The organism is Plantibacter sp. MDV22-iso1 (assembly GCF_058408345.1).
The window spans coordinates 1,966,937-2,022,130 of sequence record NZ_JBZVDY010000001.1; the positions used below are offsets into that span (position 1 = coordinate 1,966,937).

The window sequence follows — 55,194 nt, forward strand, 5'->3', positions numbered from 1 at the left end:
AAGCTGTCCCCCGCCGACGCCGACGGGCTCACCTACGAGCACTCACTCATGGCGACCGAGGCGCTCGCGCTGCGCATCCTCGGGCGTGCGGAGGTGCCGCAGCCGGAGATCGTCTTCGAGGCGACGCTCGACGGACGCGACGCGCTCGTCATGACCGAGCTCACCGGCCGGCCGGCGAACAGCACCGAGACCGTCCCCCTCGCCCGCGACGTCCTCGGCCGCACGCTCGCCCGTCTGCACGAGGCGGGTCGCACGCCGTTCCACGTGGAACCAGGCGACGTCGACATCCCGGCGGAGGCTGCGTCCACCGATCCATCGACCGGGCTCGCCGAGGGGAAGCGGTTCGGCTACCCCGTACGCCCGGAGCTCCAGGCGGCGAGCGCCGCCGACGCCTACCGACTCGTCGTGGAGGCCGTCCTCGCCGACGCCCTGCGGTTCGACGTCGACCTCCCGGTCGCGGCGGACGAGATCCGACGCCTGATCGACACTGCACTTCCGGCCTTCGACAGCGTGAGGGAGCCGACACTGGTCCACTTCGACCTCTGGGAGGGCAACCTCCTCGTCATGCCCGAGCATGGGGCGGAGGCCGCCCAACTGACCGGCGTCATCGACCACGAACGCGCGCACTGGGCCGACCCGACCGCCGACCTCGTCTCCCTGGCGCTCTTCACCGACGTGCCGGAGACGGTCGCCGCCGACTCGGAACTCATCCGCGCCTACCGTGAGGTAGCCGGCCGCGAACTCCTCCCCGACGAGGACGCCCGGACCCGCGCACGCCTGTGGTCGCTGTACCTCGCCCTCGTCATGGTGGTGGAGGGCGTTCCGCGCGGCTACGAGGGTGATTGGTTCGACGAGCACGACGCGTCGGTGCGCACGTGGATCCGCGACATCGCCGCATCGCTCGCCTGACCCGTGCGACTCCCCCGGACCCGTGAGCCGACCTCCACCGGCCCCTGAGCCGACCTCCATCGGTCCCTGAGCTTGTCGAAGGGCGGTCATGGCACTTCGACAAGCTCAGTGACCGGGAGTCGTGCGCAGCGGCGGTTGCGCGCGTCCGGATCGACGCCGCTAGACTGGTTGGCTCGCCAGGCGGTGGGCGGCCCGGCGCGAACCAGCGTGGGCCCGTTCGGGAGCGACCGGCTCCCTGGAGAGTGCGCACCATGGGCTACATCGACGTCAGTGACCTCAGCTACACGCTGAGCGACGGACGGACCCTGCTGGACGAGGTCTCGTTCCGCGTCGGCGAAGGGGCGATCGCCGCGCTCATCGGAGCGAACGGTGCGGGCAAGACGACGCTCCTGCGGATCATCCGCGGCGAACTCCAGCCCGACTCCGGGGTCGTCTCCATCGACGGCGGCCTCGGCGTGATGGACCAGTTCGTCGGTCGCGGCGACGACGATCGGACGGTCCGTGACCTCCTCGTTCAGGTCGCACCTCCGCGGGTCCGTGCGGCCGCCGAGGCGGTCGACCGCACCGAACTCGCCCTCATGGAGGACGACGTCGAGGCGACCCAGATGGCCTACGCGACGACGCTCGCCGAGTACGCCGACGCCGGCGGGTATGACCAGGAGGTGCTCTGGGACAGCTGCTGCGAGGCGGCGCTCGGGGTGTCCTACGACCGCGCGCAGTGGCGGACGCTCGGCACGCTGTCCGGCGGCGAGCAGAAGCGGCTCGTCCTGGAGGCCCTGTTCCGCGGCCCCGAGCAGGTCCTCCTCCTCGACGAGCCCGACAACTCCCTCGACGTCCCGACGAAGCGCTGGCTCGAGGGGATGCTCGCCGAGACCCGGAAGACCGTCCTCCTCGTCTCGCACGACCGCGAGCTCCTGGCACAGGCGGCGACCCGCATCATCACCCTCGAGGTCGGTGCGGCCGGCAGCACGACGTGGACCCATGGCTCCAGCTTCCGCAGCTACCACGAGGCCCGCGACGCCCGCCTCGACCGACTCGACGAACTCCGCCGGCGCTGGGACGAGGACCGCGTGAAGCTGCGCGCACTCGTGCTTCGTCTGCGCGAGCAGGCCAAGTTCAACGACTCCATGGCCTCCCGCTACCGCGCCGCGCAGACCCGACTCGCCAAATTCGAGGAGGCCGGTCCGCCTGAGGAGCGGCCGAAGGACCAGCAGGTCACGATGCGCCTCCGCGGCGCACGCACGGGCCGTCGCGCGATCGTCTGCACGGGGCTGGAACTGACCGGCCTCATGCAGCCGTTCGACGCGGAGATCTGGTTCGGCGAGCGCATCGGCGTCCTCGGTTCGAATGGGTCGGGCAAGTCGCACTTCCTCCGGCTGCTCGCCGGTGGTGGGACGGATCCCGATCCGGGCGCTGGGCATCTCGCCGCAGCGGGCGACGCGCTCGTCCCCGTCGAGCACGACGGCGACGCCAAGCTCGGCGCGCGCGTGCAGCCGGGGTGGTTCGCACAGTCGCACCGGCACCCGGAACTCGTCGGCCGGACCCTGCTCGACATCCTGCACCGCGGCGACGAGCACCGCTCGGGTCTCCCCCGCGAGGCCGCGAGCCGCGTGCTCGACCGCTACGGGCTGGCGGGTGCGGCCGAGCAGTCGTTCGAGTCGCTCTCGGGCGGACAGCAGGCGCGCCTGCAGATCCTCCTGCTCGAACTCTCCGGTGCCACGCTGCTGCTCCTCGACGAGCCCACCGACAACCTCGACCTCGTCTCGGCGGAGGCGCTCGAGCAGGGTCTTGCGGGTTTCGAGGGCACCGTGATCGCGGTCACCCACGACCGCTGGTTCGCGCGTGGCTTCGACCGCTTCCTCGTCTTCGGGTCCGACGGCCGGGTGCAGGCTTCTGACGAGCCCGTCTGGGAGGAGACCCGCGTCGACCGTGCACGGTAGCAGGTACCTGTTCAGGTACCAACGAGCTATCATCGATCCATGCCGGCACTCAACGTGACCTTCACCGACGCGGAACTCGAGCAGCTCCGCGCATCCGCCTCAGGCACGGAGACCTCCCTGAAAGCGTTCGTCCACGATGCTGCATTGGCTGCGGCGAACGACCGGAAGCGGATGATCGCCCAACTCGCGCAGGAGGTCGCAGCGACCTCCGCCGAGCTCAATGCTCGCCTCGCGTGACCGCGTACTTCCTTGACCGCGAGGATGTCCTCACGGCCAGCGCCGCCGCGCTCGGCCACCAGCCTGCCGTCCGCGATTTCGGACTTCTCGACGCTGCAGTCGCCCGGCCGCAGAGCACCGTTTTCGGACTCGACGCCTACCCGGACATCTTCCTGAAAGCGGCAGCCCTACTGCACTCCATCGCTCGCAATCATGCGTTCGTCGACGGAAACAAGCGCACGGCTTGGGCGTCTGCGTGGGTGTTCCTCGGCGTGAACGGCATCCGGCTCAGCCACGGTTTCGACGTGGATGCAGCGGAGGCGTTCATGAACAGCGTCGCCACGGGTGACGCGGAGCTCGCATTCGTCGCATCCGTGCTGCGCAGTTTCACCACCCAGGAGGAAGACTGAGGCGACACCCCCTGCATGAGTCGCCGCCTTGGTCAACCCACCGTCATCCTCAGGACCGTTCCCTACGCTGGCATCAACAACCCGAGCTCGGAGGTGATGGTCATGCAGTACAGCATCGCCATCGGGCGTGCCACGTACGACATCGAACCCGGTGTCGACATTCCTGCGCTCATGTCCGAGATCGAGTCCGCCGTCCAGGTCGGCGGTCGCTTCGTCCGCGTCCCGCTCGCCTCCGACCGGAACCTCGACGTCCTCGTCAGCCCCGGCCTGCACGTCAGCGTGGAGTCCTTCGCGAACCGGGCGTTGGAGATCGTCCCGACGCTCGAGACGGAGAGTCTCTCCGGTCTCGACGAATACGACGAGTTCGGCGAGTTCTGACCCGACCGGTCTCGACGGCTATGAGCCGAGCGTCGTGCTCGGGTACTCACCGAAGCGGTTGGTGTACGAGGCGGAGAAGCGCCCGAGATGGGCGAAGCCCCATCGGTTGGCGATCTCGGCGACCGTGGCCCGCCCCGGGTCGGCCTGACGAAGTTCCTCCTGCACCCGATCGAGCCGGACACGCCTGAGGTAGTCGATCGCGGTGATGTCGTGCTCCTTACGGAAGGCACTCTGGAGACTGCGCTGGCTCATGCCGACCGCTTCGGCCACGTCCTCCGTTCGAATCGGGAGATGCGCGTTGGCGATCATGAACTCGACGGCCGCGCGGGTCTTCCCGCCGCTCGGTACCCCGATCTCGACCGGCGCATGGAGCGCCGTGTGCGGGAAGGTCTCCAAGAGCGCGACCGCTGCCGCGCGGTTCGCCTCGGACCGCAGGAGCGCTGGACTCGCGTCGTCGTAGATGACCCGGGCGACGGACGTCACCGAGGCGGCCCAACGACGGAGCTGTTCTCCGGACGGGCGGGCCGTCGTGTCGAAGAGGATCGGGCCGCTCGTGCCCTCCACCTCGCCGGCCACCCGCTCGAGGAACGTCCCGTCGAAGTGCATCAGGTTCTGCCGGTAGTCCGTGAAGTCGAACTCGGCGAGCCGGTTGTTCGCGAACATCGCCGGCTGCCCGTGCACGAGTCGAACCGGATCACCGGCGAGATCGGTGGCGCCACTGCCGACGGTCAACCACGAGACGATGTACTCGCCCTGCGTCAGGACCGTGCCCGTGACGTGGCCGTCGAACTGGGTGCCGCGCAGGGTCAGCTCGTCGTCGCCGATGGCGGTGTATCGAAAGGTGAAGTCGGATGCCGTGGGCTCGATGACCATCGAGCCGGCGTTGTAGGCACCGGCGAACAGGTCGCGGGCCTCATCGACGTCGCGACCTGCGACCTCGGACCGCTCGACGGGTCCCGTGTGTTCGCTCATCGTTCATAGAATCTCACGACGATCCTGAACTGTCACCCTGGACGGGGCGTCCGAACGCGGAGCAGTCCACTCGATGTCAGGCGGTCCCTTGCAGGAAGCCGTGCTCCGCGCCAAGGACGTCGGACATCGCCGACGACGTTATGTGGGCGAAGCGGGGTAGCACCGTCGTCTCGTGGACGGCGGTCGGACGTTCGGACCACACGGTCACGACGATGAGTCCGCCCTCGGCGCGAAGCGACCACGCGACGACGTGCCGGGTGAGGACACGGACGGTGTCGCCGTCGACGTCCAGGGCGATCGCCGAGCGACTGAGCGAGAGACCGCCGCCCGCCTCGGCGCTGACGTGCGAGGTCTCGAAGACGATGTCGGTCCGGTCGAGCAGCCGGCCCGTGGTGCGCGCGTCATCGAGGGCGAGGAAGTCGGGCGCACTGGAAGACCAGGTCGTCACGGTCCCACCCCCAACTGGTGTTTCGCAGATGCCCGACTGCCTGAGCTCGTCGTGGCGTTGATCGATCCGCCGGAGCGGATCCTTGGACCTAGGCCGCCGACTCGACGCGCTTCACGCCGCTGGCAGCGGGCTCAGGAACGACCCGCATGCCCTTGGCACTGTTGGCCTGCTCGAGAAGCGCGGCCAGCCATTCCCGGTTGAGCTCAGGGGCACGGCTGCCGTAGAAGGAGAACTGGAGGGGGATCATCGGGTTCAGCCAGAGCGACTGGCGTCCGGTACCGCGGCCGGGCACGGCATCGAGGTGGAACGCGAAGCTCTCGTTGCGGCGGAACTTCGTGAAGATGACCGTCTGCAGGTGAGCGAGCAGTCGGTCTTCGATCTCGTGCGGGGTCGGAGGGGTTCCGTAGAGGAGGTTGCCCATGGTCGCGCCATCCGTTCAGTCGTGGTCCGAGGAGATTCCCGGCGCCAGGAATAACGCTAGACGGTCTAGCATTCCGGTGCTCAGAACTATCCGAAATGCGCCGACACCCGTCGTCGAGGTCCTCAACGACGGTGTGGATCAGCTCCCGAAGGCCCAGGCTTCGCGGTCGCCGCGCAGTCTGGCCGCGAGCGCCGTCGCCTGTTCATCCGTCAGCGAGGCGACGTAGTCGAGGATGCCGCGCGCCCGACCGAGGCGCCCCAGTGCGCGCGGGTCGCTGTGCGGACGACCGTCGTCGGACTCGGGGTCGGCCGGGAGCCAGTCGGGGTTGTCCGCCCGCAGGCGGAAGTAGCCGTCCGTGGCGAGTTCGACGAAGTCGAGCAGTTTCTGCGGCGCGCGCGGGCCGTCGCGCGGGTCGTCGAGCCAGCTGTCCAGTTCGGTGACGAGCACATCGAGCACCCGCGACTGGCCGCGCTGATAGGTGGCGAAGTCCGGCCGGTCGATGACGAACCGGGTGTGGACGAACTTCAACACGGTGACGTCGTGCCACGCCTCGGGCAGGAGTGACACATGACCGGATCGCACGTTCGGCTCCTCCACGACGAGGACGGAGCGCTGGAGGCGGCCGATCCAGGACGACACGAAGGATTCGATGGCGCGCTCGGTGCGGCTGGAACCGTCGAAGGGGACCGCGAGGAGTCCTTCGACGAGCTCGGTCGCGACCCGCTGGACCGACGCCCGGAAGTGCTCGTCGCTGGCGATCCACGGGTCGCGCGAGACGATCCGCCGGCGCAACAGTTCGAGCGAGTGGCCGGGTGCGCGATTCCAGAGCTCCTCGGCGTCGAGCGCGGCGAGGGTGTGCTGGTCGCGGAGGAAGGTGCGGAACTCGACCGCCACCGCCGCCTGCTGCAGGACGCCGGCCCGGTAGAAGTCGTCGAGGTCGTGCAGGGAGTAGGCGATGTCGTCGGCGACGTCCATCACGGAGCACTCGACGGTCTGCTGCCAGGGGGCGATCGCGGTGAACGCACTGCGGGCGTCGAGCATGTCGTCGAGATCGAGGGTGTACGCGGAGAACTTCGGCGGCGCGGTCTCCCAGCGGCTTGCGGTGGACCCGCGTGGCATCCTCGTCGGGTCGGTGGGGTCGAGGTCGGGACGGTGGATGGTGCGGCCCCAGGGGTACTTGAGCACGGCGGCGCGGGAGGCCGCCGTGAGGTTGAGGCCCTCCTTCACCGTCTCGCACACGTCGAGCGCGGAGAGGATGCGGAACGACTGCGCGTTGCCCTCAAAGCCTTCCGCGAGGCCGAGTCGCTCTCGGGCCAGGCGGTCGAGGACCTGCTCGCCGAGGTGGCCGAACGGCGGGTGGCCGAGGTCGTGAGCTGAGGCCGCTGCCTGCACGACGACCGGGTCGCAACCGCCGAGCCGCTCGACGATGGCGTTCTGCTCGGGATCGGTCGTGGTGAGCTGCATGGCGATGGCGCGGGCGACCGCGGTCACTTTGATCGAGTGCGTGAGCCGGTTGTGGACGACCTGGCCGACACCGGAGGGCGAGACGACCTGCGTCACGGCGGACAACCGCGCGAAGTACGGGGAGAACCGGATGCGCTCGAGGTCGACCCGGTACTCGGGGTACTCCTCGCCGGTCGCGAACCGGTCCACCGGCTCGGGGATGAGTCGCCGTCGCCGCTGGTCGTCGTCCATCCCCTCACTGTATTGGGCGGCGGGTGGGAGACTGCAGGGATGCATCCGATCGATCGACTCCGAGCCGAGGTCGCCGCGCACGAGTCGAACGCCTGGGCCAGCGAGCTCGGCTGGGAACCGCTCTTCGTCGCCTCCCCCGAGGCCCGCGTGCTCATCATCAGTCAGGCGCCTGGTCGCCTGGCGCAGGAGTCGGGCATCCCGTGGAACGACCCGAGCGGCGTCCTCCTCCGCTCATGGATGGGTGTGACGCCCGAGGAGTTCTACGACCCGGCGAACGTCGCGATCGTCCCGATGGACTTCTACTTCCCGGGCAAGGGGACGAGCGGCGACCTACCGCCGCGCCGGGACTTCGCGCCGCGCTGGCATCCGCGCCTGCTCGAGCAGCTGACGGAGGTGCGCTTGACGATCCTCATCGGCGCCTACGCCCAGCGCGCCTACCTCGGACCGCGGGCCGGTCGCACCCTGACGGAGAACGTCCGGTCCGCGGAGACCCACCTCCCGCTCTTCCCGATCGTGCACCCGTCGCCGCTCGCGCGCGGCTGGCGCACCAAGAACCCCTGGTTCCAGGAGGAGACGGTCCCGCTGCTGGCCGCGCAGGTGCGGGCGGCGCTCACGGCGTGACGAATAGGCTGATGAGGACGACGGGACCCTGGCGTCTGATCGACCGATGAAAGGCACGCGTTGAGCGACGAACCGAGCACCGGCGACGGACTGCGGCCGCCGGCCGAACCGCCATCGGGGCCGAGCCCAGCCACCGGGCCTGCCGTGGCGGACGGATCGGTGGCTGGCGTCGAAGCCGGAGCAGCCGACCAGGAGGGTCCGGTCAGCGGGCGAGCGGCCGGGATCGGCATCACGCTGCTCCTGTTCGCGCTGCTGATCGTGAGCTGGTTCGTCCAACTCTCGTTCGCCCTGCAGGGCGAGTTCGGGCCGCCTGAGGACCGGCTCAGCGGCGGCGGAATGCTCGGCGGGTTCGTGCTCGGCGCCGCGATCGCGATCGGTCCGCCCATCGTCGTGCTCATCCTGCAGGCGCGGGTCCACAAGCGGACACCTCGACACTCGATCATCGCCGCCGTCGGCGCCGCCGTCGTGCTCATCATCGCCGTACCGATCAACGCCATCGTCATCGGCCTCCAAGCGGTGAGCGTCATCAGCGGAAACTAGGAGCCCTCCTCCGCCGACGCTCCGAGCTCGTGCGCGAGGCCGCATCCGGCGGTGGCTCCATGGCGTGTATCCCGGCGGCGAAGGACCGCACTGAGAGGATTGACGCTGTGCGATGCGTCTTGATTGCTGATCATGAGATTCCCGAGCGCCCGCCGTTGACGGTGAGGCCCGGAGACGTCGTTCAGGTCGGGGACCGGGACACAGAGTGGCCCGCGTTCGTGTTCGTGACGGCGTCACACGGAACGGGTTGGGTGCCCGCCCGCCATCTCGACGTCGACGGGTCGGTGGGTGTCGTCCGCGCCGGATACGACACCACCGAGCTGCCCGCGGTCACCGGCGACACCGTCGACGTCGTCGAGGATGATCCGGAAAGCGGCTGGTCCTGGTGTCGGAACGCCGACGGTCGCGAGGGGTGGATTCCCCACCGCGTGCTCACGGTGGAGTGATCGAGATGCTTGACTCTGACACCGTGTGAGGAGGGAGAACTGAGACATGTTGTCCATCGGAGCGTTCGCGCAGATCGGCCAGGTGACCCACCGGATGCTCCGGCATTGGGATACCGCAGGTCTGCTCGTGCCTGCCCATGTGGACGAGTCCAGCGGCTACCGCTCGTATGATCCTTCGCAGTTGGAACGACTGCATCGGATCGTGGCGCTTCGCCATCTCGGCTTCGGTCTCGAGGACGTCGCCCTGATCCTCGACCAAGGGGTGGATGCCACGCGCATCGCCCGGTTGTTGCAGGCGCGTCGAGCCGAGGTCGAACGCGAGCATCGCGTCGCGGCCGCACGACTCGTCGATGTGGAACGGCGGCTCCACCTCATCGAAAGAGAGCATCACATGTCAGAGATCGAGATCATCGAGAAACCCCTGCCCGCCGTTCGCCTGGCCGCCCGCCGTGGCGTCGTCCCCTCCCAGCCGGACATCGCGGACTTCGTCGGACCCTCGTTCGACGCGGTCGCGTCCATCATCGGAGACGAGAGCGGTTCGCTGACCACGCCGATCGCGCAGTACAGCGCGAGCGAGGACGGCACGGAAGTCGTCGTCGGCTACGCCTACAACGGCGCGCCCCGCGAAGGCTTCGAGGTCGTCGAGCTGCCGGCAGAGCACCTGGCGATCTGCGGCATCCATCTCGGATCGATGGACCGGATCGCTGAGAGCTGGCAGTCGATCCACGCCGAGATCATCGCCCGGGGCTTCGTGCCGGCGGGGCCGTGCCGCGAGCTCTACGTTCGGGCGGTGTCGGAGGATCAGTCCGACTGGGTCACGGAACTGCAGCAGCCGATCGCTGCCGCCTCGGTGCTGCGCGACAGCACGACATAGGGCGCTCGTCCAGCGTGGTCGGTGACCGTCTGACGCGGCTCGAACCCGACGGCTCGCCAGAACCGGACGCCGCACTCGTTCCCGACCTCCGGGTCGACGGTGAGTCGAGCGATGTTCCGTTCCCTTGCGCGGGCCACCATGGCATCGACCACCCGTCGACCGGTCCCCTGACCTCGCGCGGAGGGCGACAAGATGAGGTCGATCCCAGCGCAGTCAGCCCCGTCCACGTGCAGCTGGACGAGCCCGACCGCCTGCTCCTCGACGAGGACGAGGTAGCACTCGACGTCGGGCAGTCGCGCCCCTAGGTACTTGGCGCGGATGAGTTCGTCGGAGAGCCGTCCCGGCCCGCCCCATCCGTGGAAGGAAGGGTCATCGAACAGGCGACGAAGCGTGATGAAGTCATCCGTGGACGCGAGTTTCAGCCTCATCGAAGCCATCATGCCCGGGGGCCAGTGAGCGTCCATCCCCGCGGGCCGCCCTTACAGACCGGCGATTTCAGCCGATCGCACGACGAAGTACACGAGGATGGCGACGAATGCCACGACGAGGACGACGGCGGTCCAGAACATCACGATGCGAAGCCGTCGTATCTGTGGAGATTCGCCGGGTCGATTCCAGGGTGCGCGAGCCATGGAGCAACCATAACGGGGCACCGGCGAACATCATCGCGCTCGTTCCCGCCGACTCCCACGCTGAGGAGGCCGCCGCTCAGGCGTCGAGCTCTCAAGTCGCGTCGGGAACGGCCGAGGCTGACGCGACGGCCCGAACCACCGCGGCGAGGGTTGCGCAGGCCTGAGCCGTCGGGAGCGAGTCGGACAGGACGCTCCGGGCGAGGGCGTCCCCGGCGCCGACGATGGCACTCAACGGTGCCGGGTCGATTGCGCCGGTCCAGGGCTCCAGCGCCTCGCGACAGATCTCGAGATACGCCTGCTCCGCGTCCGACCGCAGGGTACTCAAGGTCGTCGAACCCTGGAGAGCGGCCACGACGGCCGCAAGCTCCAACCCCTCAGCGACCCAGCACGCGATGTAGGCCTCGGCGACCAGGTCGGCTACAGCATCGAGGTCCCGCGGGGCGCTCTCGAGGGCCCGGAGCAGGAGGTCTCGCTGGTGGGACTCGAAGGCTCGGTAGGCCTCGGAGAACAGCCCCGACAGATCGCCGAAGTGGTCGTAGGCCACGGGCTTCGTCACGCCGGCGTGCGCGGCCACACGCGCCAGGGTGACATCCGCGAGGTCCTGCGTGCGGATGAGGTCGCGGAACGCATCGAGCAACTGCGCGTGGCGCGCATCCCACGAGAGGCGACGTCTCGGCCCAGAGCTGAAGCTGTCGTCCGCGGTAGTTTTCATCCCCCGATTGTACCTACTCTTGGTAAGTTACCATTGGTAAGTAAGAGATCGAGAGGATCACCCATGACGTCACGAGACACCACCGCCGCGGCCGAGAACGCATCCCACGACGATTCAGCCGCACCCACCACGCGCGTCTTCATCTTCGGGATCACGGGCAGGGTCGGTCGCCTCCTGGCCGCCCGACTCCGCGCGGGCGGCATCATCGTCTCAGGCCTTACGAGGTCGTCACTGCCTGACCCCACCCTGGGCCCCGACGGAGTGACGACCGTCACGGGCGAGCTCGGGTTCGCCACCACGCGGGAGATCACGGCGATGATCTCGGACTGGGACGTCATCGTCTTCGCCGCGGGGTCGAATGCCGGAGCTCAAAGCGTGACAAACGACATCGACGACGCGGCGCTCCAGCGCGTGTCGGATGCAGTGATGGCATCACCGGGAAAACGCCTCATCTTGCTGTCCGTCCTGCCGGAGGCCTGGCGCGAGCGGCAGCTGAGCGACGACGAGGAACACTACTTCGCCGTCAAGAAACGGGCGGAGGTCGCCCTCACCCGTCAGCCGATCGACTGGGTCATCCTCCGCCCGTCCCTGCTGACCGACGACCCGGCCCGGGGCACGGTCGCCCTGGGGCCCGCCGAGCTCCACGACGAGATCACACGCGAGGACGTGGCCGCGGTCCTCGAGGCACTCGTCCTCGAGCCGACCATCAGCCGGCGGATCCTCGAAGTGAACACCGGGCCGACCGCCATCAGCGAGGCGGTCGGCCGCGTCGCACGTTCCTACCAGGCGTAGGCTTCCGGGGCCTGGCCACCGGGACCGGGGAAGAGCTCGTCGAGAGAGGCGAGGTCATCGGCGCTCAGCTCGATGTCGACCGCTGCGACGGCGGACTCCAGCTGCTCGATCGTGCGCGGTCCGATGATCGGGCCGGTCACGCCGGGCTGGTGCAGAAGCCACGCGAGACCGAGCGACGCCGAGGTCCAACCACGCTCGGACGCGAAGTGGTCGTAGGCGTCGAGCTGCTCCTGCTGCTTGGCTCGGGCCTCGGTGATACGGGACTCGCCCGACCGCGCGCGCTTGTCGGAGGAACCACCGCTCAGCAGACCACCGGACAGCGGCGACCACGGCAGGATGCCGAGCCCGTAGTGCTGTGCGGCGGGGATGACCTCGAGTTCGATCGAGCGCTGCGCGAGGTTGTAGAGCGACTGCTCGCTGACGAGACCGAGGAAGTGTCGCTGAGATGCGACCTCGTTCGCCTGCGCGATGTTCCACGCCGCGAAGTTCGAGCTGCCCGTGTAGACGACCTCGCCGCGCGCGACGAGCACCTCCATGGCCTGCCACAGCTCCTGCCAGGAGATGTGACGGTCGATGTGGTGGAACTGGTAGAGGTCGATCCGGTCCGTCTGCAGTCGCTCGAGCGACGCGATCGCCTCGCGACGCACCTGCCAGGCCGACGCACCACGCGCGTTCACCACATCCGAGCCGTCATCGTTCGGGGCGACCATGGGCGAGTGGACCTTCGTCGCCAGGACGATGTCGTCACGGACGCCGGGGCGGGCTGCGAACCACCGGCCGATGATCTCCTCCGTCGCGCCACGACCGGCGCTGCCGCCATACGCGTTCGCCGTGTCGAAGAAGTTGACGCCGAGCTCAAGTGCCCGGTCCATGATCGCGAACGAGTCCTCCTCGCTCGTCCGGTCGCCGAAGTTCATGGTGCCGAGCACGATCCTGGAGACCGTCGTCCCCGTGCGGCCGAGGTGCGTGTACTTCATCGTGGAGCCCTTCTCATCGTCGAACCGGGCCGCGATCCCGCGGCGCGTCGAGTGTGTCACGGAAGCCGCCCTCCACACCCCCGGCTCGACAGCGCGGTCTCGACCGGCTACAGCCCGAGGCGATACCGTGGCACGATGCTCAGCCTCACCGACGTCTGGCCGCTGTTCGGCCTGGAGATCCGCACGCCGAGACTCGTCCTGCGCCTCGTGCGCGACGAGGACCTCCCCGGACTGATCGAGGCCGCCCTCGCCGGCGTCCACGACCCCGCCGTCATGCCGTTCTCCACACCGTGGACCGACCAGCCGCGCGAACAACTCATCCGCGAGACCGCACGGCACCTCTGGACCCAGCGTGCGGGCGCGACACCGTCGTCCTGGACGCTCAATCTCGCGATCCTCCTGGACGGGACGCCGATCGGTCTGCAGGACGTCGGCGCCCGCGACTTCGCCGTCACGCGGACGGTCGGGAGCGGTTCCTGGTTGACGCAGGCACAGCAGGGCAAGAGGCTCGGCATCGAGATGCGGGCCGGCATGCTCCAGTTCGCCTTCGACCACCTCGACGCGGAGGTCGCCGTGTCGGACGCCGCCGTCTGGAACGGCGCATCGCTCGGCGTCTCGCGTCGACTCGGCTATCGGGACAACGGTCTGCAACGCTTCATCGGTCGACCGGGCGAACTCGTCGAGTCGCAAGGCCTCCGGCTGCACCGCGACGAGTTCATTCGGCCCGACTGGACGGCTGAGGTCACCGGCCTCGATGCGGCGCGGTCGTCACTCCTCGGAGAGGCGTCAGCGGACTGACAGCGCGGGCGTCATCGTGACGGTGTGGGGACAGGCTCCGGTGGCAGGACGAGGGTCGCGACGGTCCCACCGGGGACGTGTGCGACCGCGGGCGTGCTCCGCAGGGTCACGGAGCCGCCATGCGCCTCGGCGATCGCCTGTGCCGCCGGCAGGCCGAGCCCCACGCCCTGCACCGCCTGGTCCCGCGCGTACTCGGCCCGGTAGAACTTGTCGAAGGCCTGACGGAGTTCCTCGGCGCTCATCCCGACGCCCGTGTCGCTGACGGTCACCTCTGCGTGCCCGTCGCCCGGCTCGACGACCACGTCGACCGTCCCATCGGCCGGCGTGAACTTCACGGCGTTGGCGACGAGCTCGGTGATCGCACGGAGGACCTGCTCGGGGTCCGCGGAGACGACCGCCGCCGCGTCGGCGTGCAGTCGGACGACCGGACCCGAGATTCCCGCGGTCGCCGTCTCGATCGCACGCGTGGCCACGTCCGTGAGGTCGATACGACTCGGCGCGATCTGGACCGTCGAGTCGGATGCGGTCAACAGCTCCTGCACCCGCCGCTCCAGCTCGACCGCGTTGCGCTGGACCACCCGCAGCGCCGGGAGCAGGCCGGGGGCATCGACTTCGGCGTCGTCCATGATCAGTTCGAGGTAGCCGTGGATGGAGGTGAGCGGCGTCCGCAACTCGTGCGAGACCGTCGTGAGGAACGCCTCACGGACGTTGATCGCATTCGCGAGCTCGGTGACGTCGTGTGCGACGATGACCGTCCCCAGATGCGTGTCGCCGTTGCGCATGACCCGCGTGGAGCTGGCGAGGATCGCACGCTGTCGCCCGGCCTCCCCCACCCATTCGAGATGGTTCGACAGCAGCTCGCCCCGCAGCGCCCTGGGGATGATCTGCTCGTCGAACGGGATGGGTGTCCGGCGGTCGGCTTGGAGCACGTGTTCCCCGGCATACGGCGGGGTGTCCAGCCGGAACCCGACGGCGGCGACCATGTCCGCGGCATGCGCGTTCGCCACGCCCAGGGTGCCGTCCGCCGTGTAGAAGGCCACGCCCGCGTCCACCGTCTCGAGGATCGATTCGGCGAGCGCCTCCGCGTCGAGCGCCCTGGCGAGCGAGCGTTCGAGCTGCGAGGCCTGCTCCTGGATGGCTTGTCGGCTCCGTCGCAGTTGGCGGGCCCCGATGTTCACGGCGACCGCGATACCGATCGTGAGCATGGGCAGCAGGGCGACATTGAGCCAGTCCACGGCGGTCTCCGGCGTGCGAGCCCGGAGGACGTAGGGAGCACTGCTGATGAACAGGGTCCCCGCCACGGCCAGGATGATCATCCGCGGGGTGAACCCGAACGCCAACCAGAGGACGGGGAAGATGCAGAGCAGGCTCGCGCCCGGAGTCACGCTGATGAGCTCGAGCCGGATGCTCGCGACGGCGAGGAGGTCGAGGACCGCGATGACGGCCATCGCGTGCGTCGGCCAGCGTTCCCAGGGCAGGAATCCCGCCAGGAGGGTGCTGATCGCCGCGAGAGCGGTGCCCGAGAGGACGGCGACCGTGAAGAACCGCTCGGGCAGGACGATCGCGACGAGGATCGCGACGATGCCGAAGGCGATCGAGAACGGGAGCTGTGCGCGGGCGAACACCCGGAGTCGGCCGCGTCGAGAGGCTTCATGTTCCAACAGCGGCATGATCGCCCACTCTCTGCAGCTCGGTCAGAGAGGACGTCGGCCGGATTCCACGTCGATCAGCTGATCGATCGTCAATCTAGCCCATGCGCACGCGATCAGCCATCGGCGGAGGCCTGTCGGGCCCAGGCACCGCGTCTGACGGACGGATTTGCGTCAATCGGATCACCGATCGGTGGAATCAGGACCGGGCGAGCTGGGCGGTCGGTGCCACATCGGACGCCGTCGCCGCAGGCCGCCGGTCCAGGTGGATCCCGGCGATCATGCATCGGACGGAACCCCCGGCGAGTTCGATCGTCGGGACGTCCAGCGGCAGGATCCGGCAGCTGCGCTCGATGATCGCGAGTTGTTCCGACCGCAGACTCTGGACGGCACGACTCGAGATCGCGAGGAGGCGTTCCCCCGTCGCCGAACGCAGCTCGATCGCGTTGCCGACGAAGTCGCAGACCTGTCCGTAGTCGAGGTCGACGATCGTCCGCCCATGGCCCGTGAGCCGCTCGATCACCTGATCGCGTCGCGCCGGCGAGGCGATCAGGTCGAGACCGACGAGCGCGAACTCGGTCGCCACGCCCATCATGACGTTGGTGTGGTAGATCGGGACCCCGTGGGGGTCGACCGCGTCGAAGACGAGCGGCTCGTAGCCGAAGTTGGTGCAGAACCGCTCGAGGGCGATCGGGTCGGCACGGTGGGATCGCGCGACGAACGCCACTCGCGCTGCGTGGTCGAGCACCATCGCACCGGTGCCCTCGAGGAACACGTCGTCGAGCTCCAGCCCCGAGTAGTCGATGACGTCCTGCACGCGGTACTCGCGCTTCAGCATCTCGACGATGTCCCACCGCCGCTCGCGTCGGCGGTTCACCGCGTACATCGGGTAGACCGCCAGGTGCCCGCCCGCATGGGTGGACAGCCAGTTGTTGGGGAAGACGCTGTCGGGGCGGTCCGGGTCCTCATCGTCGAACAGGTGGACGCGGACGCCCGCGGCATCGAGGGCCTGCGCCACGGCGGTGACCTCGTCGAACGCCGCGTGAGCCACCCCGGCCACGGACGCCGACGGGACGCCCTCCGCCACCTGGAAGACGTTGTCGGCTGCGGTCAGCGGGTTCGGCGTGAACCGGTGCGGCCGGATGAGCACCACGGCCGACGGCGCCTGGACGGACATGTGGGACTCAGCCGACGGGAGAGAGCGCGCCGACGAGCCCGAAGAGATCCTTCGGGTCGTCGGGGGCGGCGACGAGGTCGATCTCCTCGAAGTACTCGCTGCCGTCGACGGAGTCGCGGAGGAAGCGCAGCGCGGTGAAGTCCTCGATCGCGAAGCCGACGGAGTCGAAGAGCGTGATCTGCTCCCGCGAGGTGCGGCCGGGGACGGCACCCGTGAGGACCTGCCAGAACTCGATCACCGGGAAATCGGGAGCCATCTGCTGGATCTCGCCCTCGATGCGGGTCTGCGGCGGGAATTCGACGAACACCTCGGCGCGATCGAGGATCGACGCCTCGAGCTCCGTCTTGCCGGGGCAGTCGCCACCGATGGCGTTCAGGTGCATGCCGGGCTCGACCAGGTCGTTCGTGAGCACGGTCGCGAGCGCCTTGTCGGCCGTGCAGGTCGTGACGACGTCCGCGCCCGCCACGGCGTCGGCGGCACTCGTCCCGATGACGACCTCGAATCCGAGCGGCTCCAGGTTGCGCGCGAACTTGTCCATCGCGAGCGGGTCGACGTCCCAGATCCGCACCGTGTTGATCCCGAGGGCGGCACGCATGCCGAGGGCCTGGAACTCGGCCTGGCTACCGGCGCCGATGAGCGCGTGGACGCTCGAATCGGGACGGGCGAGGTGCTTCGCGACCATGCCCGACGTCGCGGCGGTGCGGAGGGCCGTGAGGAGCGTCATCTCGGCGAGGAAGGTGGGGTAGCCGTTGTGCACGTCGGCGAGGACGCCGAACGCCGTGACCGTCTGGTAGCCCCGGGCGGGGTTGGAGGGGTGGCCGTTCACGTACTTGAAGGCGTACGTCTCGTGGTCGCTCGTCGGCATGAGCTCGATGACGCCGAACGGCGTGTGACTCGCGACCCGCGGGCTCTTGTCGAACGACGGCCAGCGGCGGAAGTCGGCCTCGAGGTAACCGATCATGCCGGCGATGATGCGCTCGGGACCTCGGTCTGCCGTCCAGCGGACCATGTTGCGGACATCGACGAAACGCGTCATGACGTTCCCTTCCAGACGAGTTCGGGCTCGGAGCCGACCGGAGCAGACCGCTCGCGGTTGCTTCGAGCCTAGGTTTCGACGATCTGCACTTTCCATTCCAGAGATGCGCGATTTGTGCACAGGTTATGCACAATGTGAGTAACTCGGTTGTACATTATGTGCATGGCTGCGCTGGACGATCTGGACCGGAGGCTGTTGGCTGCGCTCCGAGCCGACGGCCGTGCGTCGGTCGCGAGCCTGGCCCGGTCGCTCGACGTCGCCCGGGCGACCGTGAACAGCCGTCTGGAGCGACTCATCTCCTCCGGCACGGTGGTCGGGTTCTCCGTCCGGGTGCGCGACGAACTCGACCCCGGCACCATCCGCGCGATCGCGTTCATCGAGGTCGAGGGTCGCACCACCGATCACGTCATCCGCCAGCTCCGCGGCTTCCCGGAGATCAGCGCGCTCCACACCACCAACGGCGGGTGGGACCTCGTCGCGGAACTCCGCACCGAGACGCTGACCGACTTCGACCGCGTGCTCGGCGGGATCCGACGCATCGAGGGCGTCGTCAACAGCGAGACGAGCCTGCTGCTGAGTTCCGTCCTCCGCTGACGACCCGCCGGGGTCGACGCTAGAGGCGCGGGTCGATTGGCTCGGACTCCATGGCGAGCACGCCGAAGACGGCCTGATGCACCCGCCAGGTCGGTTCACCGGCGACGAACCGCTCGACCGCCTCGACACCGAGCGCGTACTCACGCAGCGCCATCGACCGCTTGTGGCCGATGTCCCGATCACGCAGGCGCTCGAGGTTGTGCGGCTCCGTGTAGTCGGGGCCGTAGATGATGCGCAGGTACTCACGGCCCCGCACCTTGATGCCGGGCTGCGCGAGCGCCTTCTCACCGCGGACGAGGCCGGCCACGGGCTTCACCACCATGCCCTCACCACCCGCACCGGTCAGCTCCTCCCACCACGCGGTCGCGGCGTCCTCGGAGGCCGACGAGGTGAGGTCGACCTCGATCGAGCGGGTCCGACGGATGAGCTCCGGGTCGGCGTCCGCAAGGCGGTCCGCCACTGAGAGGTGCCAGGCGTGGTCGCGGCCCAGGTGGCTCGTGCCGGTCGAGGCGAGGAGCTGGAACGGCGCGAGCTGCACGCCCTCCAGACCGTTCGAGGGCGCGGTGTACGGACGGTAGGCCGCGACGTAGGCGTCAGCGGCCTCGGCCCGACGGCGCGTCCGCTCGAGCAGGTCCGAGACGTCGACACCGGTCGCCGCCGCCTGCTCCAGCACGCGGACGGCCGCCGGGAGCGCAGCGGTCGCGGCAGCTCCGACCGAGGCGTACTGCTCCCGGATCATGCTCTCGGCCTTCACCGACCACGGCAGCAGCTCGCTGTCGAAGAGCACCCAGGAGGCGTCGAGCTCCTCCCAGAGACCGGCTCGCTCCACGGCGGCGTCGAGCCGCGTCAGGAGCGTCTGCGTCGTCTCCTCGTCGAAGAACGGCCGACCGGTGCGGGTGTGGACGGTGCCACGCCATCCCGCGGGAGCACCGAAGGGTGCCGGATCCCGCGTGAGCAGCACGACGGCACGCGAGCCCATGTGCTTCTCCTCGCAGACCACCCGGTCGAGCCCCTCCCGGCGATACGCCTCGAACGCCTCAGCGGGGTGCTCCAGGAGCTCCTTCCGCTTCGAGGTGCTCGGCGGACTCATCGTCGGCGGCAGGTAGACCAGGCGCCGCGGGTCGATCGCGAACCGGCTCATGACCTCGAGTGCGCCGGCCGCCGCGTCCTCGCGGATGCCGACCCGGCCCGAGACGCGGGTCTCGACGACCTGCTTGCCGAGGACGTCGTCGATGCGCAGCAGCCCGGGATCCCGCTGCTCGCCGGCGGGACCGGTCGGGCGGCCGAGCGGCACGACGGGTTCGTACCAGACCTGCTCGGCCGGGACGTCGACGACCTCGCGCTCCGGCCACCGCAGGGCACTCAACTTGCCCCCGAAGACGCAGCCGGTGTCGAGACACATCGTGTTGTTGACCCACTCGGCGTCGAGGGTCGGCACATGGCCGTAGAGGACGGTCGCCTTGCCGCGGTAGTCCTCCGCCCAGGGCAGCCGCACGGGCAGACCGAACTCGTCGGTCTCCCCCGTGGTGTCGCCGTACAGCGCGAACGACCGCACCCGCCCGGAGGCGCGTCCGTGATACTGCTCGATCAGGCCGGCGTGCGCGACGACGAGCTTCCCGTCGTCGAGGACGAGGTGCGCGACGAGCTCGCGGCAGAACCGCTCGACCTCGGCCCGGAACTCCTCCGGCTCCTCGGCCAATTGGGCGAGCGACTCGGCGAGCCCATGGCTGGTCTGCACCCGCTTGCCCTGCAGCGCACGGACGAGCTTCGACTCGTGGTTGCCGGGCACCGCCAAGGCATGCCCCGCGCCGACCATCCCCATCGCCAGCCTTAGCACGCCAGGGGTGTCCGGCCCGCGGTCGACGAGGTCGCCGAGGAAGATCGCGCGGCGGCCCTCGGGGTGGGCGGCGTCGATCGGTCGGCCCGCTAGGTCGCGCTCGATCACGTACCCGAGCTTTGTGAGCAGCGTCTCGAGCTCGCTCCGGCACCCGTGCACGTCGCCGATCGCGTCGAAGGGACCGCGCTCCTGACGGCGGTCGTTGAGCAGCGGCTCACGCACGAACGACGCCTGCGCGATCGCCTCGACGCCGGAGAGCACGTGGACCTTCCGGAAGCCCTCTTTGCTGAGGTGCCGCATCGACCGACGCAGTTGGTCCTGCTGCCGGGTGATGACGGCGGCACCGAACGAGCGGTCCTCGCGGGCCTCGTTTCGCTCGATGCAGACGCGCTCCGGGACGTCGAGCACCACGGCGACGGGGAGGACGTCGTGGTTGCGTGCCAGATCGATGAGCGACTTGCGCGAGGCCGGCTGGACGTTGGTCGCGTCGATGACCGTCAGGAGCCCGGCGTCCAGGCGGCGAGCGGCGACATCGCGGAGTGCGGCGAAGGCGTCGGCGCTGGCGGCCTGGTTGTTCTCGTCGTTGGAGACGAGCCCGCGGAAGAAGTCGCTCGACAGGGTCTCGAACCGGCCGAAGTGCGTGGCGGCGAAGGTCGACTTGCCGGACCCGCTCACGCCGATGAGGACCACGAGCGACAGTTCGGGGATCGGCAGGGCGGCGGGGGTGTGCTCGAGGTCACTCATGCGATGGCCTTCCGGAAGACGGCGAGCTGCGTCGGCGAGCCGAGCTGCGGGTCGACGTCGCCGACCGTGCGGTGCTCGACGCCGTAGCCGTACCGCTCGGCCGCAGTGGTGCACCAGGTCGCGAACTCCTGACGGTCCCACTCGAAGCGGTGGTCCGGGTGCCGGAACGAGCCCGCCGGCAACGACGGATACAGCGCGTTGTATTCGCGGTTCGGCGTCGTGACGATCACGGCTTCTGGAGCCGCAGCACCGAAGATCGAAGCCTCGAGTGCATCGAGGCGCTCGGCGTCGATGTGCTCCACGACCTCCATCAGCACGATCGCATCGAGTCCGCGCAGCCGGGTGTCGGCGTAGGTCGCCGAGGACTGCAGCAGCTGGACACGCTCACGGACGCGGTCGCTCGCGTCGCGGAGCCCGAGCCGCTGCGACGCGGATGCGAGCGCGCGTGCGGAGACGTCGGTGCCGATCACCGTGGTGACGAGGGGATCCGCCAGCAGTCGCGTGAGGAGCGCACCCTCGCCGCACCCGACGTCGGCGACCGACCGAGCCCGCACGTCGGTGAGCGCCTGCAGGACCGCCTCGGCGCGCAGGCCGGCGAGCGCCGGGGCACGCTTCGTCTGTGACGCGGTGGCCGTGTCGTCCCCGTCGGCGCCGTCGGTCCGCGCCTCCGGGTCCAGCTGCGACTGCGCATCGGTGACCATCCGCGACTGGTGCGCGAGATACCGCTTGGTGATCAGGTCCCGGTCGGGGTGATCGGCCAGCCACCCCTCGCCGGCACGGAGGAGCTTGCCGACCTCGTCGTCGGAGACCCAGTAGTGCTTGGCGTCGTCGAGCACGGGCAGCAGCACGTAGAGCTGGCGGAGCGCGTCGGCGAGGCGGAGGTGACCGGTCAGCTCCAGGTCGACGTATCGCGAGTCGCCCCACGCGGGGACCGTCGGGTCGAGCGGGATCACCCGTTCGACGACGGTCCAGCCGAGCGGGGTGAAGAGTCGGGTCGCCAGCTGCTCCAGACCTCGCGACGGCACCGCGGCGACGGTGATCGTCAGCGGGAGCGCTGCCGCGGCGAGCTCGGGGTGGGAGTCGCTGCGGCCGGTCATGGCGCTGCGGAACACCTGCCCGATCGCGACGGCGCCCATCGACGACGACGCGTACGGTCGGTCGTTCACGTACTGGGAGAGCGACGCGGCGTCACCGCCACCGAAGCGCTTCTGGCGGACGAGCGCGATCGCGTCGACCTCGAGCAGCAGGGCGATGGTGCACCGCTCGTCGCTCGCTTCCGGGTAGAACACGTGGGCGCGCCCGACGCTGAGGTCGAAGCTCTGCGCCCGCGCGGGATGCTTACGGACGAGGTGCCCCAGGTCGGCGGCCGAGGGCGCGGTCGAGGTGATGGTGACGAGCACTGGTCCATCCGTCCGTTCGGCGGCGAGGTTCCTGAAAGCCTAGCGGCGGTCGTCGTGCGTGCGTGAGTCGCCCGGATCTGCATGGAATTCAGCGATCTCCGTGCAGTTCCGGGCGACTCAGGGCCGGCTGATCAGCCCCCGAACAGCTTGCCGAAGAACCCCTTGCGCTGCTTCCAGCCTGCGGCGGTCAGGGCATCGATCACGGGCTGCTTGACCTCGTCGGTCGTGAACTGGTAGCCCATGAGGTGGCCGGTCGTGGTGCCGTTCCGGTCGGTCGACTGTGCGATCGGCGCGGCGCGCCCACCGAAGGTGAAGGTCTTCTGGGGGCCGGACTGCCACGTGCGCTTCGTCGAGAGCCCGTCGAGGCCGACGGTGGTCTTCGAGGAGGACGACTGCTCGTGGAACTCCCACTCGCCGTCCTCGGGGTGCAGCTCGACCCGCAGCTCGTACTCGGCACTGAACATCCCGGCACCGATGAAGCCGAGCCAGCGCTGGTCGGCGTAGCGCCAGTGCGCGACGATCCCGTCGGGTGTCGGGTCGTAGATGAAGGGGAGTTCTTCGCTGTTGAGCGCGAGGATCCGGGCCTGGGCGTCGCGGAGGTCGAAGGTCATGGGGCGAGTCTAGGCAGGCGGACCGCTCGGCGACATGGGGACAGCTCCCCGTCACCCGGCTCCCCTACGCTGGCCGGGTGAGCGAATCCATCCTGACCCAGAACGTCCTGACCGTCATGAGCTACAACATCCGCACCGCTGTCGCCCAGCCCGGTCACGAGTGGGTGGACCGTGCACCGCTCGTCTCGCAGGTCATCGCCCGCAACGCTCCAGACCTCCTCGGGCTGCAGGAGGTCCGCGAGCATCAGTTGCACGACCTGCTCCCGGGCCTCGCCGAGTACGACTGGTTCGGGCAGGGCCGTGACGGCGGTTCGGCCGGCGAGTACGGACCGGTGTGCTTCCGCCGCTCGCGGTTCGAGCAGCTCGACGCCGGCGAGTTCTGGCTGTCGGACACCCCCGACGAACCGGGCTCGAACACCTGGCCGTCACTGCACGCGCGGTTCGTCACCTGGGTCAGGCTCCGCGAGCGCCGCACCGGCGACGAGCTCGTCTTCGCCAACACCCACCTCGACCACGAAGGTACGCCGCACGGCGACGACGTCCGGACGCGCAGTGCGAAACTGATCGCCGACCGCTTCTCCGGCGTGGACGTGCCCGTCCTCCTCACCGGCGACTTCAACACCGAGCGCGGATCGGCGGCGCACGACGCCCTGGCGGACGCCGGGTTCGTCGACCTCTCGCCGTTGGAGAGCGACAGCATCGGCACGTTCCAGGGCTACGGTCCGCAGCGTCCCGGGAACGCACGCATCGACTGGGTGCTCGGCCGCTCAGGCAGCGTCGCGCCGCACACCCGACTGGAACCGATCGAAGCCCTCGTGGACGAGCAGGAACCCACCTCGGAGGCGAGCGACCACTTCCCCATCCTCATCCGGGCGCAGCTCACCCACTGACGGCGGCGCGTCTCGGGCACGCGCGCGAGGAGCGGTGGATCAGCCGTCGGAGGCCGTCGGCGCGAGCCGGAGGAGGACAAGCCCGACGATCGACGGGAGGAGGGGCAGCGCCGCACCGAACATCGGGTCCACGCCGGTGAGGAGCGAGCCGCAGAGGGCGCCCGTCACGAGCAGCACGATCGCGCCGATGCGGATGAGGTGGTGGTCGTGGACACCGTCGGCGAGGCTCTGCATGAGACTCGTGAGGGTGCCGGTCACGAAGGTGGTCGTCACGCCCGACCGCTCGATGCGTCGCGCGACGGCCGTCTGCCCCGCCATCGCGAGCGTGGAGAGCGCGATGAGGACGCAGATCACGGGCGTCGTGCGCAGGTCGGAGGACACGATCCATCCGATGAGGACGCACGCCTGCGCGACCACCGCACCGCCGAGGACGAGGACGAGCCGGTGCTGCGGCGCCTCCGGAGGCCGCCCAGGGGTGGCGACGAGCCTCGTGAAGCGGAAGGCCAGGAACGTCCCGACGGAGAACAGCAGCACGGCGACCGTCGCCCCGAGCAGGACCTCGCCGAAGTCCGGTCTGCTCGTGAGTCCGGCCAGCACGAAGTTGCCGGTCATGTTCGCGGTGAAGACGCCGCCGAGCTGGAGGAACGCGAAGTCGTCGGTCGCTCCGGCCGCGAACGAGAGCACGAGCGCCATCGCCGCGATCATGCCGGCCCGCGTCCGACGCCGGGTGGTCGTCAGGGTCGAGTCGGTGCCGCCGGTCTCAGTCACGTGCACATCGTCCCACGCCCGCTCGCCCATCGTCGGGCGAACGGGAGCTCGCTCACCCGAACATGGGCGAACGGAGCGTCAGGCGAGGAGGTCCGCGAGGAAGGTCAGCTGCGCCTGCTGCTGCACCGGCCCGCCACCCTCGTGCCCGTTGTACGGGTAGACGGCGATGTCCTTCTGCGTGCCCGCGTAGTGGTTGAACGCCGCGTACACCGTCGAGGGCGGACACACCGCATCGCAGAGCGCGACGGAGAACAGTGCGGGGGCGGTCGCGCGGGCGGCGAAGTTCGTCGCGTCGAAGTACGAGAGCGTCCGGAACACCTCCTCCTCGTGACCACGTCGGCTGATGAGGTACGTCTTCAGCTCGGCGAAGGGGCTCGCGTCGGTGATCTGCAGGGCGCGACGGAAGTGCGACAGGAACGGGACGTCGACGAGTGCCGCCGCGAGTCCCTCGCAGAGCCCGGCCGCGGCGAGCGCGATGCCGCCGCCCTGGCTCCCACCGGCGACGACGACCCGGGCGGGGTCGACCTCCGGGAAGCTGCGCACCGCGTCGACGGCGAGCGCCGCATCCGTGAAGACCCGACGGTAGTAGTAGGTCTCTGGGCTGTCGAGCCCGGCGCTCATCTTGCCGGCGACCTGCGGACCGCTTCCGAACGGGTCGGCCGTCGCGCCCGGCAGGTTCGCGCTCCCCTGGCCGCGGGTGTCCATGACGAACACGGCGTAGCCCGCGGACGGGTGCATCGTCCACTGGTGGGCGAGCCCGCGTCCGCCGCTGTACCCGATGTAGTGCACGATGCACGGGAGCGGCTCGGTCGCGCCCGCCGGTCGGATGAACCAGCCTTTGATCGGGTCGCCGCCGAATCCGGAGAACGTGACGTCCTCGACGACGAGACCGGTCAGCTCAGGGTCGGATCGTTCGCGCACCGTCGGCTGGGCGAGGGCGTGGGCTTCGGCGAGGGTGTCCGCCCAGAACGCGTCGAAGTCCGGTGCCTCCTCGCGGTCGGGCCGGTACTGCTGGAGTTGGGCGAGGGGGAGGTCGAATTGCGCCACTGGTCACCTTCGGTTCGTGAGATCGGATGCGGGAGGACGAATCAGGAGGACGGGATCGCGGAGATGAGGCCGAGACCGACGCTGATGCGGTCGGCCACTTCGATGAGGTCCTCGGTGAGGACGTCGAGGTCGCGTTCGCGCATCAGGCTCAGCCGACCCGAGATCGAGATCGCCGCCACGACTCTGGCGTTCGCGTCGCGGATCGGCGCCGCGATCCCGAGACGACCCAACGCGAGCTCCTGGTCCTCCATGCAGACGCCGCGTTCCCGCGCCGCCGCGAGCTCCGCGGTGAGGGCCGCGTGCTCCGTGATGGTGTTGGCCGTGTAGCGCGGGAGCGGCTCGTCACCGAGCAGCGCACGGAGACCGTCCGCGTCGAGGTCGAGGAGCAGACACTTCCCGAGCGCGGACGCGTGCAGCGGCTGGCGCAGCCCGATCATCGAGTGCGACTTCGGGGCGAGGGCTCCCTCGAAGTGGCAGAGGTAGATGAGGCTCGAGCCGTCGAGGACGCCCACGTTGACGCTGAGCCCGATCCGTTGCGCGAGTTCCTGGGCGGGAGCGCGCGACTCCCGGTGCACCGGGTTCTGGTTGAGCCCTTCGCTCGCCAGCGCCAGGATGGTCGCCCCGATGGCGTAGGACGGACTGTCGGCCGCCTTCGTCACATAGCCGAGCTCCTCGAGCGTGCCGAGGAGGCGTGCGGTCGTCGAGGTGCCGAGACCGGTGGCACGGGCGATGTCGGAGGCCCGCAACGGTCCGGTGGTCGATGCGCCGAGCACGGCGAGCACGGATGCCGCACGGCCGATGCCCTGCTGGATCTCACCTGCCACGGGTCCTCCACGGTGTCGGTGTCGGTGTCGGTTCGGATGTCCGGCCTCGGAGGCCGTGTTCAGCGTAGCGGTCGGGCTCGGCGCGGCCGGGTGGTGCGCCCGCTCGGCTGTTCGAAGACCTTCACACTCGCGACACTCACGTAGGGCGAGCCGTTCGTGGCCGTGACGACGACACGGAGGGCGTCGACCCGCACGGGCTCGACGTCGTGGATCCGGTGGCGGTGGCGGTTCCCCTCGACCTCGGCCAACACCGTCCACGTCCCTTCAGCCGCACCCGCGCGTCTCCCCTCGAGTCGGTAGTCGGCGACGAGCTCGGGGACCGCCTCGAAGTCGGTGCGGTGGTGGTGCAGGTTGATGAGGTCCACGTCGACGTCGTCGTTGAACACGATCCGCACGGACGCGACATCGACGGGCTCGTCCCAGTGCAGTGTGAGGGCCTCGGGCTCGGCGACCAGATCGCGGCTGTCAGCGAGTCGCTCCGAGGACCACAGGTGCGGTCCCCCGTACGGTCGCTGGTAGCCGTCGACGATCCGCTCCGGGCGGTACGCCGTGGTGTCTCCACCGACGGTCAGCGCGACGCTCCGGCCGCGGAGCTTCCGGGCGTTCCAGTCGAGGATCGCCTGGTCCTGCTCCTCGGGGATGTGGTCGTCGAACACCTCGTCGGACGCGTGCTTCGCGGTCAGGACGAGGAGGCCGTAGGGGTGGCCCTCGGTGAGGAGCAGGCTGACGTCCGGGTTGGCACGGACGACGAGCACGGCGTTCTGCTCGATATCGGGCGTCCATCCGAAACGGACGGTGGCCGACACGCCGACCCCGGCGGCGATCTCCGCGGCTCCATCGAGGAGGTGCTCGACCGGGACGGCGTTCTGGCGCTTACCGGTGCCCCACAGTTCGACGCGGAGGGTCGTGTCGCGTGCGGCGTCGACGAGCAGGGTGATCTGGTCGAGTGACGGAGCGACGGGCACGAGGATCGCGACGTCGCGGTCGAGGGTGAACCGCTCGCCGGAGCCGATGTGCTCCAGCGTGGAGATCGCGTCGAGCGCGCTCGAGGCGGAGACCGTCGCCCGCCCGGCCAGGTCGTCGGGGTCGTCCGTGGTGATGCCGATGACCGGGGCGTCCTCGCGGAGGAGCGTGCGCTGCAGGAGCGGGAGCGCCTGCCCGGCGAGCTCACGCGGCGTGAGCCCGTTGCGGGCGATGAGCGCCGCAGCCGTCCCCACCGCCTGACCCTGCGTGGCGCAGGTCGCCATGACGCGGGTGGACCCGAACGCGACATGGGAGGCGGAGATGTTGCGTCCGGCGAACAGCAGGTTGTCGACGTCCCGCGAGTACAGGCTGCGGAAGGGGATGCCGTAGGTGCCGTTGCTGAACCGCTGCTGCGCACCGGCGGTCTCGGCGTACACGCCCTCCACGGGGTGCAGGTCGATCGACCAACCTCCGAAGGCCACGGTGTCCTCGAAGTCGACCTGGTCGAGCAGGTCGTTCTGCGTGAGGGTGTGGTCGCCGAGGAGCCGGCGGTACTCGCGCTTCCCCGGGATGGATCCGACCCACTCGAGCGTGAGGGTGTCGGCGTCGAACTCGCCGGAGTTCTTGATGTAGTCCCAGATCCCGAAGACGACGCTCCACAGCTCGTCTCGGATCTGCTCGTTCTCGGCGACGGTGTCGAGCTCGCCGCCCCACTCGATCCACCAGTAGTTGCAGCCGTTGTCGCCGGTCCGGATGATCCGGTTGGTGAGGATCGGGGTCTCGCGGATGTCGCGCGCGATGTCGGGGGCGACGAACCGCTCGGGGCGTCCGGCGTCCTTGGTGTAGAAGAAGATCGAACTGCCGAGGAGCTCGTCGTCCGCCACCTCGGGCGCCCACGGCTCGCCGAGCTCGGCGCGACCCTCGCGCCCGATGCGGGAGGTGGCACCGGCGAGATGCCCCACCAGCCCGTCTCCCGTGCAGTCGATGAAGACGGGGGCGACGAACTCGGTCTCGATCTCGCTGCCCATCGTCCATCCGGTGACGGACGCGATCCGCGGCGACGGCGACTCCTCACCGTCCGCCGGCTTCTCCATCGTGACGATGCGGACGTCGGTGTTGAGGTGCAGCTGCAGGTTCGGCTCGGCGCGCACGAGGTCGAGGACGGTCTGGTCCCAGTAGAACGGGTTGCCCTCCGGATTGCGGTACTGGTTCTCGAGGAAGAGCTCCCCCATGATCCCGGTCTCCCGTGCGAACCGCTGGTGGCCGTGCGCGGTCGCTCCGACCACCCACACCCGAACCTCGCTCGACGAGTTCCCACCGAGTACCGGGCGATTGGTGACGAGCGAGACCCGCGAACCGAGGCGGGCGGCGGCGACGGCTGCTGACACGCCCGCGAGGCCACCGCCGATGACGACGACGTCTGCGGTCTGGGTGCGGTGCTGCATGGATGACACTCCTTCGTGATGCGTGATCCTGGAGGCCGTCGAACAGGTGGCGACCACCGGGCGAGTGCCACGCTACCATTCAGCGGTACGACTTTCCCATTCAGTGGGTAAGATTCTTCGGCAGGTGAACCTCGAAGCACCCCGACAACGATGTGAGGACCGATGGACGAGAGCAGGACCCAGGCTGCAGCCCTGGCCGAAGCCGCCGCGCACAGCGCACAGACCCCCTACGACGACGCGGAGCGATCACGCCGTATGCGGAAGGTGATCTGGGCGGCCGGGGCAGGTCACTTCGTCGAATGGTTCGACTTCGGCCTCTACGGCACGCTCGCGACCGTCATCAGCCTCAACTTCTTCCAGCAGGGCAACACCCAGGCGGCTCTCCTCTCCGCATTCGCGGTGTTCGGGGCCGGCTTCGTGATGCGTCCGCTCGGTGGCCTCTTCTGGGGCTCGCTCGGAGACCGCATCGGGCGCAAGACGGTCCTCGCGACGGTGATCCTCGTGACCTCCGGGGCGACGGTCGTCATGGGTCTCCTGCCGACATTCGACCTCATCGGCCTCTGGGCGCCGATCCTGCTCGTGATCGTACGACTCGTGCAGGGCTTCGCCGCCGGTGGCGAGAGCTCGGGTGCCACCACACTCCTCGCCGAGTACGCCCCGTCAAACCGGCGCGGCTTCGTGACGAGCTTCATCGACGTGTTCGGCTTCGCGGCCTTCGTGGTCGGTGCGGGCCTCGTGCTCCTCTTCACCTCGACGCTCGGCACGGACGCCCTCAACGAGTGGGGTTGGCGCGCGCTCTTCTTCCTCGCCCTGCCGCTCGGCCTCGCGGGCCTCTACCTGCGGAACAAGCTCGAGGACACCCCCGAGTTCCAGGCGATCCAAGCGAAGGGGGCCGTCTCGAAGTCACCGTTGCGGACCTCGCTGCGGACGTCCTGGAAGGCGCTGCTCTTCTGCGTCGGCTTCGTCGTCATCAAGGCCGTCGGCCACTGGATCCTGCAGACCTTCATGCCGTCGTACCTCCAGACCGATCTCGGCTACTCGCAACCGCTCAGCTACGCGGTCACCGTGCTCGGGCTGCTCGCGATCGCCATCCTCGTGCCGTTCATGGGCCTGCTGAGCGACCGCATCGGGCGGAAGCCGGTGATGATCGCCGGTTGCGTCGGGTTCCTGGTGTTGACGTACCCGACGCTCATGCTCATGAGCGCGGGCAACTTCGCGGCGGCGGCGATCGCCATGGTGATCCTCGGTGTCTTCATGGCCGCCTACGACGGTGCGTCGAGTGCTGCGATGGCCGAGCTGTTCCCGACCAGCATCCGTTACGGCTCGATGGCGATCGCGTACAACCTGTCGGTCGCCGTGTTCGGCGGGATCACGCCGTACTTCGCGACATTCCTGATCGCCTCGACCGGCAACCGGTTCGCCCCCGCGTTCTACGTGATGGCGGCCGCGCTCATCACGCTGATCGTCGTGCTGCGGGCCCGCGAGACGGCCAAGCTGCCGCTCCCGCGCTGAGCGACCCGAACGAATGCCGGCGTCGACCAGATGGGTCGACGCCGGCATTGTCGTGCGGGTCCGTCTCAGCGGGAGAAGTCGCGCAGGTCGAGGTCGGGGTCCTCGAGCACGTCCGAGGTCTCGAGGGAGTCGCGTGGCTCGTACGCCGTCGTGGACGGGCGGAGGTCGTCGAGATAGCCCTGCAGACGCGATTCGGCCTCGCTGAAGTCCGGCACGTCGCGGTCCCAGTCGTGCGGCACTGAGAGCACGTCGTTGCCGAGACCGATCACGAGTTGGGCGGATGCATCCTCGGCATCGGACTCCACGACGATCGGAATCGTGACCGCTTCGGCCCGACCTCGCTTGGCGAGCTCGGCGGTCAGCTCCACCAGGAGGCCCGCGACCTCATCGGTCGTCACAACGTTCTCACCCGCGTATGTAATGCATCGCATGCATCAACCCTGCCGGATCAGGCCTGGAACCTCAGGCCCCTTGACACCCGGTGGGGCCGGATGACTAGGCGGCTCCGAGGCCGGACTCGGTCGACGACGACCGGCGGCGGCTGGTCCGCCACGCTCGCCACGCTCCCGTCGACCAGAGCGCCCAGACGACGAGGAGCGGTTGGAACACCAGTCGGACACCGCGCGCGACATCGCTGTCGAGCCCGAAGGCGTCGGTGCCGCGGACGAACTGCTCGATGTTGCCGGGGAACACCGCGACGAAGAACGCGGCGACGATCCAGCCGACGGCGACGCGGTACCGGGCGAGCAGGATCAGCGAGAGGCCGAGCAGGATCTCGACGACTCCCGACGCAACGACGACCACGTCGACCGGCAGGGGCAACCACTGCGGCACCTGGGCGACGAACGACTGCCGCGCGAAGGTGAGGTGGCCGACGCCGGCGAAGGTGAGGACAGCTCCGAGGAGCCAGCGGGCGAGTGCGCGGACGAACTCCATCTCAGCTCGCCGCCGTCACGGCGTACTTGAAGCCGCGGTGCGAACCGACGAAGCCGAGGCGCTCGTAGAAGCGGTGGGCGTCCACCCTGGCCTCGTCGGAGGTCAACTGCACGATCGAGGAGCCGGTCGCCGGAGCGGCGACGTCCGTCACCCAGCGCATCATCGCCGTTCCGACGCCGCCGGATCGCAGCGCGGAGGAGACCCGCACGGCTTCGATGAGCAGTCGGGTTGAGCCGCGGCGAGCCATCCCGGGGATGCGCGTCAGCTGCATCGTCGCGATGACGGCCTCCGCCGCGTCGACGACCAGCAGGATCTCGTTCGCCGGGTCGCCGATGAGGTCCGCGAGCGCACGCTCGTAGGCGGGGAGATCGCTCTCGTTCGCCAGGTCACCGCGGGACGCACTGATCGGGTCGTCGGCGAGGAGCGTCATCAGCGCGTCGAGGTCGGCCAGGTCGGCCCGGCGCAGCAGCAGTTCCTGCCCCGGTGTGGAGAGGGCGACGGGGAGCGTGAGGGCAGCTATCATCCATCCACCCTCTCACCTCGCGCCTGCAGCTCCTCCCACTGCCCGCGCGACCGACCGGAGCGCGTGCGCCCTCGTCGCCGCATACGACTCCGCCAGCACGGCATCGAGCCCCGGGTACTCGGTGTGCCCGGCGGGGAGGACGCTCAGCTCGATATCCTCGAGAGCGTTGGCGACGGCGAACTGCCCGGGTGGTGGCACGTGTCCGTCCCAGAGCGCGGCCTCCACCCGCACCGGCACGTGGACAAACCCCGCGGCCGTCGACGCGTCGAAGAACCGCAGGACCTCACGCGCCTCCGGGTGCTCGGCGACGTGGTGTCGAACCCGCTCTCCGCTCCCCTCGCACGGCAGGCGCAGACGCAGGTCGTACTGACCGAAGCTCGGCACCACGAGCGTCGCTCCGACGAAGCGGTCGTCCCATGGCAGGGCGAGCGCACCGATCCCGCCGCCGAAGCTCTCACCGACGAAGTAGAGCGGGAGCGGTCCGACGACGTCGAGCAGCGCCGACGCCGCGTGCCAGAGGTCGACGGCACACCGGCCGAGCGCGTACCGCTCTACGCTGTCGATGCCGAACAGGACATGCCCGTCCTCCGGTGTCGGCGCTCCGAGTCCCGCGTTGAAGACGCCCTGGCCGCGGGCGATCGGGAAGATGACGGCAGCGTCGTCCGGGACGCGGGACCAGTCGGGCGCCTCCCGCCCGCCGTACCCGTGTCCATGCACCATCCCGAAGCGTGCAGGCCCGCCCGCCGGCATCGCGAGCCATCCGCGCAGACGGAGGCCGTCGGCGACCGTGTGCTCGACGACGAAGACCTCGTGCGCGCCCTGCCGGCCGATCGGGGTCAAGATCGGATCCGGAGGAACCTCACGTGCCGCCGCGTACCACCCGCGCCACAGCTCCTCGAATCCGGCCGGCGGCACGACCGGTTCGACGGCCAGGAGCGCCTCGAGGTCGTAGCCGTAGGTGCCGTCGCGAACCACATCGCCGAACCAGTCCCGATGTCGTACCTCACGCATGCGTCATCCGCCTCCGTCTCGTCGTCGTGGATCGCCGGTGCCTCAGCCCGGCACGCGCTCGTGACAGACTGGCAACCGGGTCGAAGGAGGACGCTGTGCTCGGTGCGGAACGCAGATCGCAGATCATGTCGGAGGTGCGCCGCAACGGTGCGGCGAGCGTCGTCGACCTCGCGACCGCGCTCGGCGTCAGCGAGATGACCGTGCGGCGCGACATCGAGCAACTCGCCACGGAGGGCCTCGTCGACCGCGTCCGTGGTGGCGCCACCACGCCCCGGCTGCCCGACCGTGTCGAGCTCGGCTTCCCCAACCAGGCACGCCGACTGCTGGCCGAGAAGCGCGCCATCGCCCGTCGCGCGGCCGTCCTCGTCGAGCCCGGCATGTCGGTCGGCCTGTCCGGCGGCACCACCACCTGGACCCTCGCGCAGGAGCTGCGCGCCATCCCGGAGCTCACCATCGTCACGAACTCCCTCCCGGTGGCAGACGTGTTCGCGCGGCCCGACCGCGCCGACGAGCCGTACACCCAGACGGTCGTGTTGACCGGCGGCGTCCGTACCCCCTCGGACGCCCTCGTCGGTCCGGTCGCCGTGCGGGCGATCGAGTCCCTGCACTGCGACGTCGTCTTCCTCGGCGTCCGCGGGATCGACCTGCAGGCGGGACTGACGACCTCGAACCTCCTCGAGGCCGAGACCAACCGGGCGTTCGTCGGCGCCGGGCGTCGCTCCGTGGTCCTCGCCGACCACTCGAAGTGGGGTGCCGTCGGACTGACGACGATCGTCGACCTCCGCGAGGTGGACCACCTCGTCATGGATGACGACGTGACCGAGGACATCGAGACCACGCTCCGCGCGCAGTTCGGCGAGGTCTGGCTCGCGCCGGTCGCTTCCGCTTCGGTCGACGACGACCGCATGGACGACTGACCGCGCCGCTTCCAGCACCCCGGCACAGCGGAGCGCCGGCCTGTCCTTCCGCTCATGGACCTCAGCGCGCCGTGCTGTTCCGCGCGACGATCCGCGCGTCGACGACCACGTGCCGGACCGGCGTGTCGGCACCGGGCGGGGCGGCGATCTGACGTTCGAGCTCGGTGAAGGCCGCGCGCACGATCGCGTCGTAGTCGGGGGCGACCGTGGTGAGCGACGGGGTCGAGAACTGGGCGGCGTGGACGTCGTCGATGCCGATCACCGCGACCTCCTCGGGAACCCGCCGGCCGGCTTCCTGGAGGGCCGCGAGCACGCCGAAGGCGATCGAGTCGTTGGAGCAGACGACACCGTCGAGCTCGACGCCCTCGGCGGTCATCCGACGCATCACGCGGCGTCCCTCCTCGGGGGTGAACGCGTCGACGTGCCCGATGAGCGACGGCTCCTGCGCGAGCCCGAGCCGCGCGACCACGTCCCGATACCCGGCGTACCGCTGATCGGCTGCGTCGGACGGACGTTCGTCCCTGGGTCCGATGAACGCGATGCGGGAGCAGCCGACCTCGGCGAGGTGGGTCGTCGCGGCGTCGGCGGCCGCCCGGTTGTCGATCGAGATGTGCGTGAACGGGCTCACCTGGATGTGCTCGCCGAGGAGCACCAGCGGACCCGGGGAGGTCCGCCGCGTCAGGTCGCCGACCGTCAGCGAGCGGGGGATGTGGATGAGTCCGTCCGTTAGCGGCAGGCCCACCCCGTTGGCGATGTCGACCTCGCGATCGTGGTCGCCCTCAGTGTGCTGGATGAGGATCGACAGTCCACGCTCGTCGGCGCCGCGGACGAGGAGCGTCGTGAGCTCCGCGAAGTACGGTTCGTCCAGGTTCGGGACGGCGAGCGCCACCATGCCCGTGCGCGAACGGCGCGGTACCGGTGCCGATCGCTGAGAGCCGAAAGCGGCGTCCGACATGGTGCTGCTCCTCACTGCTGACCGGGTGGATCCCGGCCGCTCGGGACCGTTGCGGTCCCGACTGAGCACAACGCTATCTCGGGACATCGTCGTTCCTCGTGGATTCGGTGGCGGGTGCCGCGATCGCCTCGATCTCGAAGACCCGCGCGACGTCGGTCGCCGAGGCGGAGGGGTCGGTGATGAGCAGGCGCACCGCGTCGACGACCAGTCCGTCCACGGTCGCGGTGACGGTACCGGCGGTGTTGTCGTCGAACCGTCCGACCTCGACCCAGGCACCGCCCGTCCGGACCTCGACGGTGAAGTCACGGAGCACCGAATCGGTCGAGACTCCCCCGGCGTAGCCGCTCTTGACCCTGACCTCGGCGAGCGCCGTCGGGGCCCGCCAGGCGGCCGTGATCGTGGGTGCCGTGTCGCCGACCGCCGAGATCCAGCGACTCGCGTCCGTGCACACGCCGTCGACGGCGAGTGCCCCGCCGGTGTCGGCTCGCAGCGACGACGACACGCTGACGGTCGCACCGAGCGCCACGTTCGTGCCGGATGCCTCGCCACGAAGGCCCGACACGATGTCCTGGAGCGAGGTCCCGCCGGTCTCGGCCGACGCCGCTCGCGGGATCGCCGCGTACCGGACGGTGCCGCGAGTGGTCTCGCTGAGTGGCGCACTCAGGTAGAGCACATCCGTGCCGTCGACGGTCTCCGCCCGCAGCCGTTGCTGGCCGAGTTGATCGGTGCCGACCGTGCGGGCCGTCCACGGGGTGCCGACCGTCTCGCGCTCCAGCCGGACCACCTGGCTGCGGTTCTCGCCGCAGACCTGTACGGCGAGGACCGCGTAGACGCGGTCGACTCCGCCGGAGCTCGTCGCGTCGATCGCGGCGACGGTCGAGACGCCGGAACCGAGCGCGGAGGCGTCGATGAGCGACTCGTCGTTCCAGGCACCGCCGTCCCACGAGGTGTATCGCACGTCGTATGCGGTCTCGTCGGCTTCGACGAACCGGTAGACGATCCCCGCGAGCTCTGTGCCGTCGAGGGCGAGCTTCGCGGTCTGCAGCGCCGGCGTGTAGCTGCCGATGGCCTCGCCGGCACCGAAGGGGCGCCAGACGACGGATCCCGGGGTGGTCGGGGTGATCGGTCCGGTGAGCGCGGTCCCTGTGACGTCGGCGAAGGAACCGTCGGACGGGTCGTACGTCGCGTACGACCCGAGGTGCCGCGCCGGGTCCGCCGGGAACGGGCCCCATTCCCACAGCACGTGGACGCGGCCGTCGGCATCCACCTCGAGGTCGTCGGGATAGAAGGAGTAGCCGGTCGCCGCGGCGACCACCGCTTCGCGTTCCCAGACACCGGTGTCGAGGTCGTACCGGTAGAGCCGACCCTCTCGTCGCCCCTGCGCGTCCGTCCCGACGCGCACGAGCACCCAGGCGTCGCCGTCCGGCCCGCGCGCGGTCACCGGATAGGTGATCGCCGCGTCGAGGTCGGGCATGGACGACGTCGCCTCCACGAGCGAGGTGACGTCGCCGGGCACTGAGGAGCGGAACACGTTCCACTGCTCGTTGTGCATCGAAACGAAGGCGTGGATGACGCCGTCTCCGTCGACCACGATCGAGGGCTGGTTGTGGCCGTTGTCGTCGGTGAAGGTCACGCAGGCACCTCCGGCCGTCGAGCGCAGGCACCCTTCGGTCCACGTCCCGTCCGCGCCCCGCGAGGCCAGGTGCACCTCGTGCTTGGACGCGGTGGACGCCGGCGCGTTGAAGGCGAAGTAGGAGACACCGTCGACGACGTCGAGCGGTCGCCACCAGCCGGCCTGGTTCGACGTGTCGACGGTGACGGGCACGGTCTCGACCGTGTCGGTCACCGCATTCCCGCCCGCGTCACCACGCACCGGTCCTCCGGGGGCGGCGACCGCCGGCGCCGTCACCCCCAGCGCGAGGACCGTGAGCGCGGCCGCGGCGAGCGCGCGGACGGTGTTCGATGAGCTGCGTCGCATGGTTCCCCCGGTGCCGGTCACAAGCGTCCGATCGTCGATCCGCGGCTCAGCCGACGAGCTTCTGAGCGGCTTCGCCTGCGGACTTCATGGCTTCAGCGGGCTTCTCCTGCCCGACGAGGACCGCCTGCACCTTCTCCGCGATCTTCGTCTCGATCTGCGAGTACTGCACGAACTTCCAGAACGGGTTCGTCGAGCTCGTCTTGGTGATGCGGTCACTGAAGTTCGTGGCGAACGAGTCGTTCTTCACGGCGTCGGAGTTGAGCGCGTCCTCGGTCGCCGGCGGCAGACCTCGGGCGGCGAAGTCCTCGAGCACAGTCTCCGGGTCGGACGTCACCCACTGGGCGAAGTCCGCTGCGGTGCCGGCGGCCGGACCGTCGACCACGGCGAGCGCGCCACCCCAGACGAGCGCACGCGGCGTGTCACCCTGCTTGAGGACCGGCCGGGAGACCGGCTGCAGCTTGCTCGCGAAGTCGGGGTCGGGTGATTCGCCGGTCACGGCGCTCCGTCCGACGATCGCGTCGTCGTAGATCGCGGTGCGCCCCTGCGCGAACAGTGAGCGTGCGTCGAAGCGGTCGACGTCGGCGGCGATGAGGCCCTGGTCGTACAGGCTCTTGTACCAGGTGACCGCCTCGATGCTCGCGTCGTCGCCGATCGTGACGGTGTCCCCGTCGACCAGCGGGCTGCCGAAGGTCTGCATCCAGATGAGGATGTCCTTCAGCTGCGCGGCCTTCGTCGACGCGGCGTAGGGGATCATGCCGTTGCCGAGACCCTTGAGCTGCTTGAGCGACCCCTCGAACTCGTCGATCGTCGTGGGGAACTCGCCGATGCCGGCCTGGTCGAGGATCGCCTGGTTGGTGACGAGGCCGATCGCGCCGATCGTCCACGGGAGGCCGTACTGCACGCCGTCGAATGTCGCGGCCGTGAGGCCTGCCTTCGTGTATCCGCGTCCCTCGGTCAGCCCGGAGACGTCCTGCAGCTTGCCGAGGCTCGCCAGCGAGCCGAGCCAAGCGACGTCGACGTGGGCGACACCGGAGAACTGCCCGCCGCGCACCTGCAGCATGAGCTGGTTGATGTACTCGTTGTAGGGGAAGGACACCTCACCGACGTCGATCTTGGCCTTGCCCTCGTACTTCTGCAGGAGGCTCTGGATGGCGGGTGCCGAAGCCTTCTCGGTGAGCGACCAGCTCGCGAAGTCGAAGTCGGTCGCGGTGCCGCCGGCGGTCGCCTTCGGGATGGATCCAGCCCCGGGTGCAGCACCGGTGGGTGCACATCCTGCGAGGGTGGCTGCGGCGACGCCGATGCCGAGGAACTGCAGGGCACGGCGGCGGGTGATGACGGTCTGCTGTGCGGCGGTGGCGAAGGACGGGGTGCGGTGGGACATGGCTCCTCCTCGAGCGTGATCCTGGTGGGACGTGTCTGGGTTGGTGGGACGGATTATGGGGAGGCCGGCGGCGGGCCGGTCCGGTGTACTGCGCTCAGCCCTTCACGGCGCCGGCGGTCAGTCCGCCGACGAGGTGACGCTGCAGGGCCATGAACGCGATCGCCACGGGTAGGGAGACGACGAGGGACGCGGCCATGAGCTCGGGCCAGGCCGTGGCCGCCTCACCGACGAAGGTGTTCACGAGGCCGGGCGGGAGTGTCTGCTTGTCGGGTCCCGCGAGCGTGAGCGCGAAGATGAAGTCGTTCCACCCGCGAACGAAGGCGAACAGGCCCGCGGCGACCAGGCCGGGTGCGGACAACGGGAGAACGATGGAGTGGATGATCCGCAGGCGGGAGGCCCCGTCGACGCGGGCCGCCTCGATGAGTTCGTCCGGGATCGTGTCGAAGAACCCCTTCAACATCCAGACGCACAGCGGCAGGGTGAACGTCGTGAACGACAGCACCAGCGCTGCATAGGTGTTGAGGAGCCCGTAGGCGCTGAACACCGAGTACAGGGTGATCAGCAGCAACGCCTGCGGGAACATCTGCGAGGCGAGCACGAAGTACATGAGTGATCGACGCCCGCGGTAGCGGAACTTCGAGAACGAGTAGCCCATGTAGGCCGAGACGATCACGGACAGCAGGGCGGTGATGACGGACACGATGATGCTGTTCCGCAGGTAACCGAACAGGTCCGGGTTCGATGCGAGGGCGGTGTAGGCCTCGAAGCTGATCTCCGTGGGGAAGAGCTTCGGTGGGTACGAGAAGACCTGGGCGCGTGGGGTCAGCGAGGTGGCCAGCAACCAGTACACCGGCAGCAGCCCGAAGCCGCCGCAGACGATCACCGCGACCCAAGCGCTGATCCGGACCGCCCGGCTCTCCGAGCGGAAGAGCGACGGACGGCGTCGCAGCGTGCCGAGCTCGGTCGCGACGAACGGCGGTTGCGGGTCCGGCGTGGTGTCCTGCGGTGCCGGCGGGGCGGTGGAGACGCTCATTTCTGCTCGCCTTTCTCCGAGAATCGGACGTAGACGACGACGAGCGCCATCAGGAGGATGAGCCAGAGCAGCCCGAGGGCGCCCGCGTGGCCGAGGTCGAAGCCGCGGAAGGCGGTCTCGTAGACGGCGGTGGCGAAGGTCTGGGTGCTCCCAGCCGGGCCGCCGCCTGTCAGGACGTAGATGATGTCGAAGTGCTGGAAGTTCCAGATGAACTCGAGCAGCAGGACGAGGCCGATGATGCCCTTCAGCTGCGGGACCGTGATCGAGAAGAAGCGTCGGATGGTCCCGGCGCCGTCCATCTCGGCCGCCTCATGGAGTTCCTGTGGCACGGTCTGCAGGCCGGCGAGCAGCATGACCATGATCCAGGGGAAGGACTGCCAGGTCTTCGCGACGATCACCGCGAACATGGCCGTCTGGGGTTGTGCCAGCCACGCCTGCGCGTCGATTCCGAACAGACCGAGGATGGCGTTCGCCACTCCGTAGTTCGCGTTGAAGATCCACATCCAGAGGAACGACACGACGACGCCGGGAACGAGCCAAGGGATCAGCATGAGTCCGCGCATCACCTTGGCACCGCGGATGCGGGTGTTGAGCGCGAGGGCCAGTGCGAAACCGATGACGAAGGGGGCGATCGTCGTGCCGAGCGTGAAGACCATCGTCTGCCCGAGCAGTTTGAGGAAGTCACCCTGCAGCACGTCGATGATGTTCTGGAATCCGACGAACTCGCGGCCGGGCACCACCAGGCTCTGCTTGAAGAACGCCGTGACGAGAGCGGTCAGCAGCGGATAGGCGACGACCGCGACGAGGAGCGCGAGTCCTGGGAGGACGAGGACGAACGCGAACATCCCGTCCGGCATCCGCCTCGGCTTGTTTGAATTTGCAACCAATTGTGAAGTCGTCATACTCACATCCTTGTGAGGAGCAGTCCGCTGCATGCGGGTCGTCCTGGGCGGCGGCGCCAGTATCAGCGGCCAAGTGTTGTTCAGCATGCCGGGTGCCCCCGGGACAGGTCAACGCAGACTGGTCACGGTTCCATAACGGACTGTTCATACTTGATTGAACTTGTTGCTTGAGAGTGTCTGTCTGCTGCCGGAGTGGACATGGGAGAGTTGATGGGTGAACTACGACCTCAGCGCTCCTGCTCGCCGCGACATCAAAGGCCTCACGGCCGCCATCGAGTCGGCCGAGGACGCTGCTTCACTGCAAGCGCGTCTGAGCGTGCCCCGCTACGGCGTGTTCGATCTCGTCGGCCGGGCTCGCCGCTCGCCGATCATCGGCGGGCTCCTCCTGGCCGGTACGGCGCTCGACCAGAACGGCAAGCCGACGAAGCCGCTCCAGGTCCTCGAGACGATCCCCGAGCTGGACCCCGTCGACCCCGACCCCGGTGCCGTCGCCGCTCAGCTCGCCGAGCTCGCACACGGCGACCTCGTCACGGTGCGGTTCTCCGACGGCGCCTACGGCGACTTCGGCGTGACCGGAATCGCCGTCTGGTCGGTCCCCGGCACCACTTTCCTCGTGGGCGGCTGGCTCATCGGTTCCGCGGGTGCGCCGGCGCCCCGGGTCACCGAGCTCGTCCGTCTCGCACCCGTCGGCGACCACCCCTGGCCCGTCCCGGCCCAGATCACCGTCGTCGGCGAGGACATCGGCATCGACTGACCGTGCTCCGTTCACCCAAACAGGGGCGAACGAACACACATTCGCCCGAAGATGGGCGAATGAAAGCGGCGGCTACTCCGCGTCGAGGGTGAAGAGCTGCGCCTGCTCGGGAGCGAGGAGCGGCATCGCGATCCCGACCTCGGCCAGCGCACGGCCGGTGAGCACGACCGAGCCCTCGACCAACCACCGGGGCGGTACGTCCTGGATCGACCGGGCGGGCGCGCCGAGGTCGAGCGGGCGGACCCGATAGCAACGCTCGGGATCGAGGCCGGGCACGCGCAGCGGCGCGGGGATCGCCGTGAGCGGTGCGGCGAGCGCCACCTGCGCGACGATCGCGGACGAGCGGTCCTGGGCGATCACCCCGTGCGCGTGCAGTGCCGGGTCGGCGCTGTCCATGCGGACGATCTCGCCCGTGTGCAGCAGCGGGCGGAGGCGCTTGTAGTGCGCGATCCAGGTCGCGATCAGCTCGAGTTCCGGCTCGCTCGCCTCGTTGAGGTTCCACTCGATGCCAGCGCTGCCGAAGAGGGCCGTGGCCAGGCGGAACGAGAGGTCCGAGGTGCGCCAGGTGGTGTGCGAACGGGCCGCACCGAGATGACCGCCGAGGTACTCCGGTGGAACGACGAGCCCCGTGTAGCGCTGGATCGACTGCCGCTCCAGCGGGTCGTTCGTGTCGCTCGTCCACACCCGTTCGACCCGTTCGAGGACGCCGAGGTCGATCCGCGCGCCACCTGAGGCGCACGACTCGATGTCGATACCGGGGTGCAGGGCGCGCACCTCGTCGAGCAGTCGGTAGAGCGCCGTCGTCTGCCGGTGTGCCGAGCCGCCGAGGAGGTCGCGGTTGTGGTCCCACTTGAGGAACGCGATGTCGTACTCGGTCAGCAACGCGTCGAGGCGTCCGAGGAGGTAGGCGAAGGTGTCCGGGTTGTCGAGGTCGAGCACCCGTTGGAAGCGCCAGGTCGGAGCGTCCGGATGCCCGAGGACCCAATCGGGATGCGTGCGCGCGAGCTCCGAGTCGGGGTTCACCATCTCAGGCTCGACCCACAGCCCGAAATCCATGCCGGCACCGGTGACCGCGTCGATGAGCGGCGACAGCCCGCCCGCCCAGCGATCCGGGTCGACGAACCAGTCGCCCAGCGCGCGGCGGTCGTCCGTGCGACCGGTGAACCAGCCGTCGTCGAGGACGAACCGCTCGACACCGACGCGCTTGGCCTGCTCCACGAGGGTGAGCAGTGTCGGCAGGTCGTGGTCGAAGTACACGGCCTCCCAGGTGTTCAGCACCACCGGGCGGGGCTTCGTGATCGTGCTCCACGAGCGGATCCAGGGGTGCAGTCGCGCGGAGACGCCGTCGAGACCCGCGTCGGAGTACACGGCGACCGTCCACGGCGACTCGTAGCTGTCCCCCGGTGCCAGCGTGACTTCACCGGGCGCGAGGAGTTCACCGGAGCCGGTGACCACGGGACCGAGTGGCGAGCGCTCGCTCCAGATCACCTTGTCGCCGCTCCACGCGAGGTGGGTCGCCCACACCTCGCCGCAGCGGAAGTCGAAGCCGGGTGCGCCCGCGACGGACAGGAACGCGTCGTCGTGACCGGGTCGTCCGTGACGGTGCTCGCGCGTCCAGGCGCCCTGCCCGAGGCGGTGGCGCTGCGGCGTGCGCTCGTGCGTCCAGAGACCGGTGAAGTCGAGGAGTTCCGTGGCGCGGTCGGGAAGCGGGAGCACGACGGCGAGGGCGTCGACGGCGAGGGGTCGGTCGACCTCGGCGTCGTTCCGCACCGTGTGCCGGACGCGGAGCACACCCTGGGGGGTCAACTCGATCGTCGAGACGATCGTCACCGCGGCGCGCTCGTCGGACGTCGTCAGGATCAGCGAGGTGTCGGTGGCCTGCTGGTCGATCAGCCGCAGCGCGAGCAGGTTCGATGCATCGGTTCCGCCCGGCCGGTGCACGCCCACACCCGGGCGGCCGCTCCAGCCGTCGAACACGGTGGGCAGCAGGCTGAGGCGCGGCGGGGCATCGATGGACGAGGGCGGGATCGCCGGCGTCAGCCCGTCGGCGAGGGCGGTGAGGGAGTCGGTGGCGAGTTCGCCGACATCGGCTCCCCAGTGGAGGATGGTGGGCACCTCCGTGCCGCGGGCGTCGACGATCAGGCTGACGCCCGCGGCACGAAGGTGGTGGATCACTGCTCTGTTACTCCTTGACGGGGATGGACTGCGCCTTGAGGGCGTCGATCGTCGCCGACTGGCCCTTGGTGAGGGCGTCGAGCAGGGTTCCGTCGCCGGAGACCGCAGCCTTGAAGCCGTCGGACACGTCGTTGTACGTCTGCGTCATCGTCGGACCCCAGGCGAAGTCCTCCGACACCTCGGAGGAAGCCTCCGCGAAGACATCGTAGATCGGCTGGCCGCCGTAGAAGTCGACGCCCTCCTTGAGGACGGGCAGGTTCAGGCCCTCCTTCGTCGCCGGGTAGATGTTGGCGCTCGTGTTGAGCATGGTGAGTGCCTCGTCCGAGGTGTTCAGCCACAGCGCGAACTTCGACGCCTCATAGGGGTGCTTGGAACCGGTGAAGACGGCGGTCGAGGAACCGCCCCAGTTGCCTGCCGCGGAGTCGCCGGCCTCCCACTGCGGAGCCTTCGCGACGGCCCACTTGCCGGCGGTGTCGGGAGCACCCGACGCGATGGAGTTCGCGCCCCAGACGGCGGAGTTCCAGGTCCAGGCGGCGCTGGAGTTGTACGCGTTGTCCCACTCGGTCGTCCAGGTGGGGACGGTCGAGACGAGGTCCTCGTCGATCAGGTCCTGCCAGTAGTCGGCGACCTTCTTGGAGGCGGGGTCGGTCAGGTCGACGGTCCAGTCGGAGCCGTCGTTGTCGAACCAGCTGCCGCCGGCCTGCCAGACGAAGCCGGCGAACTGGTTGATGTCACCCTGCGAGAAGTTGGTGATGTAGGCACCGGTGGCGCGGACCTTCTTGGCGGCCTCCTTGTACTCCGCCCACGTCGTCGGGATGGCGATCCCGTTCTGCTCGAACAGGTCCGCGCGGTAGAACATGGCCATCGGGCCGGAGTCCTGCGGGACGGCGTAGACCGAGTCGGACTCACCGAGCGAGACCTGACCCCAGGTCCAGTCGACGAAGTCGTCCTTGGCGGCCATGACGTCGTCGCACGCACCGAGGTCCATGAGGCCGTTCTGCACGCGGAAGTTCGGGAGGGCGTCGTACTCGATCTGGCCGAGGTCGGGGGCGTTGCCGGCCTTCAGCTGGTTGAAGAAGTTCTGGTACGTACCGCTGTTGCCGTTCGGGCCGGTCTGGACCTTGACCTGGATGTCGGGGTTCTCCTTGTTCCAGACGTCGACGACCTCTTCGATACCGGGGATCCAGGAGGTGAAGCTGAGGTCGACCTTGCCCTCGGCCGGGGCGCAGGAGGCAGCAGCACTGCCGCCCTCCGACCCGGTGGAGGAGCAGCCGCTCAGGACGACGGCCGACAGCACCGCTGCGGCGACCGCTGTTCTCTTGAGGTTCATAGCGAATCCGTTCTTCTGTGAATGGTGTGGGATGGGTGTTGGTGCGGGATGGAGAAGATGCCTGCTGGTCGGTCCGACTACTTCACGGCGCCGGCGCCGAGGCCGGAGCGCCAGAACCGCTGGAGCAGGAGGAAGGTGATGACGAGCGGGATGATCGACAGGAACGCGCCGACGAGGACGTAGAGGCGCAGCTCGGGGATCTGGTTGACCTGCGAGTTCCACGAGTAGAGCCCGAGGGTGACCGGGAACAGGGCTTCGTCGCGGAGCATGATGAGCGGCAGGAAGAAGTTGTTCCAGATGGCGACGAACTGGAAGAGGAACACGGTGACGAGCGCCGGGAACATGAGTCGCACGGAGATGGTGAAGAAGGTCCGGATCTCACCGGCGCCATCGAGACGCGAGGCCTCGAGGAGTTCCTCGGGCACGCTCGACGCCGCGAAGATCCGGGTCAGGTAGACACCGAAGGGGCTCACCAGCGAGGGCAGGAAGACCGCCCAGAACGTGTTCGTGAGGCCCACCTGGCTGAAGATGAGGAACAGTGGGAGCGCGAGCGCGGTCGCCGGGACGAGCACACCGCCGAGGACGACGTTGAAGATCAGGTCGCGTCCCGGGAACCGGTACTTCGCGAGGGCGTAGCCGCACATGGCCGCGAAGAGCGTGCCGAGCAGTGCGCCGAGGCCGGCGTACAGCACCGAGTTCAGCATCCACTTGAGGTAGACGCCGTCGCGGTAGGCGACGAGCTGGCCGATGTTGTCGAACAGGTTGAAGTCCGCGAACCACAGCGGAGCCGAGTTGCCGAACTGCGCTGACGACTTCGTCGAGGCGATGAACAGCCACCAGATGGGGATGAGGAAGTAGAGCGTGAAGACGAGCATCACGATGAGCGCGCCGGCGCGCGACAGGCGGCTCTCCTGCGGGCCGCGGCCGGTGGACAGGATGGCGGTCATTTGCCTTCCTTTCGCTGCGTGAACTTCAGGAACCCGAAGGAGAGGACGAAGGTCGCCAGCGCGAGCACGACCGAGAAGGCGGCTGCGAGGTTCACGTTCGGGATGGACGAGGTGGTGTAGACGGTGAGGTTCGGGGTGAAGGTGCTGCTGACGGCTGAGCTGAAGGTGCGGAACACCTGCGGCTCGGCGAGGAGTTGCAGCGTGCCGATGATCGAGAAGATCGCCGTGAGCACGATCGCCGGCATCACGAGCGGGATCTTGATCGACCAGGCGATGCGCGCCTGACCGGCGCCGTCGAGCCGCGCGGCCTCGTAGATCTCCGTCGGGATGGAGAGCAGCGAGGAGTAGATGATGAGCATGTTGTAGCCGACGAACACCCAGGTGACGACGTTCGCGATGGCCCAGAGCACGAGATCGGCCGAGAGGAAGTCCACGTTCTGCGTGATCGCGGTGAACGGCGACAGGTTCGGCGAGTAGAGGAAGCCCCACATGATGGCGGCGATCACGCCGGGCACCGCGTACGGGACGAAGAACGCGAGACGGAAGAACCGCTTGCCCCGCAGGAGCGGTGAGTCGAGCAGCAGCGCGAAGAGGAGCGCGAGCCCGAGCATGACCGGCACCTGGACGACGCCGAACAGGAGAACCCGTCCGACGGACTGCCAGAACGGGCCGTTCTGGAAGACCTGCACGTACTGCGCCAGTCCGCCGAACACCTCCCGGGCCTGACCGAAGGTGCCGTCACGCTCGATCACGAGCAGTGACTGGTAGACCGCGTACCCGATCGGCACGAGGTAGAACAGCGCGAACAGCACGGCGAACGGGACGATGAAGATGGCGATCGCCCGCTTGTGCTGCACCACCGCCTTCGGCAGCTTGGCCGCCCTCGGCGGGCGGACGGGCCGTGGCGACGTCGCCTCGGCCGTCTCGATATTGACGCTCATCGCGTGCGGTCCTCTCTGATGACGCGCACGGCGCCGGCTGGCACGCGTGCGATGGAGTCGACGGGTTCGCCGGTGACGAGCTCGCGCCCGCTGGCCGGCAGCTCGACGTCGTTCGTCGAGTGGTTGATGAGGAAGAGGTAGCTCCGACCCTCATCGGCGCGGCGGATGACCTCGAGGCCCGGCTGGTCCGGATCACCCTGTGGCAGCGCCCCGGCCCCCGCGGCTGCGTCGCGGAGCACCTCGTCGAGCGCGACGGCATCCAGGTTCGTCGCGAGGTACCAGGCGTCGCCGCCACCCGCGATGCGGTTGCGCGTGATGGCCGGGCGACCGGTCGACGGGCCGTCGGCGAAGGAGTCGACGACCTCGGCACCGCGGACGCGGGTCCGCTCGGACCAGGCCGTCGCGGTCCGGCCCGACGCGAGCGTCAGCACCTGGCCGGGGAGGACGGGGGCGAACTCCTCGACGTTGACGCCGAGCAGGTCACGGAACGCACCGGGGTAGCCGCCGGGGCGGACCCGGTCCTCCTCGTCGGCGATCCCACTGAAGAACGTGACGACGGCGTGCCCACCGGCTGCGACGAAGTCCGAGACGACCGCGGCCTCGCTGTCGCGCACCAGGTACAGGTTCGGGACGACGACGAGCCGGTAGGCGGAGAGGTCGGCGCCCGGACGCACGACGTCGACGGTGTGGCCCAGACGACGCAGCGACGCGTGGACCGCGTGGACCTGCGAGAGGTGGTCGATCTCGTGGGTCGGGCGGCTCTCGCCGTCGGCGGCCCACCAGTTCTCCCAGGAGAAGAGGAGGGCGACATCGGCCTGGACGCGCGTGCCGGTGATCTCGTCGAGTCGGTCGAGCGTGCCGCCCAGCTCGACGACCTCGCGCCACACGTCGGAGTCGGTGCCCGCGTGCGGCAGGAGGGCCGAGTGGAACTTCTCCGAGCCCTGCAGCGACGCGCGCCACTGGAAGAAGCAGATCGCCTCCGCGCCCTTCGCGACGTGCGTGAGCGAGTTGCGGGTCATCTCGCCCGGTGCCTTCGCGAGGTTCTGCGGCTGCCAGTTGACCGCACCGGTGGACTGCTCCATGAGCAACCATGCGCCGCCCCCGGCGAGACCGCGCGTGAGGTCGCTCGCGAACGCGAGTTCGGCCGTGGGGTCCGCGAGGCGGTTGTCGAGGTAGTGGTCGTTGGCGACGACGTCCATCTCGGGCGCCCACTGCCAGTAGTCGAGGTTCCGGATGTGCGCGGTGACCATGAAGTTGGTCGTGACGGGCACCGAGCTGTGACGGCGCAGGACCTCGAGCTCGGCCCGGTAGTAGCCGAGGAGCTCGTCGGAGGAGAAGCGGTGGAAGTCGATGACCTGGCTCGGGTTCCGGCTCGACAGGGTCAGGCGCGGCGGCAGGATCTCGGCGAAGTCGCTGTACTGCTGGCTCCAGAACGACGTGCCCCACGCGGTGTTCAGGCGCTCGATCGTCTCGTAGCGGGCGCGGAGCCAGCCTCGGAAGGCCTCGGCGCTCTCGTCGTCGTAGCAGAGCGCGTTGTGGCAGCCGAGTTCGTTCGACACGTGCCAGAGTTCGACGGCGGGGTGCTCGCCGTAGCGCTTGGCGACGCGCTCCACGAGTTCGAGGGCGTAGCGACGGAAGACCGCGGACGACGGGCACCAGGCCTGGCGACCGCCAGGGAAGCGGGTCGTTCCGTCCTCGGTCTCGGGGAGGATCTCCGGGTGCCGGAACGTCAGCCACGGTGGGGCCGATGCGGTGCCGGTCCCGAGGTTGACCCGGATGCCGGCTTCGTGGAGCAAATCGAGGATCTCGTCGAGCCCGGCGAAGTCGAACTCCCCCGGCCGTGGCTCGAGGTGCGACCAGCCGAAGATGTTGAGGGCGACGAGGTCGACGCCCGCCTCCTGCATGAGCGCGACGTCTTCGCGCCAGACGGACCGATCCCACTGCTCGGGGTTGTAGTCGCAGCCGTAGGCGATGCCGTCGTGGCTGAACGTGGGGGTCGTGCTCATGGCGCCTTCCGCGATCTGTGAACGTGCACAGATCGAAGAGCGACAACTCCACGTTGAGAGTCTGTGAACGTACACAGAGTAGGCGTGCGTTTCGGAATCTGTCAACACGGAGCCCGCCGAAGGCCGCCCGGACCGGCGCTAGGGTGGAGCCGTGACCCCTCCGCCGACCCGACGCAAACGAGCGACGGTGCACGATGTCGCCGTCGAGGCCGGCGTCTCCCGGGGCACGGTCAGCCGCGTCGTCAACGGCGAGCGCTACGTGTCGGCCGAAGCGCGCGAGGCCATCGAGGCCGCCATCGAGAAGGTCGGCTACGTGCCGAACACGGCCGCCCGGAACCTCGTCATGCAGCGCACCCAGGCCGTCGGATTCGTCGTCCACGAGCCGCACAGCCTGTTCGTCGACGACCCCAACATCGGCAACATCCTGCTCGGGGCGAACGAGGCCCTGTCACAGGCCGACCACCAGCTCGTCTGCCTGGTCGTCGACTCCGAGCGCGACACCGACCGCATCACCCGCTACCTCTCGGGCGGCTTCGTCGACGGGGTGATCATGGTCTCCGCCCGCCAGAACGACCCGATCACGCGCGTCATCGAGCGCCTCGGTCTCCCCGCGACCTTCGTCGGCCACCCGCCCGACCTCCGTGAGCTCCCGTTCGTCGGGATCGACAACCGGGCGGCGTCGGTCGACATCACCGGTGAGCTGATCGGCGCCGGTCGACGGCACATCGGCATGATCGCCGCAGCCCTCGACCGGGACTCCGGCTCCGACCGACTGGCCGGATTCCGCGATGCGCTCGGCGACCGTTTCGACGAACGACTCGTCGTGGAGGTGCCGCTCTACTCGCACCAGGACGGCTTCGCCGGGATGGCGGAGCTGCTCCGCCGTGAGCCGGCCGTCGACGGCGTGTTCGCGGCTTCGGACGCCGTCGCGGCCGGAGCGCTCGAAGCCCTCCGTGCGGCAGGGCGGAGTGTGCCGGAGGACGTGTCGGTCGTCGGCTTCGACGATTCGGCGTGGGCGCTCCGCTGCCACCCGCCCCTCACGACCGTCCACCAGCCGGCGGCGGCCGTCGGTCAGCGCGCGGCGGAGGTGCTCCTCGCGCAGCTCAGGGGTGAGACGATCTCGCCCACCGGCTCGTTCGTCCCCACGTCGATCGTGCGTCGCGGGAGCGTCTGAACCCGTTCGTTCGCCCATACTTGGGCGAACCGGCATTCCGTCGCCCGAACATGGGCGAATGAACGCCGACGGAGCGACTCAGAGCTGCGGCGACGGCCGTCGGATCGCGGCGCGCTTGGCCTCGTCGAAGGTGTCCACATGCAGCCATTCGGGCGGGCTGGGCGCGACGATGAGGACGTCGTAGCCGGTGCCCTGTGCCTCGACGTACGCGAGACAACATTCGGGTGAGGAGGGATCGGCGTCGTTCGAGATCCGCCATTGCCGGGCACCGATCGGGACGACGTGGTGCCGTTCGGACGAGTCTCGCGCTGGAGGAAACGGCGACTCGAGCGACACTGCTGGAGCATGCTTCGTAACCATGCCATCAGGCTAGGCGCGCTCGCGGAACGCGTCTCGAGGCTTGACTTCACAGGTTCGCGGCGACGCGCCGGGCTGCAGGTGGACGATCAGCGCGACGGGCGTCGCACGGTCTCGAGCCCCAGGAGCATGAGGGCCACCACGATCGGGCCGTAGACGAACCCGTCGGCGACCGTCAGCGATTCGCCGAGGAGCAGAACCGCCACGAGGACGAGCAGCACCGGTTCCAGGTAGCTGAGCAGCCCGAAGACGCCGAACGACAGCAGGCGACTCGCGACGAGGTACAGCACGAGGGCGACACCACCGATCACCCCGAGGAGCACGATCCCCCAGCCCAGCTGCGGGTGCGCGGCGAGGACGGCGAGTGAGGACGGTTGCAGTGCCAGCACGATCGCGACGGGGACGAGGACCGCCAGCTCGAAGCAGAACGCACCGATGGAGTCGAGCCCGGCTCGGCGCCGGATCGCGAAGTACACCGGGTAGCCGACCGCGACCGCGATGGTCGCCCAGGACAGCCCACCGGCCACGACGATCGCGGCGGTGACGCCGAGGGCGGCTGCGGCCACAGCCGCGATCCGGAGCGGCGCGAGTCGCTCCCGATGCAGGACGACGCCGACCACGACCATCGCCAGCGGCATCAGGAGGTAGCCGAGTGCGAGTTCGAGCCCGTGCCCGGTCTGCGGAGCCCAACCGAAGAGCCACAGCTGCAGGGACAACAGGAGCCCGTCGAGCACGACCACGAGGACGAGGATCGGACGACGCGCGAGACGGACCGCGATGTCCCGGACCTCCCGCCACCACCCGAACACCGCGATGAGCGTCGCCAGCACCGGCACCGTCGCGATCACGCGCCAGGCGAAGATCTCGTTCGCCCCGAACGGCTCCAGCAGGGGTGGCAGGAAGAACAGCGCCGCGAACAGGAATGAGGCGACGACGGAGACGAGGACTCCGCGGGGCGTCGTCTCGCGCTGCTCAGGGGGAAGGGCGGCCGTCACGGGTCCTCACCCTATCGTCGCGCGGGCAGCTCAGCTCGCGGCCGACTGGGCGGCCAGGACGAGGGACTCGGCTTCGCGACGTTCGTCCTCCGTCAGCTCCGAGTAGCCCGATTCCATGAACTGATCGGTCTTCGGCTTCAGCATGGAGTATCGGAACTCGATCGACGGGTGTCCGGTCGTCAGGTCCTCCGCGAACGCGGCGTAGCCGTTGCGGCAGTGGCCCCTGATGCTCGGACCATCCCTCAGAGCGATGCGGAAGCTCTGAGGTCTCCAGTTCGGTCCGATCGAGCTGACGTCGTCGATACGGACGACGCGAGAGCGGAAGGCCGTGTACACCACCAGGTGCTCATCGAGCACGACGATCCGGTGTGTCGTCACGACGAGTGTGGTCCATGCCGCAGCTGCAAGCACGACGAAGGCCACGGCCAGGACCGGTCCGGCGGACGCGAGTTTGTCCTTCGGAGTCACCAGGAAGAGGAAGAGCGGCGCCACACAGAGCATGAACACCTGCGCCTTCAGGCCGAACGCTGGAACGTACTTCACGCGTCCCCACCCCTCATCTGGTGCATGACATCGCCCACGCTCACCAGGTGTACGGGTCGAAGGTCCACGTGCCGTCGGTCGACAACACGACGGCGCCGTCCACCCACACCTCGCAGTCCTCCGCGGTCACGATGCCGTATTCGCCCGAGGCCGAGGCGAACGCGGCGAGGAAGTCGGCACTGCCCCGACGGGTGGTGGTCACGAGGAACCCCGCCGTCGCTGAGTACTCCGAGAACTCGAACTCGGGACCACGGGTCAACACCCAGGTGACGCCCGACATCTCGTCGCCCTCCGAATTGTCGATCGCGATGGAGCAGCCCGCGGGTTCAGAGGACGTCGATGCGATGCAGGCGTCCACGTACGCGTGGACCGCAGCGGTCGCCCCCTCCCGCCCGAGCGCCGTCAGTGTCGGGTACAGATACGCCGTCGGCCTGCCGTCCCATTCGGCCTCCACGCTGGGCACCTCGAAGTCGAAGAAGCCGGTGGTCGAGTCGGCCGCGATGTCGTACTTCCCCGGTCCGACGACGTAGACCGTCGTCTCGTCCACCGTGCCCACGTGCTCGCCTCCGACGGAGATGTCCAGCGCACCGAACCTGACCGTGGGCACCGTGATGGTCGGCAGGCTCGCCGGTTCGATGCGCCACGCGCTGAACCACAGGAAGCCGGACGGCTGTGCGCGCAGCGTGAACGCCGTGGTCTGCCCTTCACCGCCGCGCTCGAACGCCACGTCGACCGTGGCGACCCCGTTCTCGGTCCGGGTCGCACCGACGCGATAGGCCGTCGGGCGGTCGGTCGCGAGTGCATACCGCTCATCGGTCAGGAGGTCGACGCTGTAGCCGAGTTCAGCGGCGGCGGCAGCGGTCCCGTCCATCGCGACGGCCCGTTCGAGCTGCCCGTCCTCCAGTGCGTCGAGATACGGCTGCAGCATCACCGACGGTGCCGTGGCCGCCGTCAGCGACACCGACGCGCCGACCACCCAGGCCGCGGCTACGACGACCGTGGCGGCGATGACACCTCCGAGGGCGACCGGACGCAGTCGGTCCGACGGCGGAGCGATGGGGGCGACGCTGCCGCCTCGGGTACCGATGAGGACCTGCATCGGGAGCACGAGCAGCTCGAACTGGCGCGCAAGCTCAACGGGATGCTCCTCTGCTCACCACGCCTCCCCGACGACGAGATCCGCGCGCTCGTGGGCGACACCCCGGTCGTGGTGGTCAACCGCATCATCGACGGACTGCCCTACGTCGTGATGGACACCGAGAGCGGGCCACGGCAGGCTGTCGAGCACCTCGCCGCACTGGGTCACCGACACCTCGCCTACGCGGCCGGTCCGAGGCACTCCTGGGCGGACCTCCGCCGTGGCGACGCGGTCGCGGCGGCCTGTGCACAGCTCGACATCGAGTTCACCCGCCTCGGCCACCAGGCGGCCTCGATCCAGGGCGGTCTCGCCGCAGCGGCCACGATCGTGGCGAGCGGTGCGACGGCGGTCATCGCCTACAACGACCTGGTCGCCCTCGGTATCGACGCCGGCATCACCTCGATGGGCAAGCGCTGCCCCGAGGACCTCAGCATCATCGGCACCGACGACATCGAGATGGCGTCCATCCGCCAGCCCGGTCTCACCACCGTGCGGCTCTCGATCAACCGGTGCGGGTCGCTGGCGGTCGAGGTGCTCCTCCAGGCCATGGCCGGAGGGTCGCCCCGTTCGGTCGCGAGTCTCGACTCGCAGCTCATCGTGCGCGATTCGACGGCACCCCCGCGTCGGGACTGACGCGGCTGACCGCAGCTCCCCCGATCAGCCGGCGTTCCATCGGTGGAGACGAGCGGCCGCGAGACCCGACACGACCGCGCACGCCGCCATCAGACTCCAGACCACCGCGAGCGGCACGGGCTGAGGGCCCTGGGAGATGATCGCCTCGAGTGCGCCGACGATCCAGGTCGTGGGCAGGAGCCGGAAGAGACCGGCGACCCACTCCGGAAGGGCCGCGAGCGGGAAGAGCGCCCCGGACGTGGCGAGAGCGAGCATCGGCAGCAGGTACGCGAGTTGCATGGCGATGTCCGGGTTCGACAACCGCGCCGCGAGGAGGTAGCCGAAGCCGAGCAGCATCGCGCCACCGAGCAGGATCGTGCCGGCGATCGCGACGAGGTCGGACAGAGGACGGGTCGGCACCGTCCAGGCGGCCAGGGCGATGATCACCGCGGCCTCCACGACGACCAACCCCACGCGGATCGGCAGATGTCCGAACAGGTAGGCGTCGCGACGGGCCGGCGAGGTCGACAGCGCCCGCAGCAGGCCGGTGCTGCGATGCCGGACCAGCGGCACCGTGGTGAGCATGAACGCGATCGCCATCGATCCCGTGCTCGAAACGAGCGGGAGGCCACGCTCCAGCACACCGGCAGGAGCGCCGGACGCCGTCGCCACGACGGCGTCCACACCCCAGAGCAGTGCGATCAAGGCCAGGAAACTCGCCACGAGCGCGATGACCGAGCGCGGGTCCCGGACGAGGTCACGCGCGTGGGCCGCGGCGAAGCTCCGCACCTGCGCCGGGAACGCATGCGTCGTGCTCATGGGCTGTGGGCCGGGTCGCCCGTGGTTGCTGACGTCGGCCGGTTCGCGAGATCGATGAAGAGGTCCTCGAGTGATCCGTGCGCCACTCGGAACCCGCGCGGTCTGAGACCGGCGGAGAAGGTGAGTCGACGCAGCACGGCGTCAGGGTCGTCGGTCACGATCCCGACCAGGCTGACGTCGCCCTTCGCCGTCACGGTGATCTCGCCGGGGAGGTCGTGGGAACGCAGCTCGTCCGCGGTGGTCGGGCCGGGGATCTCGAAGGTCACCGTGGCCGTGGCAGCGTGTTCCCTGACCAGGGTCTCAGGCTCCCCCGAAGCGGCGATCGAGCCGTTCACGAGGACGGCGATCCGGTCGCAGACCTGGGTGGCCTCGTCCATGTGGTGCGTCGAGAGCAGGATCGTGGTCCCGCGTTCCTGCTGGCGCCGGATGATGCCCCAGAGGTTCCGTCGGGCCTGCGGGTCGAGTCCGGCCGACGGCTCGTCGAGGACGACGATCTCGGCATCGCCGATCAACGCGATGGCGATCAGCAGGCGCCGCTCCTGGCCGCCCGAGAGGTGCTTCACGCGCACGCGCCGCGCCGCGCGCAGATCGAGCTCGTCCAAGACCTCCTCGGGGCGCCGCGCGTCGCGGTAGAACGACGCGAAGAGGTCGAGCGTCTCCGCGACCGTGAGCGTCGGGAACAGGGTGGCGGCCTGCGGCTGCACTGCCATCCGCTCGGTCACGTACCGGCGGTCGATCGCCGGGTCTCGTCCGAGCACCCGCACGGTTCCGTCGGTGGGACGGCGGAGACCGACGATGGTCTCGAGTGTGGTGGTCTTCCCGGCACCGTTCGGTCCCAGCAGTCCGAACACCTCGCCCGCGCGGACCCGGAGAGAGACGTCACGCAGGACGCTGCGGTCGCCGTAGCGCTTGCTGAGCCGGTCGACGGTGACGACCACTCGGTCCGGCTCGTTCATCGTCGTCCTCCAGACGGCGGGGCATCGTGTTCACCCGGAAAGAAGATCTCCTCGATCGGGCGGGAGAGCAGTGCGGAGACGCGGAACGCCAACGGCAGGGACGGGTCGTAGCGCCCGGTCTCGAGTGCGTTCACCGTCTGCCTGGAGACGCCGAGTGCTTCGGCGAACTGGACCTGGGTCCACCCGCGTTCGGTGCGCAGGACGCGGACGTCGTTCTTCATCGGGTGGCCCGGAAGGAGACGACACCGATGGACACGCCCCAGACCGCCATCCCGCCGATGAACACCCACCATTCCGGCTGGGGGACGACGACACCGGCGGTCGACAGGAACACGACCGCGAGACTGATCAGCATCGCCGCACCGAACCCGATGGCGAGACTCAGCACGATCACTCCGCGCTGCAGTTCGTCGACACGACGCACGTGCCGGATGAGTGCGATCGCGATCCACACCACCGGCACGAGCGGGACGAGCGCCACCACGACGGCTGCGGGCGATCCCGGCTCGGTGGGGAACAGTTCCGGTAGGAAG

57 protein-coding genes (2 of these 57 only partly in view) are annotated in these 55,194 nt (G+C 69.2%); 18 read left to right on the plus strand and 39 right to left on the minus strand.

Annotated features, from left to right (window positions below):
• The 5 genes from AC4PMY_RS09460 to AC4PMY_RS09480 form a co-directional block, all read left to right on the plus strand.
• Positions 1–909 carry the 3' portion of a phosphotransferase family protein gene (locus AC4PMY_RS09460; protein ID WP_491622556.1) on the plus strand. It extends 168 nt beyond the left edge of the window, so the window shows 909 of its 1,077 coding nt (coding positions 169–1,077); its start codon lies off the left edge, out of view; the stop codon is at positions 907–909.
• Positions 910–1,160: 251 nt separating this feature from the next.
• Positions 1,161–2,849, plus strand: coding sequence for an ABC-F family ATP-binding cassette domain-containing protein (locus tag AC4PMY_RS09465; protein ID WP_071261930.1), 1,689 nt, complete (start codon positions 1,161–1,163; stop codon positions 2,847–2,849).
• A 39-nt stretch (positions 2,850–2,888) separates the two neighbouring features.
• On the plus strand, positions 2,889–3,086 hold the full coding sequence (locus AC4PMY_RS09470) for an antitoxin Phd (protein WP_491622557.1): 198 nt from the start codon (positions 2,889–2,891) through the stop codon (positions 3,084–3,086).
• Positions 3,083–3,475: a type II toxin-antitoxin system death-on-curing family toxin gene (locus AC4PMY_RS09475; protein WP_491622558.1), complete on the plus strand. Its 393-nt coding sequence runs from the start codon at positions 3,083–3,085 to the stop codon at positions 3,473–3,475. Before AC4PMY_RS09470 ends, AC4PMY_RS09475 begins: the two co-directional genes overlap by 4 nt.
• A gap of 102 nt (positions 3,476–3,577) precedes the next feature.
• The gene (locus AC4PMY_RS09480) at positions 3,578–3,853 is read left to right on the plus strand and encodes a hypothetical protein (protein WP_139205466.1); all 276 of its coding nucleotides are present in this window, start codon (positions 3,578–3,580) and stop codon (positions 3,851–3,853) included.
• 18 nt (positions 3,854–3,871) lie between these two features.
• On the opposite strand, the gene AC4PMY_RS09485 is transcribed toward AC4PMY_RS09480, so the two are convergent.
• From AC4PMY_RS09485 to AC4PMY_RS09500, 4 genes are all read right to left on the minus strand, one after another.
• Positions 3,872–4,825 (minus strand): helix-turn-helix transcriptional regulator, encoded by a 954-nt coding sequence (locus AC4PMY_RS09485; protein ID WP_491622559.1) that lies wholly within the window; start codon positions 4,823–4,825, stop codon positions 3,872–3,874.
• 76 nt (positions 4,826–4,901) lie between these two features.
• Positions 4,902–5,273 carry a hypothetical protein gene (locus AC4PMY_RS09490; RefSeq protein ID WP_491622560.1) on the minus strand — a complete coding sequence of 124 codons (372 nt, stop codon included), beginning with the start codon at positions 5,271–5,273 and terminating at the stop codon, positions 4,902–4,904.
• Positions 5,274–5,361: 88 nt separating this feature from the next.
• A complete protein-coding gene (locus AC4PMY_RS09495; RefSeq protein ID WP_064293971.1) occupies positions 5,362–5,694 on the minus strand; it encodes a DUF7882 family protein in 333 nt (110 codons plus the stop codon).
• 138 nt (positions 5,695–5,832) lie between these two features.
• Entirely contained in the window at positions 5,833–7,389 is a 1,557-nt protein-coding gene (locus AC4PMY_RS09500) for a deoxyguanosinetriphosphate triphosphohydrolase family protein (protein ID WP_491622561.1), read from the minus strand.
• A gap of 39 nt (positions 7,390–7,428) precedes the next feature.
• Here AC4PMY_RS09500 and AC4PMY_RS09505 point away from each other — a divergent pair, with 39 nt between their 5' ends.
• From AC4PMY_RS09505 to AC4PMY_RS09520, 4 genes are all read left to right on the plus strand, one after another.
• A complete protein-coding gene (locus tag AC4PMY_RS09505; RefSeq protein ID WP_491622562.1) occupies positions 7,429–8,010 on the plus strand; it encodes a uracil-DNA glycosylase family protein in 582 nt (193 codons plus the stop codon).
• 159 nt (positions 8,011–8,169) lie between these two features.
• On the plus strand, positions 8,170–8,550 hold the full coding sequence (locus AC4PMY_RS09510) for a hypothetical protein (RefSeq protein WP_491622563.1): 381 nt from the start codon (positions 8,170–8,172) through the stop codon (positions 8,548–8,550).
• A 29-nt stretch (positions 8,551–8,579) separates the two neighbouring features.
• Complete coding sequence (locus AC4PMY_RS09515) at positions 8,580–8,996, plus strand: SH3 domain-containing protein (protein ID WP_254773627.1); 417 nt, start codon at positions 8,580–8,582, stop codon at positions 8,994–8,996.
• Positions 8,997–9,042: 46 nt separating this feature from the next.
• Entirely contained in the window at positions 9,043–9,870 is an 828-nt protein-coding gene (locus AC4PMY_RS09520; protein ID WP_491622564.1) for a MerR family transcriptional regulator, read from the plus strand.
• On the opposite strand, the gene AC4PMY_RS09525 is transcribed toward AC4PMY_RS09520, so the two are convergent.
• Positions 9,798–10,298 carry a GNAT family N-acetyltransferase gene (locus tag AC4PMY_RS09525; protein WP_491622565.1) on the minus strand — a complete coding sequence of 167 codons (501 nt, stop codon included), beginning with the start codon at positions 10,296–10,298 and terminating at the stop codon, positions 9,798–9,800. The two genes, AC4PMY_RS09520 and AC4PMY_RS09525, sit on opposite strands and share 73 nt — an antisense overlap.
• Positions 10,299–10,593: 295 nt before the next feature.
• Positions 10,594–11,214, minus strand: coding sequence for a TetR/AcrR family transcriptional regulator (locus AC4PMY_RS09530; RefSeq protein ID WP_491622566.1), 621 nt, complete (start codon positions 11,212–11,214; stop codon positions 10,594–10,596).
• A 63-nt stretch (positions 11,215–11,277) separates the two neighbouring features.
• On the opposite strand from AC4PMY_RS09530, the gene AC4PMY_RS09535 reads away from it, so the two are divergent.
• Positions 11,278–12,006: an NAD(P)H-binding protein gene (locus AC4PMY_RS09535; RefSeq protein WP_082915859.1), complete on the plus strand. Its 729-nt coding sequence runs from the start codon at positions 11,278–11,280 to the stop codon at positions 12,004–12,006.
• Here the strand turns inward: AC4PMY_RS09535 and AC4PMY_RS09540 are convergent.
• Positions 11,994–12,983 (minus strand): aldo/keto reductase, encoded by a 990-nt coding sequence (locus AC4PMY_RS09540; protein ID WP_491622687.1) that lies wholly within the window; start codon positions 12,981–12,983, stop codon positions 11,994–11,996. The two genes, AC4PMY_RS09535 and AC4PMY_RS09540, sit on opposite strands and share 13 nt — an antisense overlap.
• Before the next feature lie 135 nt (positions 12,984–13,118).
• On the opposite strand from AC4PMY_RS09540, the gene AC4PMY_RS09545 reads away from it, so the two are divergent.
• Positions 13,119–13,781 carry a GNAT family N-acetyltransferase gene (locus AC4PMY_RS09545; RefSeq protein ID WP_491622567.1) on the plus strand — a complete coding sequence of 221 codons (663 nt, stop codon included), beginning with the start codon at positions 13,119–13,121 and terminating at the stop codon, positions 13,779–13,781.
• 11 nt (positions 13,782–13,792) lie between these two features.
• Here the strand turns inward: AC4PMY_RS09545 and AC4PMY_RS09550 are convergent, their stop codons facing one another.
• The 3 genes from AC4PMY_RS09550 to ocd form a co-directional block, all read right to left on the minus strand.
• The gene (locus AC4PMY_RS09550) at positions 13,793–15,451 is read right to left on the minus strand and encodes a sensor histidine kinase (protein WP_491622568.1); all 1,659 of its coding nucleotides are present in this window, start codon (positions 15,449–15,451) and stop codon (positions 13,793–13,795) included.
• Positions 15,452–15,629: 178 nt separating this feature from the next.
• Positions 15,630–16,607 (minus strand): citrulline utilization hydrolase CtlX, encoded by a 978-nt coding sequence (ctlX, locus tag AC4PMY_RS09555; protein ID WP_491622569.1) that lies wholly within the window; start codon positions 16,605–16,607, stop codon positions 15,630–15,632.
• A 7-nt stretch (positions 16,608–16,614) separates the two neighbouring features.
• Positions 16,615–17,643 carry an ornithine cyclodeaminase gene (ocd, locus tag AC4PMY_RS09560; RefSeq protein WP_064293980.1) on the minus strand — a complete coding sequence of 343 codons (1,029 nt, stop codon included), beginning with the start codon at positions 17,641–17,643 and terminating at the stop codon, positions 16,615–16,617.
• Between the two features lie 162 nt (positions 17,644–17,805).
• On the opposite strand from ocd, the gene AC4PMY_RS09565 reads away from it, so the two are divergent.
• Positions 17,806–18,237: an Lrp/AsnC family transcriptional regulator gene (locus AC4PMY_RS09565; RefSeq protein WP_064293981.1), complete on the plus strand. Its 432-nt coding sequence runs from the start codon at positions 17,806–17,808 to the stop codon at positions 18,235–18,237.
• Between the two features lie 19 nt (positions 18,238–18,256).
• On the opposite strand, the gene AC4PMY_RS09570 is transcribed toward AC4PMY_RS09565, so the two are convergent.
• The 3 genes from AC4PMY_RS09570 to AC4PMY_RS09580 form a co-directional block, all read right to left on the minus strand.
• Positions 18,257–20,818 carry a polynucleotide kinase-phosphatase gene (locus AC4PMY_RS09570; RefSeq protein ID WP_071261945.1) on the minus strand — a complete coding sequence of 854 codons (2,562 nt, stop codon included), beginning with the start codon at positions 20,816–20,818 and terminating at the stop codon, positions 18,257–18,259.
• A complete protein-coding gene (locus AC4PMY_RS09575; RefSeq protein WP_491622570.1) occupies positions 20,815–22,218 on the minus strand; it encodes a 3' terminal RNA ribose 2'-O-methyltransferase Hen1 in 1,404 nt (467 codons plus the stop codon). The genes AC4PMY_RS09570 and AC4PMY_RS09575 overlap by 4 nt, the downstream gene beginning before the upstream one ends.
• 131 nt (positions 22,219–22,349) lie before the next feature.
• Positions 22,350–22,829 (minus strand): hypothetical protein, encoded by a 480-nt coding sequence (locus AC4PMY_RS09580; RefSeq protein WP_491622571.1) that lies wholly within the window; start codon positions 22,827–22,829, stop codon positions 22,350–22,352.
• Positions 22,830–22,906: 77 nt separating this feature from the next.
• Between AC4PMY_RS09580 and AC4PMY_RS09585 the strand changes: the two genes are divergently transcribed.
• Positions 22,907–23,719: an endonuclease/exonuclease/phosphatase family protein gene (locus AC4PMY_RS09585; protein WP_491622572.1), complete on the plus strand. Its 813-nt coding sequence runs from the start codon at positions 22,907–22,909 to the stop codon at positions 23,717–23,719.
• A gap of 39 nt (positions 23,720–23,758) precedes the next feature.
• Here the strand turns inward: AC4PMY_RS09585 and AC4PMY_RS09590 are convergent, their stop codons facing one another.
• The 4 genes from AC4PMY_RS09590 to AC4PMY_RS09605 all read right to left on the minus strand — a co-directional run bounded on the left by AC4PMY_RS09590 (position 23,759) and on the right by AC4PMY_RS09605 (position 28,766).
• Positions 23,759–24,487, minus strand: a complete 729-nt coding sequence (locus tag AC4PMY_RS09590; RefSeq protein ID WP_491622573.1) for a YoaK family protein — start codon at positions 24,485–24,487, stop codon at positions 23,759–23,761.
• Between the two features lie 78 nt (positions 24,488–24,565).
• Entirely contained in the window at positions 24,566–25,534 is a 969-nt protein-coding gene (locus AC4PMY_RS09595) for an acetylxylan esterase (RefSeq protein ID WP_071261950.1), read from the minus strand.
• 41 nt (positions 25,535–25,575) lie between these two features.
• Positions 25,576–26,358 (minus strand): IclR family transcriptional regulator, encoded by a 783-nt coding sequence (locus tag AC4PMY_RS09600; RefSeq protein WP_491622574.1) that lies wholly within the window; start codon positions 26,356–26,358, stop codon positions 25,576–25,578.
• Positions 26,359–26,417: 59 nt separating this feature from the next.
• The gene (locus tag AC4PMY_RS09605; protein ID WP_491622575.1) at positions 26,418–28,766 is read right to left on the minus strand and encodes an FAD-dependent oxidoreductase; all 2,349 of its coding nucleotides are present in this window, start codon (positions 28,764–28,766) and stop codon (positions 26,418–26,420) included.
• A gap of 162 nt (positions 28,767–28,928) precedes the next feature.
• Here AC4PMY_RS09605 and AC4PMY_RS09610 point away from each other — a divergent pair, with 162 nt between their 5' ends.
• The gene (locus AC4PMY_RS09610; protein WP_082915862.1) at positions 28,929–30,278 is read left to right on the plus strand and encodes an MFS transporter; all 1,350 of its coding nucleotides are present in this window, start codon (positions 28,929–28,931) and stop codon (positions 30,276–30,278) included.
• A 65-nt stretch (positions 30,279–30,343) separates the two neighbouring features.
• On the opposite strand, the gene AC4PMY_RS09615 is transcribed toward AC4PMY_RS09610, so the two are convergent.
• From AC4PMY_RS09615 to AC4PMY_RS09630, 4 genes are all read right to left on the minus strand, one after another.
• Entirely contained in the window at positions 30,344–30,709 is a 366-nt protein-coding gene (locus AC4PMY_RS09615; protein ID WP_064293989.1) for a hypothetical protein, read from the minus strand.
• A 64-nt stretch (positions 30,710–30,773) separates the two neighbouring features.
• Positions 30,774–31,214, minus strand: a complete 441-nt coding sequence (locus tag AC4PMY_RS09620) for a DoxX family protein (protein WP_491622576.1) — start codon at positions 31,212–31,214, stop codon at positions 30,774–30,776.
• Position 31,215: 1 nt separating this feature from the next.
• The gene (locus AC4PMY_RS09625; protein WP_491622577.1) at positions 31,216–31,737 is read right to left on the minus strand and encodes a GNAT family N-acetyltransferase; all 522 of its coding nucleotides are present in this window, start codon (positions 31,735–31,737) and stop codon (positions 31,216–31,218) included.
• Positions 31,738–31,749: 12 nt separating this feature from the next.
• A complete protein-coding gene (locus AC4PMY_RS09630; protein WP_071261958.1) occupies positions 31,750–32,748 on the minus strand; it encodes an acetylxylan esterase in 999 nt (332 codons plus the stop codon).
• A 95-nt stretch (positions 32,749–32,843) separates the two neighbouring features.
• Between AC4PMY_RS09630 and AC4PMY_RS09635 the strand changes: the two genes are divergently transcribed.
• Entirely contained in the window at positions 32,844–33,665 is an 822-nt protein-coding gene (locus AC4PMY_RS09635) for a DeoR/GlpR family DNA-binding transcription regulator (RefSeq protein WP_491622578.1), read from the plus strand.
• 61 nt (positions 33,666–33,726) lie between these two features.
• Here the strand turns inward: AC4PMY_RS09635 and AC4PMY_RS09640 are convergent, their stop codons facing one another.
• From AC4PMY_RS09640 to AC4PMY_RS09660, 5 genes are all read right to left on the minus strand, one after another.
• Positions 33,727–34,620, minus strand: a complete 894-nt coding sequence (locus AC4PMY_RS09640; protein ID WP_121292846.1) for a LacI family DNA-binding transcriptional regulator — start codon at positions 34,618–34,620, stop codon at positions 33,727–33,729.
• A 73-nt stretch (positions 34,621–34,693) separates the two neighbouring features.
• Positions 34,694–36,598, minus strand: coding sequence for a BNR-4 repeat-containing protein (locus AC4PMY_RS09645; RefSeq protein WP_491622579.1), 1,905 nt, complete (start codon positions 36,596–36,598; stop codon positions 34,694–34,696).
• Positions 36,599–36,644: 46 nt separating this feature from the next.
• A complete protein-coding gene (locus AC4PMY_RS09650) occupies positions 36,645–37,979 on the minus strand; it encodes an extracellular solute-binding protein (protein ID WP_064293996.1) in 1,335 nt (444 codons plus the stop codon).
• 94 nt (positions 37,980–38,073) lie between these two features.
• Positions 38,074–39,012 (minus strand): carbohydrate ABC transporter permease, encoded by a 939-nt coding sequence (locus AC4PMY_RS09655; protein WP_083397394.1) that lies wholly within the window; start codon positions 39,010–39,012, stop codon positions 38,074–38,076.
• Positions 39,009–39,914 carry a carbohydrate ABC transporter permease gene (locus tag AC4PMY_RS09660; RefSeq protein ID WP_079000409.1) on the minus strand — a complete coding sequence of 302 codons (906 nt, stop codon included), beginning with the start codon at positions 39,912–39,914 and terminating at the stop codon, positions 39,009–39,011. Before AC4PMY_RS09660 ends, AC4PMY_RS09655 begins: the two co-directional genes overlap by 4 nt.
• A 214-nt stretch (positions 39,915–40,128) precedes the next feature.
• Between AC4PMY_RS09660 and AC4PMY_RS09665 the strand changes: the two genes are divergently transcribed.
• On the plus strand, positions 40,129–40,668 hold the full coding sequence (locus tag AC4PMY_RS09665) for a hypothetical protein (RefSeq protein ID WP_064293998.1): 540 nt from the start codon (positions 40,129–40,131) through the stop codon (positions 40,666–40,668).
• Between the two features lie 72 nt (positions 40,669–40,740).
• Here AC4PMY_RS09665 and AC4PMY_RS09670 read toward each other — a convergent pair whose 3' ends face one another.
• The 5 genes from AC4PMY_RS09670 to AC4PMY_RS09690 all read right to left on the minus strand — a co-directional run bounded on the left by AC4PMY_RS09670 (position 40,741) and on the right by AC4PMY_RS09690 (position 48,067).
• Positions 40,741–42,843 (minus strand): alpha-galactosidase, encoded by a 2,103-nt coding sequence (locus tag AC4PMY_RS09670; RefSeq protein ID WP_491622580.1) that lies wholly within the window; start codon positions 42,841–42,843, stop codon positions 40,741–40,743.
• 7 nt (positions 42,844–42,850) lie between these two features.
• Positions 42,851–44,173 carry an ABC transporter substrate-binding protein gene (locus AC4PMY_RS09675; protein WP_079000404.1) on the minus strand — a complete coding sequence of 441 codons (1,323 nt, stop codon included), beginning with the start codon at positions 44,171–44,173 and terminating at the stop codon, positions 42,851–42,853.
• Between the two features lie 77 nt (positions 44,174–44,250).
• Complete coding sequence (locus AC4PMY_RS09680; protein WP_079000402.1) at positions 44,251–45,120, minus strand: carbohydrate ABC transporter permease; 870 nt, start codon at positions 45,118–45,120, stop codon at positions 44,251–44,253.
• Positions 45,117–46,061 carry a carbohydrate ABC transporter permease gene (locus AC4PMY_RS09685; protein ID WP_064294001.1) on the minus strand — a complete coding sequence of 315 codons (945 nt, stop codon included), beginning with the start codon at positions 46,059–46,061 and terminating at the stop codon, positions 45,117–45,119. The genes AC4PMY_RS09680 and AC4PMY_RS09685 overlap by 4 nt, the downstream gene beginning before the upstream one ends.
• Entirely contained in the window at positions 46,058–48,067 is a 2,010-nt protein-coding gene (locus tag AC4PMY_RS09690) for a beta-galactosidase (protein WP_491622581.1), read from the minus strand. The genes AC4PMY_RS09685 and AC4PMY_RS09690 overlap by 4 nt, the downstream gene beginning before the upstream one ends.
• A gap of 151 nt (positions 48,068–48,218) precedes the next feature.
• Between AC4PMY_RS09690 and AC4PMY_RS09695 the strand changes: the two genes are divergently transcribed.
• A complete protein-coding gene (locus AC4PMY_RS09695; RefSeq protein WP_064294003.1) occupies positions 48,219–49,241 on the plus strand; it encodes a LacI family DNA-binding transcriptional regulator in 1,023 nt (340 codons plus the stop codon).
• Between the two features lie 78 nt (positions 49,242–49,319).
• Here the strand turns inward: AC4PMY_RS09695 and AC4PMY_RS09700 are convergent, their stop codons facing one another.
• The 4 genes from AC4PMY_RS09700 to AC4PMY_RS09715 form a co-directional block, all read right to left on the minus strand.
• Positions 49,320–49,601 (minus strand): hypothetical protein, encoded by a 282-nt coding sequence (locus AC4PMY_RS09700; RefSeq protein ID WP_139205469.1) that lies wholly within the window; start codon positions 49,599–49,601, stop codon positions 49,320–49,322.
• 86 nt (positions 49,602–49,687) lie between these two features.
• Positions 49,688–50,593, minus strand: a complete 906-nt coding sequence (gene rarD, locus AC4PMY_RS09705) for an EamA family transporter RarD (RefSeq protein WP_491622582.1) — start codon at positions 50,591–50,593, stop codon at positions 49,688–49,690.
• A 30-nt stretch (positions 50,594–50,623) separates the two neighbouring features.
• On the minus strand, positions 50,624–51,136 hold the full coding sequence (locus AC4PMY_RS09710; protein WP_491622583.1) for a hypothetical protein: 513 nt from the start codon (positions 51,134–51,136) through the stop codon (positions 50,624–50,626).
• A gap of 40 nt (positions 51,137–51,176) precedes the next feature.
• Positions 51,177–52,244: a hypothetical protein gene (locus AC4PMY_RS09715; RefSeq protein ID WP_491622691.1), complete on the minus strand. Its 1,068-nt coding sequence runs from the start codon at positions 52,242–52,244 to the stop codon at positions 51,177–51,179.
• 12 nt (positions 52,245–52,256) lie between these two features.
• Between AC4PMY_RS09715 and AC4PMY_RS09720 the strand changes: the two genes are divergently transcribed.
• Positions 52,257–52,907 (plus strand): LacI family DNA-binding transcriptional regulator, encoded by a 651-nt coding sequence (locus AC4PMY_RS09720; RefSeq protein WP_491622688.1) that lies wholly within the window; start codon positions 52,257–52,259, stop codon positions 52,905–52,907.
• Between the two features lie 24 nt (positions 52,908–52,931).
• Here AC4PMY_RS09720 and AC4PMY_RS09725 read toward each other — a convergent pair whose 3' ends face one another.
• The 4 genes in view from AC4PMY_RS09725 to AC4PMY_RS09740 are tightly spaced (each overlapping or abutting the next) and all read right to left on the minus strand, a layout consistent with a single transcriptional unit that may run on beyond the window.
• The gene (locus AC4PMY_RS09725; RefSeq protein WP_071261985.1) at positions 52,932–53,705 is read right to left on the minus strand and encodes an ABC transporter permease; all 774 of its coding nucleotides are present in this window, start codon (positions 53,703–53,705) and stop codon (positions 52,932–52,934) included.
• Positions 53,702–54,661 carry an ABC transporter ATP-binding protein gene (locus AC4PMY_RS09730; protein WP_491622584.1) on the minus strand — a complete coding sequence of 320 codons (960 nt, stop codon included), beginning with the start codon at positions 54,659–54,661 and terminating at the stop codon, positions 53,702–53,704. The genes AC4PMY_RS09725 and AC4PMY_RS09730 overlap by 4 nt, the downstream gene beginning before the upstream one ends.
• A complete protein-coding gene (locus AC4PMY_RS09735; protein ID WP_064294015.1) occupies positions 54,658–54,882 on the minus strand; it encodes a helix-turn-helix transcriptional regulator in 225 nt (74 codons plus the stop codon). Before AC4PMY_RS09735 ends, AC4PMY_RS09730 begins: the two co-directional genes overlap by 4 nt.
• Positions 54,879–55,194, minus strand: the 3' portion of a protein-coding gene (locus AC4PMY_RS09740) for a hypothetical protein (RefSeq protein ID WP_157583290.1). It continues 107 nt past the right edge of the window; 316 of the gene's 423 nt are visible here — the last part of the coding sequence; its start codon lies beyond the right edge, outside the window; it ends in the stop codon at positions 54,879–54,881. Before AC4PMY_RS09740 ends, AC4PMY_RS09735 begins: the two co-directional genes overlap by 4 nt.

Bases quoted from the DNA above. Each gene is read 5' to 3' on its own strand.
- AC4PMY_RS09540 (WP_491622687.1), bottom strand. From the start codon at position 12,983: ATGAAGTACACGCACCTCGGCCGCACGGGGACGACGGTCTCCAGGATC.
- AC4PMY_RS09700 (WP_139205469.1), bottom strand. From the start codon at position 49,601: ATGGTTACGAAGCATGCTCCAGCAGTGTCGCTCGAGTCGCCGTTTCCT.
- AC4PMY_RS09495 (WP_064293971.1), bottom strand. From the start codon at position 5,694: ATGGGCAACCTCCTCTACGGAACCCCTCCGACCCCGCACGAGATCGAA.
- AC4PMY_RS09725 (WP_071261985.1), bottom strand. From the start codon at position 53,705: ATGAGCACGACGCATGCGTTCCCGGCGCAGGTGCGGAGCTTCGCCGCG.
- AC4PMY_RS09465 (WP_071261930.1), top strand. From the start codon at position 1,161: ATGGGCTACATCGACGTCAGTGACCTCAGCTACACGCTGAGCGACGGA.
- AC4PMY_RS09565 (WP_064293981.1), top strand. From the start codon at position 17,806: ATGGCTGCGCTGGACGATCTGGACCGGAGGCTGTTGGCTGCGCTCCGA.
- AC4PMY_RS09480 (WP_139205466.1), top strand. From the start codon at position 3,578: ATGCAGTACAGCATCGCCATCGGGCGTGCCACGTACGACATCGAACCC.
- AC4PMY_RS09545 (WP_491622567.1), top strand. From the start codon at position 13,119: ATGCTCAGCCTCACCGACGTCTGGCCGCTGTTCGGCCTGGAGATCCGC.
- AC4PMY_RS09525 (WP_491622565.1), bottom strand. From the start codon at position 10,298: ATGAGGCTGAAACTCGCGTCCACGGATGACTTCATCACGCTTCGTCGC.
- ctlX (WP_491622569.1), bottom strand. From the start codon at position 16,607: ATGTCCGTCCAGGCGCCGTCGGCCGTGGTGCTCATCCGGCCGCACCGG.
- AC4PMY_RS09470 (WP_491622557.1), top strand. From the start codon at position 2,889: ATGCCGGCACTCAACGTGACCTTCACCGACGCGGAACTCGAGCAGCTC.
- AC4PMY_RS09615 (WP_064293989.1), bottom strand. From the start codon at position 30,709: ATGCGATGCATTACATACGCGGGTGAGAACGTTGTGACGACCGATGAG.
- AC4PMY_RS09640 (WP_121292846.1), bottom strand. From the start codon at position 34,620: ATGTCGGACGCCGCTTTCGGCTCTCAGCGATCGGCACCGGTACCGCGC.
- AC4PMY_RS09570 (WP_071261945.1), bottom strand. From the start codon at position 20,818: ATGAGTGACCTCGAGCACACCCCCGCCGCCCTGCCGATCCCCGAACTG.
- AC4PMY_RS09645 (WP_491622579.1), bottom strand. From the start codon at position 36,598: ATGCGACGCAGCTCATCGAACACCGTCCGCGCGCTCGCCGCGGCCGCG.
- AC4PMY_RS09630 (WP_071261958.1), bottom strand. From the start codon at position 32,748: ATGCGTGAGGTACGACATCGGGACTGGTTCGGCGATGTGGTTCGCGAC.
- AC4PMY_RS09685 (WP_064294001.1), bottom strand. From the start codon at position 46,061: ATGAGCGTCAATATCGAGACGGCCGAGGCGACGTCGCCACGGCCCGTC.
- AC4PMY_RS09550 (WP_491622568.1), bottom strand. From the start codon at position 15,451: ATGCCGCTGTTGGAACATGAAGCCTCTCGACGCGGCCGACTCCGGGTG.
- AC4PMY_RS09625 (WP_491622577.1), bottom strand. From the start codon at position 31,737: ATGATAGCTGCCCTCACGCTCCCCGTCGCCCTCTCCACACCGGGGCAG.
- AC4PMY_RS09735 (WP_064294015.1), bottom strand. From the start codon at position 54,882: ATGAAGAACGACGTCCGCGTCCTGCGCACCGAACGCGGGTGGACCCAG.
- AC4PMY_RS09620 (WP_491622576.1), bottom strand. From the start codon at position 31,214: ATGGAGTTCGTCCGCGCACTCGCCCGCTGGCTCCTCGGAGCTGTCCTC.
- AC4PMY_RS09500 (WP_491622561.1), bottom strand. From the start codon at position 7,389: ATGGACGACGACCAGCGGCGACGGCGACTCATCCCCGAGCCGGTGGAC.
- AC4PMY_RS09485 (WP_491622559.1), bottom strand. From the start codon at position 4,825: ATGAGCGAACACACGGGACCCGTCGAGCGGTCCGAGGTCGCAGGTCGC.
- AC4PMY_RS09505 (WP_491622562.1), top strand. From the start codon at position 7,429: ATGCATCCGATCGATCGACTCCGAGCCGAGGTCGCCGCGCACGAGTCG.
- AC4PMY_RS09730 (WP_491622584.1), bottom strand. From the start codon at position 54,661: ATGAACGAGCCGGACCGAGTGGTCGTCACCGTCGACCGGCTCAGCAAG.
- AC4PMY_RS09675 (WP_079000404.1), bottom strand. From the start codon at position 44,173: ATGAACCTCAAGAGAACAGCGGTCGCCGCAGCGGTGCTGTCGGCCGTC.
- AC4PMY_RS09660 (WP_079000409.1), bottom strand. From the start codon at position 39,914: ATGACGACTTCACAATTGGTTGCAAATTCAAACAAGCCGAGGCGGATG.
- AC4PMY_RS09580 (WP_491622571.1), bottom strand. From the start codon at position 22,829: ATGACCTTCGACCTCCGCGACGCCCAGGCCCGGATCCTCGCGCTCAAC.
- AC4PMY_RS09650 (WP_064293996.1), bottom strand. From the start codon at position 37,979: ATGTCCCACCGCACCCCGTCCTTCGCCACCGCCGCACAGCAGACCGTC.
- AC4PMY_RS09655 (WP_083397394.1), bottom strand. From the start codon at position 39,012: ATGAGCGTCTCCACCGCCCCGCCGGCACCGCAGGACACCACGCCGGAC.
- AC4PMY_RS09605 (WP_491622575.1), bottom strand. From the start codon at position 28,766: ATGCAGCACCGCACCCAGACCGCAGACGTCGTCGTCATCGGCGGTGGC.
- AC4PMY_RS09530 (WP_491622566.1), bottom strand. From the start codon at position 11,214: ATGAAAACTACCGCGGACGACAGCTTCAGCTCTGGGCCGAGACGTCGC.
- ocd (WP_064293980.1), bottom strand. From the start codon at position 17,643: ATGACGCGTTTCGTCGATGTCCGCAACATGGTCCGCTGGACGGCAGAC.
- AC4PMY_RS09535 (WP_082915859.1), top strand. From the start codon at position 11,278: ATGACGTCACGAGACACCACCGCCGCGGCCGAGAACGCATCCCACGAC.
- AC4PMY_RS09690 (WP_491622581.1), bottom strand. From the start codon at position 48,067: ATGAGCACGACCCCCACGTTCAGCCACGACGGCATCGCCTACGGCTGC.
- AC4PMY_RS09520 (WP_491622564.1), top strand. From the start codon at position 9,043: ATGTTGTCCATCGGAGCGTTCGCGCAGATCGGCCAGGTGACCCACCGG.
- AC4PMY_RS09680 (WP_079000402.1), bottom strand. From the start codon at position 45,120: ATGACCGCCATCCTGTCCACCGGCCGCGGCCCGCAGGAGAGCCGCCTG.
- AC4PMY_RS09610 (WP_082915862.1), top strand. From the start codon at position 28,929: ATGGACGAGAGCAGGACCCAGGCTGCAGCCCTGGCCGAAGCCGCCGCG.